Genomic DNA, 57,671 nt, shown 5'->3' on the forward strand with positions numbered 1-57,671 from the left:
GTGACTCGCCGGCCGGTCATAAATGTACGCCGCTCACTTTCCATGAACGCAGCATTAAACGGCAACAGCAGTTCCCCGGCTCACTGAATGCCACTGCCACCCACGACACCAAACGCGGAGAAGACGCCCGTATACGGCTAAACGTGCTTACCCTGCTGCCAGACCTGTGGATACAACAGGTACAGCAATGGTATGCCATGAACAGTGCCTTCCGGGAAGAAAATGCACCCACTAAAAATGACGAGTACTTTATTTACCAGTCCATCATTGCGGGATATCCTGAACGCAATGATCCTGAAAATAATTTTATCCCCCGCTTGTCGGCCTACCTGATTAAAGCACTGCGTGAATCAAAAGAGCACAGTGACTGGTCGCAACCTGATGAAGGGTATGAAAACAGCTGCATTAACTTTATCCACCGGCTGTTTTCTCCCGGGCATGGCTTTATGGAAAGCCTCCACCCGTTTATGGAAAAGATCAACCAGCATGCACAGGTGTATTCACTAAGCCAGTTGCTGGTTAAGATCACTTCCCCGGGCATACCGGATATATACCAGGGTTGCGAATTATGGGACTTCAGCTTTGTAGATCCTGACAACCGCCAACCGGTAAATTACCCCGACCGCATAAATATGTTATCATTCATGCTGCAGCTTGAAAAAGATGATCCCGCGGCATTAATGAAACTGCTGAACGACAACCGCCGTTTTGCGTGGGAGAAATTATTTACCTGTACCAGGGCATTGCAATTCAGAAAAACACATGCCGCACTCTTTCAGCAAGGCGCTTATCTGCCGCTCAGCGGGGAGCAGGACCCGGTAATCGCTTACGCAAGGCAACATGAACACGATACCTGCCTGGTAATAGCGCCTTTGCTGAGCCCGGGGAATTTTGAACAGCGCTGGCTACCGCTTGATAATAATTTACCACAGCAATGGCGGGATATATTTACGGGAGAAACGGTGACAACAGAAAACGGGAAGCTTCCATTGGCGGTGCTGGATCGCTTCCCGGTTGCTTTGCTGGAAAAAATATCAGGTTGATTTATCTTCTTCCTTCATTAATAAAATAAGGGATCTTCCCGCTGCCATCAACTGATCGCCACTTTTATACTCCGCTCCTTCCTCATTGGTAGCAGTGTTCACCACTACTTTCCAGTGATCTCCATATTCCGCCGGTGGCAGTTGAAAGGCCAGTTCATCGTGATGTGCGTTAAAGATGATATAAAAACTATCGTCCAGGACCTTATTTCCTTTTTCATCACGGGTACGCAAACTCAGTCCGTTAAGATACACACCAAGCGAGCGGGCAAAGTCGGTATCCCAATGCTCATCTGACATGGGTGTTCCTTCGGGCAGGAACCAGGCGATATCCTCTACCCCAACACTTTCCACCGGCTCGCCCCGGAACCAGCGCTTACGGCGGAATACCGGGTGTTGCTGACGCAGGGCTATCATTTTCCGGGTAAATGCAATCAGCTCCTGGTCCATCTCCTGCCAGTTGAGCCAGCTCACCTCGTTATCCTGGCAGTAAGCATTATTGTTGCCCTGCTGTGTTCTTCCGGCTTCATCGCCTGCCAGCAGCATGGGAATACCCTGTGATAACAACAGCGTGGCCATAAAATTCCTTTTCTGCCGGGCTCTTAAGGTATTTACCAGCGGGTCTTGCGAAGGCCCTTCATTACCGCAGTTCCAGGAACGGTTGTGGCTTTCGCCATCGTTATTATTTTCACCGTTTGCTTCATTATGTTTTTCATTGTAGGATACCAGGTCGTGCAATGTAAAACCATCATGCGCGGTAATAAAATTAACGCTGGCAGTAGGACGGCGGTAATCTTCCTTGTAAAGATCGGCGCTGCCTGTAATGCGTGATGCAAATTCCGCAAGGGTGCTATCTGCGCCGCGCCAGTAATCGCGGATGCTGTCGCGGTATTTACCATTCCATTCCGCCCATCCCGGCGGGAACTTTCCCACCTGGTATCCGCCTTCACCGATATCCCAGGGCTCTGCAATCAGTTTTACCTGTGAAATCACGGGATCCTGGTGAATGATATCGAAGAACGCGCTCAGGCGGTCTACTTCGTGCAGCTCACGCGCCAATGTAGCAGCCAGGTCAAAACGGAAGCCATCCACATGCATTTCCGTGATCCAGTAACGTAGGCTGTCCATGATCAGCCGGAGCACATTTGGCAACCGGGCATTCAGGGTATTACCGGTGCCGGTATAATCCATGTAATATCTTTTATCGTCTGTGAGCCGGTAATACACTGCATTATCCACTCCTTTAAATGAGAGCGTGGGCCCGAGATGATTTCCTTCCGCAGTGTGGTTGTATACCACATCCAGGATCACCTCTATACCGGCGGCATGCAGGGCTTTTACCATTTCCTTGAATTCCCTTACCTGTTCCCCACGGGTGCCGGAAGCAGCGTATCTCGCATCCGGTGCAAAAAAACCGATGGTGTTATAACCCCAGTAATTAGTAAGCCCTTTATCTACCAGGTGGCGGTCGGCCACAAAATGATGCACCGGCATCAGCTCTACCGCGGTAATACCCAACTGCTTTATATAATCAATAGCCTCCGGATGCGCCAGCCCCTTGTAGGTGCCGCGTAGTTCTTCAGGAATACCGGGATGCAGTTTGGTAAAACCTTTTACATGTGTTTCATAAATAATAGTTTGCTGGTAAGGGATCCTGGGCGGTTTATCATCTCCCCAATCAAACTGTTGATCTATTACCACACTTCTGGGAATAAAAGGAGCGCTGTCTGTTTCGCTATAGCTCAGGTCTTCATTTACATGACCCGGTTCATAACCAAACAGGGAATTATGCCAGTTGATAGTACCGTTTATTGCTTTTGCGTAGGGATCTATCAGCAGCTTGTTGGGGTTAAAGCGGTGCCCCTCCGATGGTTCGTAGGGGCCGTGCACACGATAGCCGTACAGGAGCCCTGGCTTTGCGCCGGGGAGAAATGCATGCCACACGTTAGCGCTGCGTTCCTGGAGCCGGACGGTGTTGTAAGCTTCCCCTTCAGGATCGTTGAACAGGCACAGTTCTACCCTGGTGGCGTTTTCAGCGTACAATGCAAAATTCACTCCTTCGCCGTTCCAGGTAGCGCCTAAGGGGAACGGGCTTCCCGGATATGTTGTTGTTTCCATAAGATGAATACGTTTTTTGAATATAGTGATACAGAAGGACTTCCATCTTATCAAAGCCGGTGCCATATGCGGATGATGCCCGGTACCCTGAACAGATGAAAATATCATTATATTTGCTTAGACCAGCAATTGAATAATGGACCCGTTATCGACCCTTCACATCCGGATCATCAACCAGGTTTTTGAACTGGATAAAAAAACAACAGCCAAACCGGAGTTGTTGTCCCTGCAACGTAATATAGACCGTATCAAACAACATTTTGAGGAAGCCGGCTATACTATCGTGAACCCGCTGGGAGAACCTTACCGGGAAACGCGGGTGGATTATGAGGCGAGTATCACCGGCGAAATGTCGGCCGATATGGAAATCGTAAACGTGATCAAACCAGTGGTGTACTATACAGCAGGAGGACAAAAATCCATTTTACAAAAAGGTGTAGTCATCGCTGCCGCAAAATAAACCTATGAGCAACCAGATTAATTTCGGTATTGACCTCGGCACTACCAATTCCCTGATCGCACGGTTCCAGAACGGCGCCGTAGAAATTTTCAAAAACCCGTTCGGCCAGAAAGAAACGCTGCCTTCGGTGGTAGCTTTCCGGAAAGACCGGATCATTGTGGGCGACAAAGCCCGTGAGCTGATAGAGAAAGACCCTGAAAATGTGTTCTCTTCCTTCAAAAGAAAAATGGGCACTTCCGAATCTTTCTTTGTGCCCAATACCAGCGATTTTAAAACCCCGGTAGAGCTGTCGGCCCTGGTGCTCCGCGAGCTGAAGAACTTTATTTATACCGGCGAAAAACCGGAAGCAGTGGTTATTACCATCCCCGCCTCTTTTGATACTATACAGTCCAATGCCACCAAAAAAGCCGGCAACGATGCAGGATTCCGCGAAGTATTACTGCTGCAGGAACCCATTGCCGCCAGCCTGGCGTTTGCCAACAAACAGGCCAATGCCACTTCCCTGCAGGGACAGTGGCTGGTATACGATCTTGGCGGAGGTACCTTCGATGTGGCGCTGGTAAAAATTGTAGATGGCGAAATGCGTGTTACCGATCATGAAGGAGATAATTATCTTGGCGGGGTCGACTTTGATATTGCTATCATTGAACAGCTGGTGATACCCGCTTTGCTGCAGCAGCACGCTATCCCCGACCTGCTCACGGAAATGCGCAGCGCACGTGGAAAATACAATACCCTGTATCATATCCTGCTGAAAAAAGCAGAAGAGGCCAAAGTGCAACTCACTAACAGTCCTTCTGCTGAAATAGAATTTGAGCTGACGGATGCCAGCGGCGATACACAGGACATCTATCTTACCATTACCCGCGAACAATTTGATACGGTGATCTACAATCGTATACAATATTCCGTTGATCTTGTAAAAAAGATCATTGACCGCAATCACCTTACTGCCGCCGATATCAAAGAAATAGTGATGATTGGCGGAAGCACCTATATACCGCTGGTGAAAAACCTGGTGGCCTCACAGCTGGGCATAGCGGTGAACTGCAGCGTAGATCCTACCACTGCGGTAGCCGTAGGCGCCGCCTGGTATGCAGGCACTAAAACCATCAGTGAGCCGCAGCAAACAGGGAATAAACCATTGGTACCCGGCGTGCCAGACATCCGGTTTAAAACAGCCTACCAGAAAAATACCGCCGACAGGGAAGAATATTTCACCGCTATTGTAACCGGTCCTGTTACAGGGCTCAGCTACCGCATTGTGCGCGCCGATGGCGGCTACGACAGCGGCATCAAGCCCCTGCAGGAACGCATTTCCGAAATGCTGCTGCTGGCGGAAAATGCCAGTAACACTTTCAACATACTGGTATTCGATGCCGCCCACAACGAGCTGGATGTACAAGCCCCGGTGATCGCCATTTCACAGGGTAAATTTAATATTCATGGCCAGCCACTGCCCAACGATATCTGCATAGAAATAGACGACCTGGAAAACAATGCCACCAAACTGGAGCTCATCTTTGAAAAGAATGCCATCCTGCCGTTACGGAAAACCATCATCAAGGAAGTGATGAAAACCATCCTGCGCAGTGGCCGCGACAGCCTCCTGATCAACGTACTGGAAGGCAGCAGGTATGCAATTCCCGGCAGCTGCGTTCCGCTGGGCATGATAGAAATAAAAAGCACCGACCTCATTACCGATCTTGTAAAAGGTTCCGATGTGGAAATCACCCTGCAGATCAGCGAAAGCAGGGACCTTTCCGTGAAGGCGGTGCTGCTCATGAATGAACAGGAATTTTCCGAAGTGTTTAATCCCATGGTAAGGAAAATCAACACCGGCAAACTGCTGGATGATATCCGGCAGCTCCGTTTGAACGCATCTGAAAAAATAAAATCATTCCGCAAAAACCAGCAATACGAGCTGGCTGCCACTGTGCAGGAAATCATGACGGATCTTGATCATATCAGCAGCCGCCTGGAACTGCTCAGTGATGACGATATCACCGATGAAAAATACCAGCTGGAAGAAAAGAAACGTAAACTGGCGCAACAGCTGGACAGTACCGGGAAAGACCAGCTGATCGTGGAAATTACCGAGCTGTATTTTCAGCGGAAAGAATATTGCCTGTATAATATCCGGGAAGAAGAAGACAGCAGCCGCATGCCTCGTTTCGAAAAGATCATCGCAGATGAAAGCGCCTATTTATCTTCACAAAGTTACTACGCCATTAAAGCAAAAATTGATGAGCTGAATGACCTGAGCTGGGAAATAAGACGCAACAAACCCGAAACCTGGATCAACGCCTATTACTATTATGCCAATGTAAATACAGAAGAATATACAGACCCGCAAACAGCTGCGCGCTTTAAGGAAATCGGCGAGCGCGCACTGGAACGGAAAAATTATGACGAACTGAAAGTGGCGGTCAACCAACTGTTCAACCTGATGCCCGATACTAAAAAAGAAAGAGACCAGCTAAAGGGAACAGGTATCGGCTAATCGCCTATTTCCATCTCTATTCCTGCCGCATTATTTTCCAGCAGGTTAAAATGTATATGCTCACCAGATGCGCCGATTTCGATAGGAATGTTCCGGTCGGAGGTTGCCCAGTACATGGGGTCCAACTTGAAAATGAGGTTGTTCTCTTTCAGGAATTGTTTGGAGTTTTTATAAGACATAAGGAAAAAACCTTTTACCCTGTATCCACGCACATCATCCATCGCATATTGCGCTTCTTTTGTACCATCCCAATGTTCGCCAACATACACATACAACCGGTTCACCGCAAGCTGCAACGGCACAAAAGCGCTATCGCCCGGTGAGATGTAACAGGAATAAAAAGTATCCGGTGTCTGGATCAACGCTATAGCAGGCACTATTAAACGATTGTAGAGATGCAGGCTTTGCCGGTGGGCCGGATTTCCTTTAGGTGATGCGTGGCTGGCATTCAGACCTTCCTTCGCCATCTTCAGTATGGCCGTATCATTGGTTTTACGCAAAGGTTTTTCTAATTCCGCCATAAGATCAGGGCCGTACACATCATCTCCTGTTAAGGGTGTTTTACTGGTATCCTTCTTATTCAAAGGATATATTGAATCTGTTTGCAGGTGATATAAAAGATATTTTACCGGCTCATAAGTGCGGGTATTCGTAAAATAATCGAAGCTGGTAATTATTTCGGGGCGTGGTGATTTTGTTTCTATTAATGAAAAGAAAAGGCGGGACAGGAGAACAGCCGATATTATAAGCACCAGTGACCCGGTTCCCTCTTCACTAAGCATCTTTGGTTTCAGCGGGCCTAGCCAATACCCTATTCTCTGCGCCAGTTTCATTTTCTTCTTATATTCCTTCAGCTTCACTTCCCATCGCTCTTTCTCCTCCTGCACATACATAGTGGTATCCAGCTTACTCACCAATTCCAGCGCAGCCATCCCGTTTCTGAAATCTTTCCGGTATACGGCCAGTCCCAGGTTGATCAGGGAAATGCCATAGTCACTTCTCCACTCATGGAATCCGCGGGGCAATGCATTCAATTGCTGCACGAGGGTGATATTGGCAAAGTTCTGTAGTTCCTTCCAGGGAATCGCAGCTCCATTTCTCAGTTTTCCAATAACAATTTTCACCTGTTCCTCCACTATATGCATATAACGGAATATCCGCCTGTAGCTGATGGTGGTATGCTCCCCATCCAGCAGCCAGGGATTGGCAAAAAGATCGGTAGTGGCTTGCAGTTTCCTGTGCTTCAGGCTATCTATCACTGCGTTGGTAAATAACGGCTCATAGTAAGGAGAAATAAATTTCATGAAGGCCTGGTCTTCATACAAGGGGTTATCCGAAAACCTGCCGGTGATTTCTCCCTTGTCCAGGAAGTGCAGCAGCACCGGGTCTGCCGCCACCTGCGCGTGAAAGAACAGTTCCTTGCCAGCGGCCAGCTGGTCAAAAAACTGTAGCAGCTGGTGTTTATCGAATGCCCATTCACCTGTTTTGAATTGCTTGTCGTCCGACAGGTCCAGTTCTGCCAGCATTTTTTTCCGGAGAAGGGATAACGCAGCAGTGTTTCCCGTATCTACGGGCCCACCCTGTACTGCCTCCAGGAAAATAATGGGATTCACATATTTCATAAGAAAGCAAAATAAATAAAATCCTCTATCTCTTCCTTAATCTTATAAAATTCAAAAAATAAAATCAATGAAATCATCAAAATCAGCGTAATCAGCGTAATCAGTATTCCAAGACAAAATCCGCGGTGGCTACTCCATGGGAATCAGGTCTACCCCGTTGAAGTTATTTGTGAGTTGCCGGAGCTGCAGTTGTTGTTGCAGCATATCTTTTTGCGACAGGAACACTTCCACAGGGATATAGCGGTTGGAGCGCTGCCAGTAGCTGCTGTCGAGGTTCAGTTGCAGGCAGGATGTTTTCAGGAATTGGAGGGCATCATAAAGCGGCATCAGGAAAAATCCTTTAGCACGATAAGATGGTACATAATCCATGGCATATTCGGCTTTCCATTCAGGGTCCCATCCTGTACCGGCGTAAAAATACACCCGGCTGATGGACAAAGGGAGGGGCATAAAGGCGCTGTCGAACGGAGCAATGTAACAGGAGTAAAATGAATCAGGTGTTTGCACCATAGTGATCAGTGCGCCGTCCTGCCGGTTAAAAACACGTAGGCTTTGCCGGTGCGCGGGATCGGTCCAGGAGCTGTCTTCCGGCGTCCAGTTCCTTGCCCTGCCGAAAGGCGGGCGTACAAAGCCGGCGCCATAATCGCCCTGCATGCGTACCGCCTTCATAAAATCGGCGCCGTAAGGGTCTGTGCCCGTAGCTGGCGCCGGCAGCTTAGGGCCGTTTAACAGCTTCTCCGCGCGTTTCTCTGTATCCATCAGTAACTGCGACAACAGGTACTGCATGGCAAGTGAGGTACGGGCTCCCATAAAGATGCTGTTCTCACTTTCCCTCACGTTAATACGGGGCGTATAGGCCTGTTCAAAATGAGCGCCGATAATGATAGCCGCAATAATGGCGATGGCAATTCCTCCTTTGAGAAGCGCATCCCTGACCAGTTTCCTGCGATCTTTCTTTTGCCGGTACCCGGCGCCAAAAAACCTGGCCAGCAGGGATTTACGGCTGATGGCTTTTTCTTCCAGGCGCTGAAAATATCTTTCTGTTTGTTCCCGTACATAAGCCCCGCATTTCAATACTTTTACTGCGCGCAGTATTTCCAGTGCTTTTTTATTTTCACGGGTACCATCCAGCGCCAGTGCAAAGTTGATCATCAGGATGCCGTAATCGTTCCTGAATTCCTGGAAAATATCCGGCAGGGCGTTCAATACCCGTACCTGCTGCAAACCTGCATAGGGCAAGGCTTCCCGCCATCGGGAGTTTGGATTGGCCCTCCTGCGGGCTTCCGCATCTTCCAGTATTTTATAGGATTGCTGCAGGGTGCGGAATATTTTATCATAGCTCCGGTTTTGATGTTCGCCATCCATCAGCAGCGGGTTGGCATACAACTGCTGTAACAGCGGCGCCTGTTGCTGTTTAAGGCTGTTCACTACTGCAGCGGTAAATAACGGTTCATAAAACGGCGCTATAAAAGCGAGGAATGCCGGGGTGTTGTAAAGAGGGTTATCATTAAAAAGTCCTGACAGTTTACCCGTTTCCAGGAAACCTGACAGGACCGTATCGTTATTGATCTGTTGATAAAAATGTAACCTGGCGGGCGCCTGCAGTTCATCAAAGAAATGCAGCAGATCGTTTTTACTGAGCCATTGTGTTCCTGCACGTAATACCTTTTCTTCTGATAATTCCAGCTCTGCCATTATTTTTTTCCGGAGAAGGGATACTGCAGCGGCATCCTCCGCTGCTACGGGCCCGCCATTCATCTTCTCCAGGAAAGCAAAGGGATTCAGGTATTTCATATACCGGCAAAATACTAAAAAAAGTAATCAGCCGGGTCAGGAAAACAGCAGGTACGCCAGTATCAGCGTAACAATTACATTGAATGTTTGTGCTATCAGGAACGCATATACGGGCTTCCTGCTTTCAGTGCCTACCAGGTCTTTAAAGTTCGTTTCCAATCCTATGCTGGTGAATGCCAGCGCAAACCACACTCCCTGCAAACTTTTCAGCGATCCTTTTACCGGTGCAATGGCCGCTGGCGACAACAAAAAGGAAAATACCAGCGACGCGATAATAAAGCCGATCACGAACTTGGGGAATCTTTCCCAGATCACTTTCAGTGTAGGTTTCTGCTCTTTATCCGTTGCATTCGGATGTTTGGTATAAGTCCAGTATACAGAAATGGCAAAAGCGGCAATACCCAATAACACGTTCTGTGAAAATTTCACGATAGTACTGATCTTCAGCGCGGTTTCACCTACCAGCGATCCCGATGCCACTACTGCACCGGTAGTGTCTATACTACCACCCAGCCAGGCGCCGGTTACAGCTTCGGGGAACTGGAAATGATGTGCGATCATCGGCATAAAGATCATCATGGGGATAGCGGTGATCAGTACCAGTGAAATTACCAGCGACAATTTCTTTGAATCTCCCTTGATAGCGCCGGAGGTAGCAATAGCTGCCGACACCCCGCAGATAGATACAGCGCTGGATAACATCATGGTCAGTTCGTTATCTATCTTCAGCCGTTTACATACCCAATACGAAAAATACCACACGGAAAGCACTACTACCAATGCCTGTATCAGCCCCAGGGAACCGGCTTTCAGCACATCCGAAAAAATAACGGTAGTGCCCAGCAATACCAGGCCTATCTTCACAAAAAATTCCGAGGTAAGTGATTCCCGGAACCAGGTAGGCAGTTTAAAAAGGTTACCGATCAGCAAACCAATGATGAGACTGAAAATAACGGCTTCCAACCCCAGTTCATTCATAGCGGCATTTCCTGCCACGATGAGCGCCAGCGTGGTTAATACAAACACCGCGGGAAATACCACGAGGGTATTTTTCAGCGGCCTGCCGGTGAGAAAGGATCCCAGCAGGGCTACCAGCAACACGTAAATGAACTGTGCGCCGATCTTCAAGAAGTTGGCGCCGGTGAGTACTTTCGTGGTAAGGTCGGTGGCACTGCTCCATTTGTAGTCAGGTAAAGCGACGTGTACTCCTGCCAGTGAAAGCAGGATGATCAGGAAACCCAGCACAACTATGGCCCAATCTTCCTGTAAATAAGACTTAACTCCAGGCATATTTATTCATTAAGATAGTGACGGTTTAAAAAATATCTTTCAGTACTGCATTGGCGGCGTGGTAACCGCACATGCCATGAACCCCGCCTCCCGGCGGTGTGGCGGAGGAACAGATATAGATCCCTTTGGCTGATGTACGGTAAGGCGATATACGACAGGCTGGCCGTGTATACAATTGCCGGATGTCGATGATACCGCCATTGATATCGCCGCCTACATAGTTCGGATTGTACAGTTCCATTTGCTGCGCATTCATGGTATGCTTTGCCAGTATAAGATCGCGGAAGCCGGGCGCAAAACGTTCTATCTGCCGCTCAATGATGGCTGTCATATCTGCATCGGTGCCATTGGGTACGTGGCAATAGGCCCACGCCGTATGCTTTCCGGCGGGAGCTCTTTCATCGAACAGGCTTTGTTGTGATAACAATACGTAAGGCGCCTGTGAAATAGCGCCACTGTATGCCTGTTGCTCCGACAAGGCAATTTCTCCGAAAGTACCGCCCAGGTGGACCGTAGCGGCCTGCCTGCATTCCGGCGCTGTGAAAGGGATAGGGCCGCTCAGCGCCCAATCCATTTTAAATACGCCGGGGCCATAACGGTAACGGGCCAACTGTTTCCGGTATCCGGGTGAAAACCGGTCGCCTGCAATAGTAAGCAGCTGCTTTGGTGTAAGGTCAAATACTACCGCCCGGTGTGAAGGCAATTGCGACAACGAACTAACGTGAACGCCTGTCTGAATTTCCCCGCCCAGCGATACAAAATACCCGGCCAGTGCCCGGCCGATAGCCTGGGAGCCTCCTTTGGGCACCGGCCATCCATGCCGGTGGCCTACAGCCGACAGTACAATGCCGATGGCCGCAGAAGCCACGTTGGTTAAGGGTTGTATGGAATGGGCCGTCATGCCCGCCCATAATCCCCTGGCTTTTTGTGTAGAGAACCTGTTGGCAATAGTGGCTGCGGAACGTAGCGCATTCAGGCCAAAGCGGGCCATGAGAAGCGGGTGCCGCGGAAATGAAAAAGGCCCGAGGCTATCTTCCGCGATGGCTTCCCAGTTGTCTGCCACTGGTTTTACCAGGTTGCGGTAAGCTTTTCCGTCTGCTCCCAATGCATCTGCTGTTTCATCCAGGGAGCGGGCCAGGAAGGCGGCAGTGCCATCGTCGAACGGGTGGGCTGCCTCCAGTGGCGAATAAACGAATTCCAGCCCGAAATCAGCCAGCGGGAGCCTGGAAAAGAAAGGGGAGCCTATGGCCATGGGATGTACTGCAGAGCATACGTCGTGGTAAAACCCCGGCAACGTTAATTCTGCTGTGCGCATACCACCGCCGATAGTGTCTTTCGCTTCCAGCAACAGTACAGATAAGCCCTCCTGCTGCAGCCTGATGGCGGCCGACAAGCCATTGGGTCCGGATCCTACCACTATTACATCGTAATCTTTTTTCTCCATGGGCTGCTTTCTGCGGTGGAGAGACATCTCCCCGCGCTGATTTATTAGTCTACAAACTTAGTATACTATTAACGGGAATGCAAATTATTTTTGAGAAAGATAATATTTTATTCTGCCTCTTCCACTACTACGCCCAGGCGCAGCGCTTTCAGCCCGCTGAGCCCCTGCAGGTCTTCCAGTTCCAGTTCTTCCAGCTCCGGCAGCAGCACGCCGGTTTCCTGTAAATAGCGGATAAAAGGCAGGTAGTCCTCGATATCAGCCCGGTCGGAATAGATCAGGGCAATTTTATCGGGCTGGGTTAACCGTTCTTCTGTATTGCGGATATGTACTTTATCGATCCGTTTCTTGATCATCTGGTAGCGGATATTATAAGCCCCTTCCACATCAAATTTCCGTTCATCTGCCCGGAAGCTGATATCAATAGGATGGTTATGCACAAAGATGAGCTGCGTGGTGAACAGTTCCTTTTCCATCCTCGCTATCAGCGAATGGGTGAGCTTTGTAATAGCCACCATTGACGACAGCTGCCATAGCCGGAGATTTTTCAGGTGGAAATGATTAAAGGGGCGGTCCGGTGCAATTGACTGACCTATGTAAATATCGTATTCCACTCCATCTGTCCTGAACTTTTCAAAATAGCAGGGATAGGATTCCTGTAATTTATTTTTCTCGGATTCCAGGTATTCGTTGGCCGTTTGTGTGATGAGCTGCATGGATACTTCCAGCGAGTCCTTATTCACATTACCGGCCATGCTTTGCAGGCAGGTTTCAATAGTTTCCCCGGTAGCGGGGTACTGTGCGGCAATATGCTGCAGGTAATTTACCGCTTCTTCTTCCAGGAACCTGTTCAGCGCATTTTCATCCGAAGGGCTCAGCTGCTGCTGCACCAGGGCCTGCTGCCAGCGCTGGCAGTGATAGATCATTTCCCGTAGCAGGTCGTTCTGCTGGTACTTACGGAGCATGTCCAGCGTATTGGCAAGGATGCTCAGATGGCTGTCCAGGTCGGCAATAATCGCCTTGTTTCTTTCCAAAGTAGAGTTCCGGATATCAATAGCCCCATACAACGGGTATACTTCTTTAAACAGGATATTGCTGATAGTGGCCGGCTGGTTCTTTTTCAGCCTGTACAGGTAATGCCAGGCCGCTTCGTTGAATTTCCATTGCACTGCAGGTTGTATGGAAGTGAATTTCTCCTTGATCACTTTTTCTATCTCCCCGTTAAATTCATCTATATAGATCTGCAATAGCTGGGCCACAGCGTCTAAGGCGGGTTCCAGGAGCGACAATGTTTTCTCGTCGAATGTGTGATCCTTCCAGGTATGCACCGCGAAGGCGCCTACCGGTTCTCCCATGTAAAAAAGAGGCATGATGGCCAGCGACTTTACTCCCTGCTGCCGGAAATATTCCAGGAATGCATATTCCTTACGGGTTTCTTTCCAGATATCTTCAGAAAAAAAGAACAGCGGTTTAGACATAAATGCTTTCGCATTCCGGCTGAAATCTTCCGGCGACAAGCGGCTTTCTCCCCAAACTTCAAACAAAATGCCGGTGCCTCCTTTTTCGAAACTATATACCGGGTTATTGTTCACCCGGAGAAAAGGGAACAGGTCGAACTCAATCCGGCTGTCGCGCACCAGCGATTTAAGCGACAGGATCACCTGTTTATAATTCTCTTCAGTGATCAGCGAGGTACGTGATAACCGCATACCTGTAATATTCTCCACTGCTTTTTGCGCTGTTACCTCCATTACGTTGATCACGCAAAAACCGCGGAAACAGAACAGGTCCAGCGGGAGCATATCCGCCAGTATTTCCTCACCACCGCCTTCGCTGAAGTGTGTGTATAACTGTACAAAGTCGATTTCCGGCAATTCCCCTTTTGCCGTTACCTTAATAAAGTCGGTATTGATGCTCACCTCGTAATACTGCAACAAACCGGTGGCAGTATTCACCCCTTCATGATATTGTTCCGTTTTTACCGGCGCCTTGAAATTATAGAGCCGTTGCAGGATGAGCGAATAGATCAGCGCTAATCTTTCCCGGTGATAATCTGCCGGTGTATGGGTTATCTCATACGTATGCGAGGCCGATTTATTTCCCAGCAATTCATAGATCAGGTCTGTACCATAAAAAGTAACCGGCAGGAAGGGGTAGCTGAGCCCCCATACCAGCTGCTGCTCCGGGCGCGTAGCCGGGGAAAGGCAGGCATATACGTACTCCAGCAGGGAGGTATATTGCGTAATTTCTTCCAGCGGAATATCCCTGCGGCCAACATCCGACGCTTCAAATTCTGCCAGCGCTTCTTTGTATAAACGGGCCTTCACTGTCGGCTCTTCACTGATCCGCTGTTTAAGGTAGGAGATAAACGTTTCAAAGGAAATGGCTGCATCTATAGCCAGTGGCTGCGCCTTATGTCCTGACACATCCAATATGGTTGCTTGCATAAAGGGGAATATTCTTTTCTGTATCAAAGGTAGGGAAAACTGCGGCTATTTAAACGGGGCAACACGCATGCGATGGCGGAAAGCAATAAATGACTTAACTTGTTATCCTGTAATTTCACCCCGATACAAACACTTCTTAAACAGCTGCAAATCATGAAAACAATCTACCTGTTAACAGCTGCGTTATGCCTGTTAATTAACTCCGCTACCTTTGCCCAGCAAGACTCCGCCGCTATGATGAAAGCATGGGCTGAATACATGACGCCGGGCCCTGCACACCAGAAAATGGCCGAAGCCGATGGAGAATGGACAGCCGATATGACCATGTGGGAAAGGCCGGATGCCCCTCCCTCCAAATCAACCGGCGCCGCCACCTACAAAATGATCCTGGGCGGCCGCTATTGTGAAGGCCGTTATACCGCCAACATGATGGGGATGGACTTTGAAGGTATCAGCACCATGGCCTACGATAATGCCAAGAAAAAATACATCTCCACCTGGGTGGACAATATGGGCACCGGTATCATGGTAATGGAAGGTAAGCCCACTTCATCCGGCGAAGGACTGGAATTTACGGGTAAAGGACTGGACCCGACCACCGGGAAAGACTACGATATGCGCCAGGTGCTCACCTGGCAGGATAAAGATCATCACACCATGGAAATGTATAGAAAAGTAAATGGAAAAGAATTCAAAGAAATGGAAATCAAATACACCCGCAAATAATATCCAGGGATTAGCTTCCACCCGGAGCTAATCCCCCTTTTTTAAAATATCAGTTACCTTATAATCCGGCGCACCACCCGCGTAAGACGCTACCAGCGCTCCCAGCGCATTGGCAAATACCAGGCACTCCCTCGCTGCCTTCCCCCGGATAATGCTATGCAGGAACCCCGCCAGGAAAGCATCCCCGCTGCCTATGGTATCTGCCACCTTCACCGTAATACCCGGTTCCACATAAAAAACATCCTCCATAAACAACATAGCGCCATCGCCCCCCATTGTTACCACAATGGTGTTAATCCCAAAACGATCCGACAGTAAACGTACCGCCTGCTCTTTATCCACATAAGGATGATACCACCTGCTGATCAGCTCCAGTTCATTATTATTCAATTTAAGGATATCGCATTCCTCCAGCAGCCATTCCACATGTGCACGGGTATAATGCGGCTCCCTTAAATTAATATCCAGCACCTTGATAACGTTTTCTTTCAACGCCTGCTGCAGCGTGTGCAGCGACACCTTATCACGGGAACAAAGACTGCCAAATACAAAATAACGTGTAGCCTTATCCTTTAGCCTCTCAGCCAGCAACGGCTCCCATTCAATAAAATCCCACGCCGCCGGGTATACGATATCATAATGCACCTCATGCGGGTTAGTCATATCGGCATATACCTTTCCCGTTTCATGCTCTTTATCTGTTTGCACCAGGCTGGTATCCAGCCCGAACCGGTGCAGCATGTCCATTAATCCCTGCCCACGCGCATCACGCCCCACGCGCGATACCAGCGATACCTGTTCACCCAGCTTTTGCAGGTGATAGGCCACATTCATCACCGCCCCACCGGGCAATTCCTTCTCCGGTAAAATATCCCAGAGCATCTCCCCAAAACAAATGATCCCGTCTGACATAAGTCTTTTTGCTTTAATTAAAAATAACTCCCCTTACAAAGTACGATAAAGCCCTTATATTTATAACAGGAAACCCTCCACCCGCGGAAAGCTGTTTTCAATTACAGAAATATGAAGGTATCGCCCAAGGCAAAAATATGGCTGAAAGTACTGGCTGTTCTTATCATCCTCAGGATAATAACAGGCGTGGCGTTGTATTACCTGGTGGAGCATAAGTTTGTAAACATCGTTCAATATATTGTTAACAAAGAATCCGGTAACGGTTATACGTTCAATGCAGATGATATCGACTTTTCCCTGTTTAAAAGAAACATCGTGATCAGCGGCGCCCGGCTCACCGGGAAAGATACTGTGAATGTGGCCTCCCATTTCGATGTATCTATTCCAAAGGTGTATCTTTCTATCCAGTCGTGGCGCGCACTGATACTGCATAAGAAGCTGCTGGTCGACAGTCTTTCCATTACCAGTCCCTCGCTTACAATACACGAGCATATAGCCCGGGGCCCGCGCCAGGAAGGGTTCCAGCTTTCCTCTATAGTGCAGCACCTTGAACAAACGCTTCAGTATGTGAACGCACGCATTGTGCACCTTCAAAACGGTGCGCTTGTATACAGTAAGGTAAAAACGGCCCTCCGCCGCTGCGTGTTGATCACTTCAATTTTTCTATCGTTAATTTTACCAAGGTTACCAATGCAGATAATCATATACTCGGGTCCGACGATGTGGATTTCTCATTCGGCCGGCAGCACTGGATCCTGCCCGATGGCAGGAATACCATTAGCTTCAGGCGCCTGCACTTCTCCGGTAAAAAACAGGTGTTTGAGCTTGATTCCGTCACCATTTACAGTGCACCCACACCTACGAAAGGAGAAATGCAACTGCAGGCAGATAAGTTCTATTTCAACGCACGGCACCTCCCCGCTATTTACATGCGGGAAGAACTCCTGATAGATACCCTTATATGTATACGGCCGGTGCTCAGGCTCCCTGGCAGGAAAGTAAGCGCCAAAGATAAAAAGATAGTGCTGGACAGTTTACCCAATACCCTGTTCAGGAAAATGAACTTCCGTTATATCGAAGTAAAAGAAGGTGAACTGCTGCTGCGCGGCAATGTATCTACCGGCGCTACCAAACGCAGCAACCTGAATATCTATAACCTCACCATTGCACATGATACCACGCCCGGTATCACCACCGACAGTATTGCACTTAATCTCAATAAAATAAAATTCTATTCGCTCGACAGCCTCTTCCAGCTAAGCGTAGATGAATTTGTACTACAGCAGAATGATGTGATCTTTAATAACGTAGAATACGGTCCTACCCCGCTCAACCACTCCGGCAAAGGCTTAACCTTCCGTGCGCCTTCACTGCGGCTGAACAACGTAAGCCTGGAAGACTTGCTGAGAAAGCGCTTGAAAGCCTCCGGCGCCGTGCTGTACCAGCCCGGCATTACCTTTCTTACCAAAGCAAAACAACCGGTAAAAGGTAAAAAACCGGCAGACAGTACCGCTATTAAAATGCCCGCGTTCTATCAAACGCTGCACGGCCTCAGTGAACTGATCCAGGTGAATACCTTCCGGATCGTTGATGGCAATATCAACTTCACCGCCAACGGCAGATCGAAGGTGATACTGCAGGTGAAAGATATTAACACCGATATCCTGCTGCACAATTTCCTGCTCAGCGATTCACTGGTAGATATCAAGCACGCTATGCCCAACCTGCATGTCAGGCAGATAAGTGTAGCATTACCCAAAGCTGAAATCACCATGGACAACTATACCTTCGACGGCACCCACCGGCACAATAAAGCCGCCAAAGCTACCGTATCGTTGTTGAACGGCACGCTTATCACCGCAAAGGACCTTTACTGGGAAGTGTTCGACTGGGACGTTTACCAGCAAACAAAAGATATACAGGTAGATGTATTAAGAATAGGCGCCGTGAATATACAGGCGCATCGCGATGGCGCTAAAAAAGAAGTGCCTGCAAAAGACCTCCCGGTAATCCGTATTGCCCGACTGAACATCGGCAAGGTGCAGTTCAGCAGTGAAGGGCCGGGTGAGCAGAGCAGTTTCCAGGCAGATAAAATAGCTTTGAAAGATATACGCACGCGACAGCGCTTCTTTACCTGGGCATCGGCCACAGGGCTGCTTCACCACATCAGCCATCACAGCAAAGCAATGGATATAGCCGCAGTCCAGGTGCAGTTTAACGGCAACGGGCATACGTATATTACAGCTGCCGGTGCAACACTATATAACAATAACGGGCATACCAAAATAAATTTCCCTTCTGCCGATATTCAAACCAATATTCACAGCACGGATTTCAGCAAAACCGTTATTCCACAGCTGTCCATAGCTGCTGCTACCATTTCACATACCAGCATCAAAGGGAAAGACAGCAGCAGCCTGGAAACACAAGCGATACTAAGCGGCAACGGGATTGTACTGCATACCGGTAAGCAGCCCCATTTAAAGTATGATGGTATGAACCTTGAGTTATCGTCGCTGGCTTTTAACCATACCACTACACAGTTTACAATGCCGCAGCTACAGCTGCAACTACACAAGGGTACATTGCATAAGGATAAGTCCGGCCACCTTACGGTACGCTCCGGCGTAGCCCTGCAATGGCAGGATGCGCGGTTATCCATGCACCGCGCGGATACGATGGAACTAACGCTGCAGCGGCTATCCGGTATGTTTAACGATGCCGCCTTCTCCTGGAGCCAGGGGCATCAACCGGAATGGGCATCGTTTATCAGCAATATCACCATCAGCCAGGGCGGCATACAATACCGCAACAAACAGCTTCATGCCCATGCAGAGAACTTTACGCTGGACCCCGCCACCCAAACATTCCATCTGACTAATTTTGAAGCAGCGCCCAATCTTACAGCAGAAGAAACCTTCCGCACTGCCCGCTGGCAGCGCGATTACATCACCGTAAAAGGGCAATCCCTTCAGATCAGCGGCATCAATATGCACCACCAGGATGGCGACACCACTATTGCCATCAGGAAGATTACGGTAGATAATACGCTGCTTACTACGGCCAGGGATAAACGAATTCCGTTTGAGCACGGCATAGAAAAAAGGATGCCTACAAAATTGACCCGTACCATTCCATTTGCCCTGCAGGTAGATTCCATCGTGATGCGGCAATCGGCGGTAACGGTGAATGAATCGTCCAGGTCTACCAACAAATGGTCGGCTGTACCTATTACTGATATTAACGCACTGATCACACATTTCGGTAACACCTACGGCAACAGCGACAGCCTGCTGGTGCAGGCCAGTGGTAAGCTCCTGGGAAATCCTATCCGGTACTTTTCCTATCATGAATCCTATGGTGATTCTCTTTCCGGGTTTACTGCGGAAAGCCGCCTGGCGCCGATGAACCTGCAGGATTTTAATGCGGTAGCCATCCCCATGGCTGCCGTAAAAGTAAGACGCGGCTATGCAGATACCATCTTTTCACAATGGTCGGGGAATAAATATGCCACACTGGGCGTTATGAACTTTTATTATCGTCAGTTGAATGTGCAGGTACTGAATAAGAAAGATTCCACGCGCCAGGGCTTTAAAGCCCGTGTATTTACCTCGCTGGCGAACCTTTTACTGAGGAACAGTCATCAGCGGCCCACGCGGATGTTCTTTGAACGGGACCGGGAAAAATTCATTTTCAACTATTGGGTAAAAGCAGAAACTTCCGGTATTCTAACAGCTGTGGGTGTTAAAAAAGACCGGAAGTACCTGAAGAAATATAACAAAATGGCAAAGAAATATTCCCTGCCCCAAAAATAGCTTATTCCCTGATAATAGCCAGGGCTTTATCCAGCAGCTCGTCCCTGTTTTCACGTATACCCTTTACCGTTGGTTCCATAACAATGTCGGGGCCAATGCCGGTGCGTTGTGTTTCCCTCCCATCGGGGTAGTACACGCCAATGCCGGTGATCAGTGTTTGTATGCCACCAGGCAGTGAAAAGAAGGATATATTCCCATCGGCACCGGCGGTAGTGCTGCCAAGTACTACCGCACGTGGCGCCAGCCGCAGCGCCATTGTTACAAATTCTGCATTGCTTTGGGTAGTGGCGTCTACAAGGATCACTACCTTGCCTTTGTAATAATCTTTATTCTTTGAGCCTGCCTCCATTTCACCTGTCATTGCAAACTGGCCTGGCTGTCTTATACTTCCTACTGTAAATTTCGCAAAGGGTGCAGGTGATGGCAGTACATATTTTATGAGCGATTGCAGCAGGTTATCCGCCGGGTAGGAACGCAGGTCTATCACCATTCCTTTAGTATTTTTAAACGCCTCTCTTACTGTATCCATTTGTGTATTCTTGAAAGTGCCGGGGTATACATAGCCTACGTCTTCGCCGATCATTTTCCAGGAAGCTACCGGCGGATCATATATCACCATGGCCTCATTATAGGTTACTGCGGGCACTGTTACGCTGCCGGTGGCGCCATCCCTTTCATAGTCGAGCAGCAGGGAGCTGTCGCGGGTTTGAAACAGCGTGCGTTCAATCCTGTTCAGCTGCGTGGCGTAGTTGGAGGCAGAGGTAAGCGGCAACAGTCTTTTAACTATGGCAGTCACCGGTTCTTTATTGATGGCGGTAATCACATCTCCTTTGCGTAAGCCGTATTTTTCATTGGCTACTTTCATCACTACCGCCTTTTCTTCTACGAACCGGATACGTACCGGCAATGTTTTAAATCTATCTGCTCCACGGATCACCAGGTTAGGGCCTGATATACCGGCATGGGAATCATGAATGCCTGCAATCAGCCGCAGCAGCGCAGTTTGATAGGCAGCGGTATCTGCGGCATTTACCATGGCAGGAATAAACTCCGCTAACTTATTGTTCCAGCCTTCGGTGATGAGGTGTTTGTAGGGGAAGCAGTATTGTATGATATTCCAGTAGCGGTACAGTGCCAGCAGCCGGAAACCGGCATCAGGGTATGGCATAGTGTTGTATGCCTGCTCATTTGTAAAAGCAGGGTTGCCGGCGGGCTCCATTCCCAGGTAGTAATTAAAGTCGGCCCGGTTCAGGGCTTCCACTTTTTTCAGTGATGCGGACAATGCCGGGCCTAATGTTTTTTCATCTGAGAGCCAGTCGAGGTCGGCTTTAAATTTGATCGTTTGCCTGCTGTTATGCGCACGCGGGACTTCTCCCGGGGAGACAAGCCGGTTCAACCAGCGAAGCAGCACTTCATTCCTGGCTGTTTCGCTGTTGCTGTTCAGTACTTCCGGCAAGATGCGAAACAGTTCATAATCCCAGTTATATTCTCCGGCCATTACGGCAGGGTGATAATATTTCAGGAAGCCCCACACTTTCCCCAGTACTTCCAGGTGTTTTTCCTGCAGGGCGGTAAGAGAGGGAATATTTATCCCTGATCCGGCGTCGAAGGCATGATCACTGTCTGCCTTAAACACACGCAGCGGCAGCGCATCTTTCAACGGCTTTCCATCTACCAGCACTTCCAGGTTATCTGCCCATACCCTGCCACTGCTGCTGTTAATAGCGCCAACGTATACTGTGCCACCTCCATCAGGCAGGGAAAGGGTAATACTGTATTTTTGCCAGCCGGTGGTTCCCTGCAACCGCTGTTTTTGCATATTATCCATTTTGTACACCGCGCCTGACCGGTTATCCACACGCATGAACAGTCCGCCGTAACCACCGGCTACCGAATCCAGCTTCAGGTAGCCATTGAGGGTAACCGTTTTCCCCGCGAACGTAACCGGGATACGTTTAATGGCACAACCAAAATCACGGTTGCCTGTTTTTCCTGCGGGGACAATACGTAGCGCACTATGTCCTTCATAACTGGTGCTGGTATCCACATCAAGTTGGTAATTGCCGCCCCAGTTGATCCAACCGGAAGGCAAACCGGGGCCTTTACTTTCAAAACTTCCATCAAAGGCAGCAGGGGATTGGGCTGCAGCGGGAAGAGATAAGGAGAACAATAGTAGAAGGGCAGGAAAGCGCATAAGGAAAAAGGATTTTCTGTTTCAAATCTCCCATAAATTAACAGGTATTTTTGCACCCAAAAAGTTAAAATATGTGCTTGATTATTTTACGGTTTGCAGTTACTTCCCGTATAGGTCTCCGATACTTACCGCATACTTAGGACTGGTATAGGTGTAGTACTCACTATATAGTCATCATACTATCTCTATACTCTCATCATACGTTCATCACGCATTAATAATGCACTCCCAATGCTTAGTGCATGCACTTAGCCGATTTTTCTCTGCAAAAAGCGGCAAAAACGGCGGGATTATTTTCCCGGTATTCCTGCGGTTTGTAATTTTACATTGGATATGGAAAGGAGAAGATTAAATACTTTACCCTTCCCTGTTTACAACTTTTTATCCGACCTTTGTTACCCAATTTTAAGCGATTATGAAAGTTTGCATTGCTGAAAAACCAAGTGTGGCAAGGGATATTGCAGAAGTGATCGGTGCGAACCAACGCAAAGAGGGCTACTATGAGGGCAATGGCTACCAGGTTACCTGGACTTTCGGACATTTCTGTACCCTTAAAGAGCCGCACGATTACTATGAGCAATGGAAGTTCTGGCGACTGGAAGATCTGCCGATGATCCCTCCCAGCTTTGGTATCAAACTGATTGAAAATTCCGGCGTACAGAAACAGTTTAAAATTATAGAAACCCTGGTACAGGCCTGTGAAGAGGTGATCAACTGCGGGGATGCCGGCCAGGAAGGGGAACTGATACAGCGTTGGGTACTGTTGAAAGCAAAATGCACCGCGCCTGTTAAAAGATTGTGGATATCGTCACTAACGGTAGAGGCTATCCGCGATGGGTTTCAGCACCTGAAAGCGGCAGAGCAATATAATAACCTGTATGCAGCAGGCAGCGCACGCGCTATAGGCGACTGGCTCCTGGGGATGAACGCTACCCGCCTGTTCACCAAAAAATTTGCACAGGGTAAGGTAGTGTTATCGATCGGCAGGGTACAAACACCTACCCTGGCTATGATTGTGCAGCGGCAGAAAGAAATCAATGCCTTCGTATCGGAAGACTACTGGGAGCTGAAAACTATTTACCGGGAAACGGAATTCACTGCGGCCATCGACCGGCTTAAAACGCCTGATAAAGCCGCCAAAGGACTTGCCTATCTCAAGGAGCACCCGTTTGAAGTGACCTCCTTCGAAAAGAAAGACGGGAAAGAAGGGAACCCACGCCTGTTCGACCTCACCGCCCTGCAGGTGGAAGCCAATAAAAAATTCGGGTTCTCCGCGGATGATACGTTGAAATATATACAGAATCTTTACGAGAAAAAACTGACCACCTACCCCAGGGTAGATACCACTTACCTCTCGGAAGACCTGCATCCGAAAATTGCCGGCATACTCCAGGATATGACGCCCTATAGCGCGCTTACCGCCCCGCTGCTGGCGAATCCTATCCCAAAGCTGAAAACCGTTTTCGATGACAAGAAGGTAACAGATCACCACGCTATTATCCCTACCGGTCAGCATCCCGGCGGACTTCCCCTGGAAGAAAAACGGATCTACGACCTGGTAGCCCGTCGCTTTATCGCGGCCTTTTACCCGGAATGTAAGATCTCCAATACTACCGTACTCGGTAAGGTAGGGCAGGTACCTTTTAAAGTGACCGGTAAACAGATCATAGAGCCTGGCTGGAAGGAGGTATATGCCAACGATGTAAAAGAAAAAAAAGAAGGGGAAGAAGAAGAGAAAATACTGCCTCATTTTGAAGTGGGTGAAAGCGGTCCGCATACCCCACGCATCCACCAGGGCAAAACCTCTCCGCCCAAAGCCTTTACAGAAGCTACTTTGCTGAGAGCAATGGAAACCGCAGGTAAACAGGTGGATGATGAAGAAATGAGGGAACTGCTGAAAGACAATGGCATAGGCCGTCCATCTACCCGCGCCAATATCATTGAAACACTGTTCCGCAGAAAATATATCGAGAAGAAAAAGAAAAATATCTATGCCACCCAAACCGGCATTGACCTGATAGATACCATACAAACGGAGCTGCTTAAAAGCGCCGAATTAACCGGCCAGTGGGAACGGAAGCTACGCCTTATAGAAAAAGGCGAGTACGCCATGGATACTTTTAAAGATGAGCTGATACAGATGGTGGTAGATCTTACCAAAGAAGTGAAAACCGCCAGCTATAAATTCATTACCATTGCGCCTGATCCGCCACCAGTGCCGGAAGAAAAAGAGAAACCCAAAAAAGAGCCGAAGCCTAAAAAGGCAATTGTAATAGAAGAGCTGCAATGTCCTAAGTGCAAAACGCACCCGCTTAAAAAAGGCAATACCGCTTATGGCTGTGCAAATTTCACGGTATGCGGCTTCAAGCTGCCTTTTGAAATACTTGGCAAAAAGCTTACTGATAAACATATTACCGACCTGCTCACCAAAGGTAAAACCGGCAAGATCAAAGGTCTTAAAATTCCGGGCAGCAATGAAGAGCGGGAGGGCAAGCTGGAGCTGGGGGCGGATTTTAATGTAACGCTTTCGTAGTGCGAGGATCGCCTTCGGCGATTTAAATTGTCTTGGAGCAGGATTACGCTGATTATACTGATTAGCCTGATTTGATTATGTTGGATTTTTTTGATTCGGGGAGATGTAAGCGAATGCGCTTATATCTCCCCGAATCTTTTATTAATCAAAAAAATAAAACCCAGCTAATCAGTATAATCAGCGTAATCCTGCTCCAAGACAATTTAAATCGCCGAAGGCGATGCGGAAGTTCCCCTACACTATGGCGGTGCCCACTGTTACTTCTTTCCACTGCTCCAGGTCAGCTTCTATGGCTGCTATTTTCTGGTAGGCGAGGTTGTACGCATCTTCTCCGAGGAAGAGGTGAAGCGGCGCGTTTTCCACAGCTGCAATATCAATGATGGCGGCTACCGCTTTTTCGGGATCCCCTGGTTGATTACCGTTGATCTCCTCCTGGTGCACCTGTTGCGTAGCGCGAACAGACTGGTAGGCATCCAGCTGGTTGGCTGGCACACCGAGAGAGCCTGAAGTAAGGAAATCGGTTCTGAAATAACCGGGAGATACAATGGTCACTGAAATGCCAAATGGTTTTACTTCGGCAGCCAATGATTCTGATAAACCGTCTACAGCAAATTTGGTAGCGCAATAGATGCCGAAACCGGGGAAGCTACCGGTAAAGCCGGCAATAGAGGAAATGTTTAAAATATGCCCCGCCTGTTGTGCCCTCATATATGGCAGTATACTGCGGGTTACATTAAGCAGGCCAAATACGTTCACATCAAAGTTACTACGTGATTCAGCATCCGATAACTCTTCGATACTACCTACCTGTCCGTAGCCGGCGTTGTTTACCAGTACATCTATACGTCCGAAACGGCTGATAGTTTCTTTTACCGCCGCCTCTACGCTGCTTTCTGTTTTCAGGTCTACGGCAAGCGGCAGGAAATCATCGCCTGTTGCTACTTTACGGAGATCCTCAATATTGCGGGAAGTGGCGGCTACTTTATATCCTTTGCTTAATAACTGTTTTACGAGGGAGCGGCCTAATCCTTTAGAGGCGCCGGTTACAAACCATACTTTTTTGTTGTCCATGATCTTTGTGTTTTTGTTCTCACAAAAGTAGACCAGGGATTGCTGCCGATTATTACATCAATCAAACCAATAATTGCAAAAATCAAACATCGCGGAAAGCACCGGGAGTGATGCTGGTTTGTTTTTTAAAAAAGTTACTGAAATGGGCAGGTTCTTCAAACCCGAGGGCATAGCTGATCTCTGCCACGTTCCAGCTGGTATGCTTTAGTAAAGCCATTGCCTCGGCGGTAATGCGCTCCGCAATGTGAGTGGTGGTGGTTTTACCTGTGGTATCGCGGATTGCACGGTTCAGGTGGTTCACATGAACGGAAAGCTGTTTGGCAAAGTCGTTGGCAGAGCGCATTACAAAACGCTGCGACGGCGATTCAATGGGGAATTGGCGCTCCAGCAGGTCGGTAAATACCGCTGTGATGCGCGACTTCGCATCTGCATGCTGGTACAGGGTTTCGGAGGGCTGCATCTTTAACGCGTAGTGAATGATCTCTGTAAGATAGCTGCGCAACAGGTCGTATTTATACACATAGTCGGAATTGATTTCCGTCAGCATCTTTTTAAAGAGTTGTGATACTTCTCTGTCCTGGGCTTTCGTTAGCTGGTAAGAAGGAATACCGCCCGGCATCATCATGGGCAGATCGTGCAGGTTGCCGCGGGTGGCTCCTGTAAAAAAGGATTCCCTGAAGATGCAGAAATAACCGCTATTGTCGGCCGACAGTGGCTCCCAGCCATAAGGCACCTGGGGGTTAAAAAAAACGAGCGTACTGCCTTTTACTTCCGTGGTTTTATCAGCATAATGGAAGATATTGCCTCCCCTCAGCAGGCTTACCTTGTAAAAGTCGCGGCGACTGTAACTAACCGTAGAGCGGCCATCCACTACACAATCTTCCAGCCGGAATACGTTAAAATGCCCGATATCCTGTTGCAATTTATCTGGTACGGCCTGGAACTTAAGTTCGTAAAATTCCCGGAGTGATTCTGTTTTATTCATCCCGCAAAGTTACAAAATTCACACCATGAACAAATTATTGTGATTACCGGGGTAACCACAATAATCTGTTATTATGTTTTAACAGGCTAATACCAAATCTTCCGGTTCCCGGAATTTCCTTTCGCAGCTTTTAATGGGCACATCGTTAATGGCGGCCAGTCTGCGTTGCATCAGGCCATCGGCGTTAAACTCCCACAGCTCATTACCGTAAGAGCGGAACCAGTTACCGGCATGATCATGCCATTCATATTCAAAACATACGGCAATATGGTTGTCTGTAAAGCTCCAGAGCTCTTTTTTGAGGCGATAGTCCAGCTCTTTCTGCCATTTCTTTGTAAGAAATGCCACTACTTCTTCCCGGCCATTGATAAACTGGTCGCGGTTGCGCCATACCGTGTCAGGTGTATACACCATTGAAACCTTTTGCGGATCGCGCCTATTCCAGGCATCTTCAGCCATTTGTACTTTCTGGAGGGCGGTTTCCTTTGTAAACGGAGGAAGGGGGAATTTTTTTTCCATGATAAAGATGTTTGAATGTGATAGATATAATTAGATAGATCGATCTGTCTGTTATTAGAGTAAATAAAAATCGCCTGCGGCGATGCGTATTTTGTCTGACTCAGGATTATGATGATTATAATGATTTGCCTGAATTTTTTGATGTTGTTTTATAAGTGTGAACGTATTTTGTCTGACTCAGGATTATGATGATTATAATGATTTGCCTGAATTTTTTTGATGTTGCTTTATAAGTGTGAGCGTATTTTGTCTGACTCAGGATTATGATGATTATAATGATTTGCCTGAATTTTTTTGATGTTGTTTTATAAGTGTGAGCGTATTTTGTCTGACTCAGGATTACGCTGATTGGCTTGATTTCATTTTGACGTTGTTTTTATAAATAACTAGAGGAGAAAAACGAAAAATCCATTTCTACCATTCTGTAAAATCCAAAAAACTCAGGCTAATCATTATAATCATCATAATCCTGAGTCAGACAACTTTCGCGCCGAAGGCGACGCAAGCCCTGCCCGTATCACAGCAACCCCAGCGCCATTTTCTTCGCTTCCTGTACCGGCCACTGGTTCCGGTAAAGCTGGCTTTCCACGATGGCCGATTCAAACAGTAAGTATACATGGTCCTTTACAGCCTGCTTCTCATGAGTGAGGATTTCTGCCAGGAAGGCACGCAGATCTTTTTTGTGATCCTGTATTACACTCAATACAGCAGTATCCTTATCCGTTGTTTCCGACAGGATATTCAAAAAAGCACAACCCCTGAAATGCTCCTTCTCATTATTATCAAACAGGAAATCAAACGCCGCCCCAATTTTCTCCTTCGTTTTACTTACCTCACCGGTATAGCTTTTCAATCCATTCATCCAGTCGATATGCCGCTGGTGCAGGAACGCCAGCAATAAAGATTCCTTTGATTCATAATGCAGGTATAAACTGGCCCTCGCCACGCCGGCCTCCTCAATCACCTGGTTAATGCCCGTAGCATGATAGCCCTGGTTATAAAAAAGCGTTGTAGCCGTTTCAAGTAAACGCTGTTTCGGATCACCTGTTTTCTTCTTCATGGAACAAAGATAAGGATAAATAGACAGATCGATCTATCTTTTTCTGATTTTTTTATAAAACTGGAAAAAAAAGTGAAGCATATTCTATCTTGTTGATAAATAATCAAGCGCTTAGCATGTATTTAATATTCCGGAAACTGTTTATTTACCTGTTCCTTTTATGGCCTGTCGTGTTGGTGGGCAAACCTGTATTTGTAAAAACCGCTCCTATGCCTGCCGGTTATCGCCAAACGGGAGTAACTGTAAATGCCGCTTCGCCCGCTACAGTCACCGGCCTGAAATGTGAGCACCTGGTAACACCAATTGGTGTCGATGCCGCTCATCCGCGACTGTCGTGGCAACTGGGCGATAACCGCAACGGCGCGCGACAAACGGCCTATCAAATCCGGGTATCCACAGATTCTATGACCCTGGATACCCACCCGCTATGGACCTCCGGTAAAATCAACAGTGCAGACATCATGACCAGCTTCCCCGGGAAAGCGCTGCAACCATTTACCCGTTACTACTGGAGCGTGGAAGTATGGGATAAAGACGGCGTGAAAACCACTCCCGGCCGTTCCTGGTTTGAAACGGGCATGTTGCAGCAAAGCAACTGGAAAGGCGCCTGGATCAGCGATGGCGACGATATCCGGCTGAAGCCCGCCGCCAATTTCAGAAAAGTTTTTACCGCTACTAAACAGGTGAAATCGGCACGCGCCTATATTGCGGTGGCCGGCCTGTACGAACTGTATATCAACGGAACCAAAGCAGGCAATCACCGCCTCGATCCTATGTACACCCGTTTCGACCGCCGTACCCTGTATGTTACCTATGATGTTACCTCCCTCCTGCAATCAGGCAGGAACGCCATTGGTGTAATGCTGGGCAATGGCTGGTACAATCACCAGTCTACCGCCGTATGGAACTTCCACGAAGCACCCTGGCGCGGCAGACCCGCTTTTTGCCTCGATCTGCGGGTTACCTATACCGATGGCAGCGTGGAAACCATCAGCTCGGGGAAAGACTGGAAAACAGCACTGGGGCCTGTTGTATTCAACAGTATCTATACTGCCGAACATTACGACGCCCGCAAAGAACAACCGGGATGGAATACGGTTAATTTCGATGACAGCAAATGGAAAGATGTTATTTATCGCGCAGCGCCTTCACAGCACATTGTTTCACAACAGCTGTATCCTATCGAGAACGTAGAGGAAATTCCTGCCGCCAGTGTTGCCCATCCCAACGACAGCACCTGGATATACGACCTGGGCAGAAATATTGCCGGTGTAAGCAGGATCCGCGTAAGCGGCCCGGCAGGCACGGTGCTTAAACTGAAACACGGGGAACAACTGGATAAAAAAGGCTTTGTGGATCTCTCCAATATTATAGTGCATTACCGCCCTACAGATGATACCGATCCCTTCCAGACAGATATTTTTATTCTCAGCGGGAAAGGAGAGGAAACCTTTATGCCCCGCTTTAACTATAAAGGATTCCAATATGTGGAAGTGACGAGCAGCCAACCGGTACAACTTTATAAGGAAAGTCTCACCGGCTACTTCATGCACAGTAATGTACCGCCGGCAGGGCACATCCATGGCTCGGATACCATGATCAATAAACTGTTCGCCGCCACCAATAACGCCTACCTCTCCAACCTATTCGGCTATCCTACAGATTGCCCCCAACGTGAAAAGAACGGCTGGACCGGTGACGCGCAAATTGCTATTGAAACAGGACTGTACAGCTACGATGGTATCACCATCTACGAAAAATGGCTGGCAGACCATCGCGATGAACAACAACCCAACGGTGTGCTGCCTTCCATTATCCCAACCGGCGGCTGGGGATATGAATGGGGTAACGGGCCGGACTGGACCAGCACTATTGCCATCATTCCATGGAACATCTATCTTTTTTACGGGGATACCACGCTCCTCTCCGCCTCCTATGACAATATGCGCAGGTATGTAGACAGGATCACCGCTATCAGTCCTTCAGGGTTAACTACCTGGGGCCTGGGCGATTGGGTGCCGGTTAAATCAAAATCGCCGGTGGAGTTCACCTCGTCTGCCTACTACTACGCCGATGCAATGATACTTGCCAAAGCAGCCAAACTGTTTGGCAAAACCGCCGACTATACGAAATACAGTACACTGGCAGCAAAGATCAAAACTGCCTTTAATGCGAAGTATCTCAATAAAGAAACAGGCATTTATGGAGAAGGCGTACAAACAGAGCTAAGTGTGGCGCTGTATTGGGGCCTGGTACCAGATTCCATGAAAAGCAAGGTAGCCGCCAATCTTGCAAAGAGAGTGGCGGCAGATAACTTCCACCTGGATGTGGGCCTGCTTGGCACCAAAAGCATCCTGAATGCGCTTAGTGAAAACGGGTATGCAGATGTGGCGTGGAAGCTGGCCGCCCAACGCACTTTTCCATCCTGGGGCTGGTGGATCATGAACGGCGCCACTACCCTTTTTGAAAACTGGGATATCAATGCCTCCTCGGATCTTTCCCGCAACCACATTATGTTCGGTGAAATAGGCGCGTGGATGTATAAAGGCGTGGCCGGTATCAGGCCTGATGAAAATGCGCCAGGGTTTAAAAACATTTTACTCACGCCCAACTTCGTGGAAGGACTGGATCATTTTGAAGGAAGTCACGACAGCCCGTACGGTACCATCGTTTCTTCCTGGAAAAGAAACGGCGCTGCCATCACCTACCGTGTAACAGTGCCTGCAAATGCCGGGGCAGATATCTTCTTTCATATCTCCCCCACACAAAAAATATATGAAAACGGTAAACCTGTGATAACACAAAACACCGGGAAGGGATTACAATATCATGTAACCGCTGGTACAAGAGAGTTTCAGATCAGGTAAGCCGGGTCTTTAAGAATAAATTCCACTCCCTTCTTTCCCGCTATGATGGCAGCATGCGCCATATTATAAAAAAGCGAGGTTTCGAGTACGCCCGGGATCTCCTTTAAACGATGATTGAGGCTGTCTAATGGCGGGAAGGAACGGAACCAGATATCAATGAGCAGATTGCCATGCTCAGTAATTACCGCCCCGTCTTTTTTATTACTAAGCCGCAGCTCGGGATTTGCGAGCGAAAATATTTTCTTCAGCTGTTTCATTACAAAGGGAACCGCTTCCGGTATCACTTCTATCACCACGGGAAAAGTAGTATACAACTGCGCTACATATTTGGCTCCGTCGCCAATCAAAATAAATTTATCGGCCATTGCCGCCAGCAGTTTCTCCTGTGTATGAATACCGCCGCCGCTTTTCAATGCGTTCAGCTGGTAATCAAACTGATCACATCCATCAAAATAAATATCCAGCCGGGATACATCTCCGGGTTGTTTTATATTGAATCCGTGTTCCCGCAGTTGTTGTAAGGTATTATAGGAAGATGTGACGGTAGTAATGCTTTTAAATAAAGCCTCTTCGCCTTTCAGGTAGTTCACCAGGTGCGCAATGGTGCTGCCGGCGCCCAGTCCTATGGTTTGACCGGGTTGTATATAATCTAATGCTGCTTTTGCAGCCACTTGTTTCAGATCTTCCATATGAGTTGTTATGAAAGATAAAGATGCGATTTTTTTGTCTTACCCGGTATACACCGGGCAAGACAAAATTCCGCCACCTTATACTGTAATGCGATACTTCATTCCTTTCTTTGTAGCGAAGCGCAGCACGCCATCTTTATACTGATGCGGCACTACCGTTCCGCTACGGTCCTTTACCACAGCACTTTCCGGCAGCAACAGGCGGCATTCCGCACCTGTGTTGGAAAGCAGGCTGAGCTCGTGCACAGTTTTATTTTTCCAGCTGAAATCCACTACAAAACCATTGATAGCGCAGAGGCCCTGTACCTGTCCGGCTGCAAATTCAGGATTATCCGGGAGTGCAGGCAGCAGGCGGATCACGTTATCGCCGCCATGACTTTGCAACAGCATTTCTGCGATACCGGCTACAGCGCCCAAGTTACCGTCTATCTGGAAAGGCGGGTGTGCGCAGAACAGGTTGGCATAAGTGCCTGCGCCGGAGCGCATACTGATTTCGCTGGTGGCTGCGGCAGGCGCCAGCAGTTCCTGCAGCATTTTATAGGCATGGTTACCGTTGCCTAAACGGGCCCAGAAAGCGATTTTCCAGGCACGTGACCAACCGGTACCTCCATCGCCTCTCCTGAGCAGTGTTTTCTCTGCTGCAGCCGCCAGTTCCGGTGTATCCCAGGGAGTAATTTCATCGTAAGGATATAAGCCATATAAAGGCGATACGTGGCGGTGATGCGGGTCTGCCTCCTTGTAATCTTCCAGCCATTCCTGGATACCACCGGTAGACGGGCTTACCTGGTTAGGCGCCAGTTTACCGAGCACTATCTGCAGGCTGTCCGCCCAGGCCTTATCTGTTTGCAGGATACGGGCGGCTTCCTGGTTAGCTTTGAGGAGGTCTCTGCCTATCTGCATATCCATGGTAGGTCCCATACAGGTTTGCCCCTGCTGCCCGTTGGGCAGGATATATGCGTTTTCCGGGGAGTTGGAAGGTGCTGTAACCAGCCACTGATGCGATGGTTCCGTGATCAGGATATCTTTATAAAAAACAGCCGCGCCTTTGAGCACAGGGTATATTTCTTTCAGGAATTTTTTATCGTTGGTATACTGGTAATGTTTCCAGAGATGGGTGGCCACCCATGCGCCGCCCGTCAGCGTAGAGCCCCAGTCGGCCCCTTCACCGGGAGAGGTAAAGCCCCAGGGGTTATTGATCACATGCGCTACCCAGCCATCGGCTTTATAGTAGGTGCGTGCAGTGCGCTGTCCGTATCTGGCCATTTGTTTTGCCAATGTAAATAAAGGCTGATGGCAATCAGACAGGTTGGTAACTTCAGCCGGCCAGTAGTTCATCTGTACATTGATGTTCAGGTGGTAGTCTGCATTCCATGGCGTTTGGTATTCTTCCGCCCATAAGCCCTGCAGGTTGGCCGGCATGCCGCCATTGCGGGAAGAGCTGATGAGCAGGTAACGGCCAAAGTTAAAATACAGTGAAGCCAGGGAGGCATCTCTATTGCCATCGTGCAGGCGTTGCAGCCGGTCGATGGTAGAAAGGGACCTTACCTCATCATTACTGTTATCTGCAAACGAAAGGCGGCAACGGTTAAAGAACGACGTATAATCTTTCACGTGGGCCCGCAGTAATCCCTGCCAGGGAACCGCCGCTGCTTTACTGACATCAGCCACCGTTTTGGGCATAGGCGCCGGGCCAGGCGTTTCCACTGCCGGCCAGTTCATATTGGTGCGGGCTGCCACCAGTAACAGGCATTCATTGGCATTGCTAATAGTGATCTGATCATTACTTTCTGAGCGGGTACCGCCTTTGGAGATAACTTTCAGTATGGCCGCATACTGCACGCCGGGATCGTTGTTACCGCCATTCAGTGTACCGCTCATTTCCAGGTTACCGTTTACCACTTTCAGTGCGGCGCGTTCCTTACGATACAATCCTGTAGTGAAAGAAAGGCTGCCGGGTTTGCTGGCAGTGAGGCGTACCACCGCTACCTGCCCCGGGGCAGACACCAGTACTTCTTCCTTAAAACCGGTTCCGTTCCTTTCCCAGCTTACAGTGCTCAGGGCACTGTCCAGCCGCAGCCACCGCTGGTAGTTGCTTATAGCCGATGTAGTATCTTTCCACTGGATAAAAAGATCGCCCAATGTCTGGTAGCAGCCAAACTTCACGTTAGCGCCGCCACTGCTTCCGGGACCTTTGCAAACAAAATACTGTTGCAGCATTTTCTGCGCTTCAATATTCTTTCCTTCCAGCAACAACGTTCTGATCTGTGGCAGGTAGTTGCCGGCCTCTTTACTGTCGGCATCCTGTACACCGCCGGCCCACATGGATATTTCATTCAGTACAATCCGTTCCCTGTTGGTGTTCCCAAACACCATAGCGCCCATGCGACCATTACCCAGCGGGGCGGAAGCAGTAAAATGCCGGGCCGGTTCACTGAACCGTACGGTTACATCAGATTGCGCCGATAAAGTAAGGGCGCCCAATAAAAATGCGGCTTGCAGCGTGGAATATATCTTGCAGTTCATGTGCATCAAGATATATAAAATAGTGATGCACAGGAAGCCGGTGGGAGCGATTTGCTAAATACAAATTAAAAAATGCGAATTCCGTATTGGTGGGGGTCGCCTTCGGCGACCGAAATTGTCTTGGAGCAGGATTAAACTGATTAATCATGATTACCCTGATTGGATTGTGTTATGATTTTATGATTAATAATTGATAGTAATTAGGAAGAATAAAAGTGGATATTTTCGATTTCATCTCCCAGAATCTTTTAAAATCAGCATGATCCAATCAGGGTAATCATGATTAATCAGTTTAATCCTGCTCCAAGACAATTTCAGCCGCCGAAGGCGGCAACAATCGCTTCAGGCCTTCGAGGCAGGCGCGCGCGTTGTGGTAGGGGCATTTCCAGAGCCCTGCTTTGTCTTCCGGTATGATGGAGTAGTCTTTATACACACCCCAGAACCATTCGCCGTTGGTTTTATCAATGATGTGCTTTTCAATAAAGTGCCAGGTGTTTTGTGCATGCTGCAGGTAAGGCCCCTGTGGCTGTAGTTGCCAGGCATTGATAAACCCTACCAGTGCTTCGGCCTGCGGCCACCAGTGCTTTTCAGCAACCATATGTTGTTGGGCGGTTTCATATTCATACCAGAGGCCGCCGTCTTTATCGGTTCCTTCCTGCAGGGTGAGATCGGTGATCAGCAGGGCCAGTTTTTTGTAGAGATCGATGAGGACAGCGTCTTCAATGATTTCCGCTGCCTGCAGCAGCAGCCAGCTGGCTTCAATGTCGTGCCCGTAGGAAATGTTATTGCCTTTTACCTGCCATTGTTCATCAAAAAATAAATGCAGATGCCCGCTTTTCTTATCGATGATCTTATCATGGAATAATTGCAATAAACGTTTTATCTGGATGCGCAGTTGCTGATCCGGCCAAACGGTGTAGAGATTGGCGTATGCTTCCACCACATGCAGATGGGTGTTCATCGTTTTCTTTTCGTTGGCATCTTTTGCGCTGAGGCGAAGGTCTGCTATTTCCTGCCAGTTGCGTGTAAAGGCTTCAAAGTAGCCATCATGCACAGGATCGAAGCTGTGCTGTTCAATACTGTTGTAAAGAGAGATAGCTGCTGTGAGCACTTCCGGATGCGCAGTTGCTTTATAGTATTCACTATAGGCATACAAAGCAAAGGCAATGGCATATACCTGTTTTTTTGTTTCCTCCGGCCGCCCGTTATAGTCTACCGTCCAGTATACGCCTCCATAAGTATGATCAATAAAGTGCGCATTAAAATAACGGTATGCACGGTCTGCCGTTGCAAGGTATACAGGATCAAGCGTATGATTGCAGGCAGCGGCAAATGTCCATAAAATACGGGCATTTAATACAGCTCCTTTTGCCGCTTCCGGTACAGGAACATTATCATTTCCCAGCTTCCCGTAAAAACCTCCGTATACTTTATCCGGTGTATGATTCATCCAGTAACCAAGGATAGCTGTGAGTTCTTTTTCCAGTGCTGTTTTTAATTCCTGCTGCATTATTTTCTTCTTTGTTCCAGTTCCGCTGATATAATAGCGATACGCTCTTCAGCAAGCGGGTACATGGCAATAAATATGACAGACAATACCGAACCTATGGCCGGTAAAAAACTAAGCATTAACAGGATGCCATTCTGCGCGGCATCCGCCTGTACCTCATTGGCTTTAAAACCAAAGGCGCCCAGCAACCAACCGGTGAGCGCACCACCGATGGTCCATCCGAATTTCTGCGACATGGACGAAGACGAGAAGATGAGCCCTGTAGCACGGCGCCCGTTCCTCCATTCGGAGTAGTCTGCGATATCGGCATACATTGACCAGAGCAACGGGAAAATGATCCCCGCACAAATGCTGATGAGGAACTGGAATACAAAGATCAGTGTAAGCTGGTCCCTTCCAAGCCAGTAAAACGCTATACTAAGTGCCGAAGCTATTACCATAGCCCCCAGGTAGGTATTTTTCTTGCCTGCTTTATTGCCTAAGGGAGAGGCCAGGATGACGCCTACTATATTCGCCGCCTGGCCCAGTACCAGGTACAAGGTGGACCAGGTGATGCTCATTCCACCCAGTTTAAAAGCATCCATATCCCGGATATAATATTTGAAATAGTAAAGGGTGGCGCCATCGCGTATGGAATTGAAAATAAGCGCTGCAACACCTGCTCCCAGTAATATCCACCAGGGCTTATTCTTATAAAGATCCTTTATATCTTCCTTCAGGGAGGGTTGTTCGTTTTTGATAGGTTGCACCCTTTCCTTTACCCAGGCAAAGCACAACAGGAATAAAATTACGCAGATAACCGCTATTACTGCTACCCCCAGCTGCCAGCCGGCCTGCAGGTTTTCCTTTCCGCCGGCTTTACTGAAAAAATTAACCAGGGGCTCTATCAGCGCCAGTGCTATCAGGCTGCCGCCAAACGCAAAAGCCATACGGAAAGAGGCCAGTGTATTCCTCTCCTTTCCATCTGCGGAGATTACACCGAGCAACGAGGCATATGGTACGTTGATCAGTGAATAGATCATCATCATGGCGGAGTAGGTGATGTAAGCGTATACCAGCTTGCCCGTGGCGTTGTAGTCCGGTGTGGTAAAAGTGAGTACACCGGTGATACCGAAAGGTACCGCCATGTATAAAATGTAAGGCCGGAACTTCCCCCATTTTGAATGGGTTCGGTCCGATAACGTTCCTACCACCGGATCAAAAAAGGTATCCCATATACGGGTGATCAGGAACATGGTGCCTACTGCTGCGGCAGCAATGCCCATTACATCTGTATAAAAAAATAACAGGTACATCCCGAATAACTTCCAGAACATGGAAGAAGCCATATCTCCAAAGCCATACCCTATTTTTTCCTTTAGTGAAATTTTGTTATTCATAGGCGGAATACTATCCCTGTAAAATAGCATTATTTATCCATTCAGGGGGCCTTGTTATCAAGCTGAAGTATCAGTCATCCGCAGGGGTGATCTCAAACCTGCCGGCATAAGGCAGCGGTTCCACCGGGCGATTGGTAAGCGTGCCCCAGGCATAGGTAAAACAGGCCCCGAAATAAAAGATCAGGGAAGAATAAAACATAAACAACAGCACCAGCACAGTAGAGGCAGAAGCTCCATAGATACTGTTGATACTGCTGTAGGTGAGCATTACTTTCAATACCATTTTCCCCATATTAAACAGGATACTGGTTACCAGTGCACCGGTAATACCCACGCGCCAGCGGGGGCGCCCATCCGGCAGAAAATGGAATACCAGGAAAAACCAGATAGTAACAATGATGACGGAAATTACGTAATTAAGGGTGCCGTTATAATAACTGCCCAGGGCAGGCAGGTACAGGTCTATGTACTTCCCGAGAAAGGTGCGTGCGGTTTCCGCTACCAGGTCGATGATAAAAAGAACGCCTGCAAAAACGATCACCAGTACAGCTTTGAGCCGGGATACCATTATCTCTCCAAAGCTGCTTTTATGGATGGGCCTTATTTTCCACAGCTCATTCAGGGATCCTTTAATGATTTTGAAGAGCGTGGTAGCTACGAACAGCAGGAAAATAAATCCTGCAATGGCAATGATCCAGTTTTGAGCAATGCTGCGGAAAGCTTTCAATGTTCCAAGGATGGCTTCGGTTGTTTCCTGTCCAAACATATTTTCCAGTTGCTTCATCAAACGCTGACCAGGGTGCTGGATCCGGAAAATAATACGCAGCAGCTGGATGATAATGATGAGGATGGCGGGTAATGCAAAGGTGGTAAAAAAAGCAGTAGCACCGGCCATCCGCAGCGGGTCGGCGGCCTGTAATGCCTTGTATGCTTCTTTGAAGGAAAGCAGAAAAAGCTGCCAGCGTGGTAATTGTTTTCCTGTTGTAACGTTATCCATACCTGCGCCCAATTTACAGATTAATTTCCTTTATCTGTACCTTTGGCTATTCATGGATGCCGTTATACACATACCACAAAATGAGCTGCGCGATGCTATTGATTACTGCTGGTATCATGAATCCGGGAATATGCAGCTGTCTACCTACAATATTCCGTTCCTTCACCAGGAGCTGATCATTAACTTTGGCGGGCATTTTTCTGTTACCGGGGCAGCACAACCTTCTTTTCAATACAGCCGGCAGGGCGGTGTTTCCGGTTTATACACGCAACCTGTAATTACACGGGTTAAAGGTCATTACAAAGCGTTGGGGATCATGCTGAAACCGTTTGGGCTGTATCGTCTTTGCGGGTTTGCTGCTACAAAGCTCAGCGGGCGATTACTAACCCTGACGGATATATGGGGCGCATCCGCCGTGTCTTTGACAGATGCGCTGGAGGCTGCTGAGCTGACAACTGATAAATTCCGGATCCTGGAACAATACCTGTTGCGTAAGGCGCGCCCTCAAACGATTCCGGAAGAAGTGCTCGCATTGCAGGATCAGGGTAGTTTACGAAAAGGGCATATCAGCGCCAATATCTCCGGCAAACTGATCTCTTCTAAAAAGTACATACAATCCTGTGGGGAGGTGTTTGGAATGACACCAAAAAAATATGTGCAGTTAAGCCTGGTAAATGCAGCTGTTGCGCAAATTGCAGCACAACCGGAAATGCCGCTAACGGAAGTAGCGTATGATCAGGGGTTTTATGACCAGGCTCATTTTATCAGGATATTCAAGTCATTTACCGGGATAACGCCATCAAAATATAAATACGCGGTGCAGCGGGGACTCACTCATGCAACGTTTCCTAATGTGATATTTGATACTGCTCTGTAAAGGCCAGGTGTTCGTCTATCAAATCCTGTTCCCATCACATTTAATTTCAACAACATTGCTTCCATCCTTCCAAAGCATCAAACCTGGTCAGCAATTGTTGAAAGGTACCCTGTTCCATGTGTCATTATTTATCAAATGTAATATCTTCATAAAGAGCAAAAAAATATCTCCACAGATATTTTTTTTCATCCTATTATTCTGATCCTGTAATTATCAATACAGAAAATTTTGTACAATTTCCTTTACTGTTCAATCCTCATCTTTGCGCAAAAAAACATGAAAAAACTGAAGGCATATATCGCTGTTAGCCTGGATGGATTTATTGCTGACCATGAAGGAAAAATTGACTGGCTAACCGGGTTCCCCAATCCTGAGAACACGGATTACGGCTACGCGGATTTCCTGGCCACTATTGATACTACGCTAATGGGCAACAGCACCTACAAAGAGGTGCTGATACTCAGTGAAACATTTCCATACCCTGATAAAACAAATTATGTTTTTACAAGAGACAGCACACTCACAGATACACCTTTTGTAAAATTTATCAGTCGAGATGTTACGGAGTTTATAACGCATCTTAAAAAGCAAACAGGTAAAGATATCTGGCTTGTTGGCGGTGGGCAGCTGAATGGTACAGTCCTGGAAGCTGACCTCATCGATGAAATGATTATCCATGTAATACCGGTGGCATTGGGGAGCGGGCGCCCATTATTTGGGGGGATACCAGCAGACAAAGTGTTCCGGTTAACAGGATCCAAAACCTATTCCAATAGCGTACTGGAGTTACATTATTCCAGGTAACATGCCTATTGGATCATCTGCGCAATACCGCGGCCAAATGACCAATCGGCCAATTCATTCTCCACCAGGATAATCACAACATCATCAATACTTACCGGCGTAGCTGCAGCTATACGGGACGCAATTTTTTCATACAGCGCCTTCTTCATATCCGGCGTTCTGCCGGCTTTGCATGTAATACGGATATAGATCAGATTGTCCGTGTGTGGTACATCAAAGTAGCTTTCAGGGTAAAGAATATCACCTGGTTCCATAGAATGGATCACCTGGAAGTAATCATCTAACGGGACGTTGAAGATATCCACCAGGCTTTGATGAACAGCGAGTGAAATATCTTTTTTATGTTGTTGGGAAAGATGATTTCCCAGGTAGATCTGTATAAAGGGCATGATTTATAAGGCTGTTTTAATTCAAATTTAGGGTGATTTCATAGATTTTCAAATTGCAGCATTTAAGACTAAACTTTAAACAACATAAAAAAGCCCGCCGGGGAACCGGCGGGCATGTTAACAATCTGTTCATCATTCTTTACAGCGTGATCTCCTGTACCGGGGAGAACAGCAGATCTTCCACGCCGGCTATCTTTAAGCCAATCCTGGCAAACACGGTAGCCTGCGCAGGCTGCACATCCGGAATATCCAGCTGTAAACTGATATTAGCGGGGTTGGTAATATCCCCACCTGCCAGTTCAGCTGTTTTGATGCTGTTCCTGTTATCCACAAACTGGGTTTTGCTCACATACAGGAATACCCGGTCAATATCGCGGGCGTTTACATCCTTGATGATCTTTTCCGCGCTGAAAGTAGCAGTAAGCTTTCTGGCCACTGCTGTAAATTTCGGGGAGCGGATCATGTAATATGGCATTACCTCAATATCCTGGCGCAGGCTGCCGGAAATAGTCAGCGGTATGGTATCTGTATTGGTTGTTTTGTCCGGGATAGAGATGAATGGTCCCTGGGAAGACGGGATCAACAGCTTATAGGCAGCGTTGAACAGCAATGCTGAAAACGATCCGTCCTGGCTAACATTCACGATTATAGGCGTTCTTGTTCCCCAGCCTGATTCCCATAATTCAAAATACACGTCATTATAGCTCACATTAATGGGCTCGCCCTGGTATACCAACCTGCCGTTAAAAGTACTGGACGGCGCTTTATAATTATCTTTCTTGCAGGAGGCAGAGAATATACCTAACGCAATGAATATAGCATACTGAATTTTAGTTCTCATAATAAATCACTTTACTGGTTAGGATTCTTAACTATCTTTGGATTATTGCTCCGGATACCTTCATCAATAAAAGCATAATAATTTCCCAAACGGAACAGGTGTGCAGAAGTAACTGCTCCCGGCAATACCTGTTTAAATACATACTTCCCGTTATTGGGGCTTCCGGGGTCATACACCTTATACGGCCACAGGCCAAATACACGGGTGCTCACAGCGGTAGCGCTTCCGGGGGTAGTAGTGAGCGGAACTTTAGCGCCATTCCATATCTTATGCGCCAAACGCCAGCGTTTCATATCCCAGAACTCGTGCCCTTCAAAGGCCAGTTCCACTTTTCTTTCATGTACGATCCGGTCGAAGGTGATCTGTGCGGCGGTGAGCGGGATGGTAAATCCGGCCCTTTCACGTACCTGGTTGATATAGCCTGCAGCTACGCCTGCCTGTCCCAGTTCAAACGCTGCCTCCGCCGCATTCAGCAATACTTCAGCATAGCGGTAGCGGATCCACCATACCTCGCTTTGGGTACCAATACGGCCGGAGCCAACAGTGGGGTCCATATACTTGCGGATAATAAAACCGGATTGCGCACTGAACTCCAGGTTATTTACCGGTCCGTCGAAACCCACTACCTGCACATCCGGGCCACCTGGCTCCAGCTTTGCCTTCGCACCAAAGTTATCACCGGTAACAATGCTGCCGTCTTTCTTAATATAACCGGCCCATATATCCACTTTCTTATCTTTGAACTCAGATCCGGGCAGCATAACAGTAGCGGCCAAACGCGGATCCCTGTTGGCAAACAGGTCGAGCGGATCGTTATAGTAAATATAGTCTCCGCCGGCGGTATTGATAGGCAACGGCGCAAAGGTATTGTCCAGTAACTCGAACGACTGTACGAGATTCAGTGATGGGTTCAAACGGCCACCCTGTTGTTCTTCTGCATTGGAGCGGGGCTGGCTCCATAAGGTCCAGGGTTGTACCCTTCCGCTTTGCAGCTTATAATCCTTTGCAAATATCACTTCCGGGTTGGAGCCTTTATCTATAAACAGGCTGATGAAATTCTGCGTAAGGTTATCGGTATTCTTTTTATACAAAGAATAGCTTCCGGTAGCTATCAGCTCCTGTGCAGCCTGTAAGGCAGTATTATAATAAGCGGCGGCCTTTGATGCGGGAATACCTACTTCTCCGCCTGGCAGTGTTACCTGCGGTGTTTCAGCGCCATGCTTTGCAATAGAGCCGGCATACAGCGCTGCCCTGGTTTTGGTGGCCAGTGCCAGTCCTACGGTAACACGGGTTTTGCTGATCGGGCTTGCCGGCACATATTTCTTTACCGTATCCATTTCGCTGATCACAAAATCATAGATATCAGATTCTTTTGCGCGCGGGCTTTGCAGGTAGGAAGGATCGTTCTTATAGTCGTATTCCATCGCTTTAAGGATCAATGGCACGCCTCCTACTCTTTTCACTTCTTCAAAATATACTACTGCTCTCAGGTAACGCGCTTCTGCTACAAAGCGGTCTTTCACTTCCTGTTTCAGCTTTGTAGAGGCAGCACATTTTTCAATGAAGATATTCAGCTCCCTGATGTAGGCATAATCCCAATAGGTTACTTCTGCGCCACCCTTAATGATCATGCCCGGGAACACGTATGGATAGTCAACAAAGCTATGCCGCCAGTACTGGCCGTTCTCAGAGGCAAAGGCTTCGTCAAACCGGGCAAACTCTCCCCAGTTATCAATGGTTTGTACCACCATAGACGGGATAGGGGAATTATTGACATCTGTTTGCCTGTCGGGATAACGGTCGTACAGATCCGCCAGTACAGACAGGATCAATCCTTCATCATTCCATAACTGCTCATTCTGCAGGATATCAGTGGGAGGTACATTGAGAAATTCCTTATCCCTGTTACAAGCCGTGCTTAAAACGAGTGCACAAAGACCTATATATAACAAACTTTTTTTCATAACGAAACTTATTTATTACTTAGAAAGTAAAGTTCAAACCAACATTCACCAGCTTATTCTGCGGGTATTGCAATCCGTTCTCATCTGCTATTTCCGGTTCTATTCCAAGATCTTTCACATTATCCAGGGAGAACAGGTTGTAAGTATTTACATACACCCTTACTTTCTTAAACTTAATCCTGTCCAGTATCGGCTGTGGAATAGAGTATCCGATCTCCATTGTCCTCAACCGCAGGTAATGCACATTCTGCAGCCAGAAGGTGGATGGCTTGTTATAGTTGCTGTGACCACCCTTGTTAAAGCGTAACGGCGGGTTTTTACCGGGGATCCATTTGCTGTTCAGATCAAAAGGATCTTCACGGTGCCAGCGGTCGTCGTAGAATTGTTTCAGGAGGTTACCGCCGTTCTGGTAAGGCCATCTCATTTCCCAGTTCTGGTTATAGGAATACATGGAACCGCCGGAAAAGTCGGCTGTAAAGTCGAATCCATTCCATCTTACGCCGAAGTTCAAACCGAAGTTAACGGTAGGGTTACCGGTTGTCTGGTAGCCGATGGGGCGCTGATCGTAATCGTTGATCACGTTATCGCCGTTCATATCTTTATAGATAATGTCTCCAGGCAACAAAGTTTTGTTACCCTGCCCGTCGATGTTAACCGGGTATTTGTTGATCTCTTCCTGCGACTGGAACTGGCCGATGGCTTCATATCCCCAGAAGATATTATTCCAGCGGTCTTCGATAGAGTTCCTGTAATGATCCCATGAGTTGCCCCATATGGGTTTGTAGCTTTCCAGGAACCTGCTGCGGGAATAGGATACGTTACCTCCTACCATAAAGCTTACTTTGCCGGCCTGGCCGTTGTAAGCTGCAGAAAACTCGCCACCTCTCTGTGAATCGCTGTTCACATTTTCATCCGGCAGGTTGTAGCCGATCTCACTTGGCACCAGCACATCGTATTTGCGGCCCCGTAAGCCGGAGCGTTTACGGTTGAAGAAGTCGAGCGCACCGGATATTTTACCGTTCCACAACTGATAATCCAATCCTACGTCGGCAATTTTACTGGTAAACCAGGAGAGGCGGTTGTTGGGAACACCTTTATCCCGGGAGCCTCTTATCACCGTACCATCAAGGATCACCGTGGAAGTGCCGTAGGTGTATCCTGGCAGGTAGTCGTATGCCCCGATACCGATGTCATCATCACCCAGTTCTCCATAAGAAGCGCGCAGCTTTAATTCTGTCAGAATAGAATTCCTGCCGATCCAGCTTTTGAAGAAGGGCTCTTCTGTGATCCTCCATCCTCCGGAGATAGATGGGAAGAAGCCCCATCTTCTGTCCGGGGCAAACTTCCAGGAGCCATCATAACGGCCGGCAATTTCCAGGAAGTATTTATCGGCGAAGCCATAGTTCAAACGGCCAATGTACCCTACGCGGGCTTCTGTCCAGTCTTTATCATTGTAGGTGTCCATATCGGAAAACTGGATCAGCGGCAGCACGTTACTTTTTGGTACGGCATGCGCCCATACATCCAGTTCCCTGCGTTTGATACGTTCAGACACCAGCGTGGCGCCAATGGTATGTTTGCCGAAAGTGTTGTTATAGTTGATCTGGCCCTGCAGTACATTTTCCAGTACTTTATGCGTGCCTCTTTCCCGCCATGGGTTGGAGCTTCCGCCGGTCCGCAGGTAGGTATCGGTGGCTTCCTGGTACGTGTAGGTATCGTACGTATATTCGTGACCGTTCATCAGCTTGTCAGCGAAGTAATACGAATACATGCCTTTCAGTGTAAGCCCTTTAACAGGCGTTTCATACGTTGCGTTAAAGTTGGTTTGTAGTACGCGCCAGTCTTCCGTCCAGTAGCCGGAGATAGCTTTTGACTGCACCGCCCAGTTCTCCGTGTTATGGCCTATATCGTTTGGATACAGGGGATTGTCGTTGGCGTATGCCCTTTCTGTAGGCCTGTTGCGGAACAGGGCGAAGCGGGGCGCCCAGTAGTCATCGCCACCGGGTACACCGGGATTATCCCGCTGTTCAATACGGCCGTTGATCTGTACGCCCACTTTTACACGTTTGGCTACTTTGGCATCCACATTACTCTGGATGTTGGTGCGGTTAAAATCAAACTCCCTTCCCAGTACTGATTTCTGATCCAGGCGGGTGAGGGAAAGATAATAGTTGATATTCTCAGAACCGCCGGTAGCATTTACATTAATGGAATTCTGCGGGGCATTTTTCTTGATGATAAAGTCGTACCAGTCGAAGCTCCTGTATCCCTTTTCAGTTCCGGCTTTCCACTTTTCCAGTTCTTCCCTGGTGATGTCCGTATGGGGGTTTTCATCATTCATTTCTGCATCTGCCTTACCCAGCATCCATTCGTAGGCGTTTACTGTTTTGGGGAACCTCGACCAGTTCTGCCATCCCGTATAGGCGTCTACGTTAATGGTGTTTCCTGCACCCATTTTACCTCTCTTGGTAGTTACCACCACTACCCCATTTGCAGCCCTTACGCCGTAAATGGCTGCAGAGGCGTCTTTGAGCACTGTAATGCTTTCGATGTCGTTGGGGGAGATGTTATTGAACTGGCCTGCATCTTTCTGTATACCATCAATTACATACAGGGCGTTTCCAAAGTTACGGATCTGGATGTTAGCGCCTGCACCTGGGCGGCCATCGGGCATACGAAAAGATACGCCGGGAATTTTACCCGCCAGGGTAGCGCTCACAGTAGAGGCATGCACTCTCTCCAGGTCTTTGCTGGTAACGCCGGAGATGGCGCCTGTGAGGGATTCTTTTTTCTGTGTACCGTACCCCACCACTACTACTTCTCCCAATCCTTTACTATCGGTTTCGAGTTGTACGTTCACTACTTTTTTACTGCCAACCGGTACTTCCTGTTTTAAAAATCCTACATAGGAAAATACCAGTACGGCGTTATTTTCAGGAACAGAGAGGGAGTAATTACCGGCGCCATCAGTAGCGGTCCCTTTGTTGGTACCTTTTAGATTGACTGATACGCCTACCAATGGTATCCCTTTATCGTCTGTTACCTTACCGGTAATCACCATATCTGCAGGGGCAGCATGGGCCATCAGGCCAAGGGAAAGCAACAATACCGTAAGCAGCCGGCAATAGGCGCCTGGTATCACTTTCCGGATTGAATTGCGGAAACGTAATCGTTTTTTCATAACAAGTTTTTGTGTGGTCTTTTTAAATTATCAGTCTTACATAACTGTCGTTTTGGTTGAATATGCCCAGGGCTGTTGTTTACTTCACTACCGGGAATGCTACAATTCTCACCTTGGTACATCCATAGGGCACCAGGGTAATATTGGTTTCTTTATCGCTTACTTTGCCTTTATAAACACCGTTCCTGTCTGTTACGGGTTGTGGCGCTACATCATCTACAAGTTTCCATTCGGGAATCTGTTTGCCAATGGTGGTAATTGCTACAGGTGCATTTGCCAGGTTCCATACAAATGTGTCTGTTACAGGTTTCACGTTGCTTACCTGCAGGTATTTAGCCGGTTCCCGGATAATCTTTTCCGGCAGACCATAGTTCCATTCTCCTTTGGGGTAAACGCTGAAATAATCTCCTTCTGCTTCATCATGCCCTTTCTCCCATTGCTCCTCTAACTTCAATGCGTATACAAGCGGACCTCTTTCTACAGTACGTGAATTACGGCCCCAGTTGGAGGTACGCACCTGCATGGGCAATTGCAGTACCAGCTGGTCGTTATTGTTCCAGTTGCGGTTTACGGTAATTACCTGACCTCCTTTTGCGGTGCGCAGCTTTTCCCCGTTGAGCAGCACAGAGGCCTCCTCACACCATGCGGGGATACGTAGTTCCAGTGGAAATACAACCGCTTTTTGCGTGGCTATACGAAAAAGCACCTGTTCTTCAAAGGGATAACCGGTCACTTCACGGATTGTAACAGGTATATTATTCTTTCCCACTTTTGCAGTCACTTCATTCGGGCTGTAGGTAAGCGCTGCCAAACCGTTGCCTGCGGTGCCATACCAGAGGTGGGTAGCAAATTTTGTCCAGCCCTGGTGCATATTGGCCAGGCAGCAGGTGTAACCGCTGCGCATACCCAGTACGTTGTTCATTTCCCGGTCGAACGGCAGCGAGAAATTGAATACCCCTCTTTTTATATTCACCTGATTGGCTACCTGGAAGTATTGCTTGTTGTTATAATCGTCTGTGGTTTGTGTAGGTAATGCGTTAAAGGTCATTCGCTCCAGTGCATCCATGTACAACGGATCACCGGTGATGCCGATAATTTCCTCCAGTGAAAACATGGCTTCCACCACCGCGCATAATTCCGTTCCCTGCGTAGGGGCGTTACCGTGAAGATCTTCATCGGCAGAAAAAATACCCATTGGCAACCCGTGCAGGTTCATCAGGTCGGCGAAACCGGTATGCAGGTCCTGCAGGTATTTTTTGTTGCCGGTGCGTTGGTAGTTCATCACGGGGTCTTTCAGGCCCATACCTACATTCACACCGTGGCGGCGCATCCAGTGCTGATCGTTTTGCTGTGCAGCGGCGTCTATTACCCAGCTGCGGTTGCCCAGCCAGCTGCTCCAGGTAAAAGCCTGTGATTGCAGCAGGGCAGCCAGTTCAAGCAGTTTTTTATCCTTATTGATGCTGTACAGCCATTGTGCTACCATTACATTTTCGGCGCCCCGTGAGGTGGCCCATTCTGTCCATTTACCAAGCGGACAGGTTTTTAACACCTCCAGCTGATAATGAAAATACCGCGTCATAAAAGATAAAACACGGGTATCATTTGTGGCCGTATAATATTGTTGCAGTACTTTCAGCATTACCATCTTTGGCCACCAGTCGTCGCCATCCGCAGCATTACTAACGCCAACGGGTATATTTTTTTCCCTTTCTGCTTTGGTAACGGGGCCAAAATAACCGGAGGGGCGCTGGTGATCCAGGGTCCAGTTGATGTAGCGCAGTACTTTATTCTTTAATGTTGCATCGTTGAGCAGGTAGGCAAGCGGCACTGCTCCATCCAGCCAGTAGGGTGTTTCTTCCCAGCCGTCGCCTTTTCCTCCGAGCCATCCGTTATCGTTCTTTACTTTGCCGTATACTTCATCGAGGTGGCCGCTGGTACCGTTGCGCATAATCTGCAGCTGATGCAGCAGCCATCCCTGCGGCTTTACGGCGCCCAGTGGCAGCGTAGTGTATACCGGCGCTACAAAGGTATTGGTATTGGTATCGGCTCTGGCGCCCGGCAGATGCGCTGCACCTGCCGGGATATGACCAGCCAAAAAAGCGGAAAGTATCAATAAGCCAAACAACTTTCGCTTTTTCATCGTTATGGTTTTATAGTTACCAAAGCCGGGTTATATAACTTCTGATGAATCACTTTTAATTTTTCTACAGGCATCTTCTGTACTCTCCGGTCGTAGGTCATCAGGCCGTTCGTTTCCACTTCCACATCGGTGGTTTGGGTGTACACTGCGGCAGATAATCCCTGTTTAATGAGCGTTTCCAGGCGATCGGTAAAACCGCTGTACCGTTTAAACAGATCTTCTTCATTTTTGAAGCTCTGGTAGCCCCAGTTATCTTTTTGCTGCCATACGTGGCCATTCACCGGCAAACCGAGCCCGCCGAACTCGCCCAGAACAATAGCGCGTTTATCGCCATAAATAGCCGGATCCGGCATTGCAGGTTCGGGATAGTTATGGAGGTCAATAATATGCCCTACAGGATAGAAATTACCGCCACTGGCTGTATTCACCAGGCGGGACGGATCTTTCTTCATGGTCCATTCCGCAATTTCCACGGTTTTGAATTGTCCCCATGCTTCGTTAAACGGTGTCCATACTACGATAGAAGGATAGTTGTATAATTCGTCGATGATAGCGTTCCATTCTTTCCGGTAATATCCTTCTGATTCAGCAGAGCGTTTCTGATCGGAACCTCGGCCTATAATACCGGGGCGTGGCTCCCAGCCGTTGCCCAGATCACCACTTGGCATATCCTGCCATACCAGCATACCCAGCTGATCACAGTAGTAATACCAGCGTGCAGGCTCTACTTTAATATGTTTCCTGATCATATTAAAGCCCATGGCTTTGGTTTGTGCAATATCAAATTTCAGGGCTTCATCAGTAGGTGCGGTATATAAACCGTCGGGCCACCAGCCCTGATCCAGCGGGCCGTACTGGAATACGAATTTGTTATTCAGCAGCATGCGCTCTATTCCATTGGCATCTTTACCAATAGAAGATTTGCGCATAGCGAAATAGCTTTTCACTTCATCTATCACTTTACCTTTACGTGTAACCGTCAGGGTGAGGTTATAGAGGAAAGGATTTTCGGGCGACCATAATTTAGGCGACGCTATTTTCAGCACGGCGTTATCACCGCTGATCACGCTTTCAGCTACTTTGGTGCCACCATCGTAAGCAACTACTTTCACTTCATCGCCTGCTTTTGCGTTTTCTACATTGGCAGCTACGGTGAGGGTTTGCTGATCAATATCAGGTGTTTGTTTGGTGGATGCGATATAGGTATCTGCTACGGCTTCTACCCATACCGTTTGCCAGATCCCGGTTACAGGCGTATACCAGATCCCTTCCGGACGCTTTACCTGCTTGCCTCTTGGCTGATCGCCATCATCAGTGGGGTCCCATACCTTTACTACGATTTCCTGCTTGCCTTTTTTTACCAGGGAGGTGATATCGAAGGTAAACGGATCGAATCCGCCTTCATGGCTGCCTGCTTCCCTGCCATTTACATATACGGTAGTGCGCCAGTCGGATGCGCCAAAGTGAAGCAGTATTCTTTTTCCCTGCATGCCGGAAGGCAGCGTCAGTGTGGTGTTGTACCACAGCGTGCTATCTTTCCCAACGGTGCGGCCTACGCCCGACAGTGCTGATTCAACCGCAAAGGGTACCAGTATTTTGCCATCCCAGGTTGCAGGTTGATTTTCATCTTTTGCTTTGATGGCGTAATTCCACAAACCGTTCAGATTTTTCCAGTTGCCGCGAACCAGCTGTGGGCGCGGATATTCCGGCAAAGTAGCTGCCGGGGATACCTTTTCGCTCCAGGTAGAAGCGATCCTTCCTCCTACCATTTTCCAATCCTGCTGTTGCGCTATTGCTGTACTGCTCGCCAATCCAAGTGCCAGTGCAAAAAATAGGTACTTCTTTTTCATATATTTTCTTAAAGTGATTTTATTCTCCTGAAGGATCTTTAATCCATGTATTTATTTTCACCGGGTCTCCGAAAAACGGGGTGCCGTCGGCCTTCCAGCTGATCTTTTGTATACGCGGGTTGCGTTGGTTGCCGCAGCCCTGGTTTGGTTTGGAGTTGGCGTGATAGATGATCCAGTCTTCCTTCCCGTCGGGCGACTTGAAAAAACCGTTATGCCCCGGTGCGTAGGCGCCGTTTTCCGGCTTGCTTTTCAATACAGGATCCGGCGATTTGGTCCAGCTTTGCGGCAGCATAGGATCCGCGCCGGGCTTTAATTTCATGATACCGAGTATGTAGTTTTCTGTCCAGCAGCCGCATGCGGAGAAAACAAGAAATACCTCTCCTTTTTTATTCAGAAGGATTTCAGGGCCTTCATTAATACCGTTTTGTTCCCATGGATATTGCGGTGCAGCTATCTCCACTTTTTCAGCGGCCAGCGTCCATGGATCTTTCATAGGAGCAATATAAAGGCGTTGTACCGCATCTTTTCCATTATGCCCGCTCCAGATGAAGTAGTTGCGGCCTTTATAAGGGAAAACGGTACCGTCTATAGCAAAATGCTCCGGGTGAACGGGATCTGCTATCTGCCCTTTATCGGTCCAGCTGCCGGTAGCAGGATCATCCGCGATATTTTCCAATACAAAGGTGTGCTGGGGATGAATACTGTCAGACGATCCGGCGGTATAGTATACGTACCACTTTCCGTTAAGGCGATGCAGTTCAGGCGCCCAGATATCCCTTGCATTGGGGCCTTTTGCCGGCGGCCTCCAGATCACCATTTCGGATGACCGGGCCAGGGCCGACATACTCTTTGTTTTTCTCATTACCAGGCTATGGCCGTTGGTATGCATATAATAATATGCGCCATTGTGCCTTACCACCCAGGGATCAGGGCCGGAGCCCAGTAAAGGATTCTTGAACATGCCGGTGGTATCCGCAGTTGTTGCGCGGCATAATCCACTGATGAACAGACAAAATATCAATGAAAGTAGTTGGCTACCTTTCATAACATGGATTTAGAGATGGCTTATTTAAGCGTATATTTCACGCTTCTCAAAGAAAGACTATCCACCTGATACTTGTTTGCCCATTTATCTCAATTTTTCTCGCTTTTGTATCATTTTGGCTTTTGGCCGGACCAGGGTGGGTTTTAGCGGAAAAACCATTAGTTTTAGGGTTTCCACTAAACGAACACATGCCAATAGTCCGTTATTATATACTGTTCATCCTGCTGCTGGCAAGCGAAGCACTATGCGGGCAGTCGCCCGGCTTTGTGCATTACCAGGTTGAGAACGGCCTGTCGCACAACGCTGTTATCTGCACCTTACAGGATAAGCAGGGTTTTATGTGGTTTGGAACATTATATGGCTTAAACCGCTTCGATGGCTACACTTTCCGCGTGTTCCGGCGAACAGAGCAGCCGGGAAGTATCGGTGGCAATTATGTGCTGTGCCTGTTCGAGGACGATGACGGAATGCTGTATGTGGGATCCGACAAAGGCGTATTTGTGTATAACCCGCGCAATGAGCAGTTTCATGAACTGGACAGGAAAGTACAGGGGGAAGTGCGCTCTATTACAAAAGACCGGCAGGGAAATATCTGGATTGTATCTGCAGGGCGCCCGTTCCGCTACCGGCCTGCCAACGGCAGCTTAACCGAAGTGCCCGGTTTTACCGATGCCACCTCTGTTTGCGTAGATGGCGGGGGACGTGTGTGGCTGGCCTCCGGCGGGGGAAATATGGGCATCTACAATTACAACAAAAATAACTTTACCACTTATTCATTGTTTGCCCATTCCGGTAAACCCAATTCTTACGCCATTCAGAAAATAGTGCCTATGGGCAACGACACTGTATGGGTATGCACAGCAGGACAGGGCTTGAAGTTGTTTAATGCACGGACACGTACCTACGAAGATTTCTTTGCCAGGGATACCACAGGCATAGAATTGTATGCAAGGGATATTATCCGGCGAAACAGTGATGAATACTGGATCGCAACGGAATCCGGCATTTACATCTATCATATTAAAACCGCTAAGGTCATCAACCTGAAAAAAAGTTATGATGATCCTTATTCCGTTTCTGATAATGCCATCTATAATATTTATAAAGATAAAGAAGGGGGTATATGGGTAGGTACTTATTTTGGCGGCGCCAATTATTTCCCCCAGCCGTATACATATTTTGAAAAACTGTTTCCGAAAACCGGTTCATCCTCCCTCAGCGGTAACGCAGTGAGGGAAATACATCCCGATAAATATGGTCATTTATGGATAGGCACAGAAGACGGGGGACTGAATAAATTCACGCCATCAGACGGCAGCTTTTCTGCTATTAAGCCTTTAGCCAAACATGCGCCGGGATTATCACATACCAATCTTCATGGGCTGATGGTTTCAGGAGATTCCCTCTGGATAGGCACTTTTGAGCATGGGCTGGATATCATGGATATCCCCAGCGGGAAATTTATCCGGCACTATGCACCGGGCGACGGCCCCCACCAGCTGCACAGCGGCTTTATTTACAGCATGCTGCGCACAACCGATGATCATGTATTGGTTTGTACCACCTGGGGATTATATGAGTATATCCATGACCGCGATGAATTTGACAGAGTGAAGGAAGTGCCGCATTATATTTTCTATACGGCTGTTTTTGAGGATAGTGAAGGCACTATATGGCTAGGCACAGTACGCGACGGGCTTTATTATTACAACCGCCGCACCGGAAAGAAAGGTCTTTACCTGCACAATGCCAGCGATAGTAACAGCCTGAGCAATAACAGGGTGAACAGGATCTTTGAAGACAGCAAACACCGTTTATGGCTGGCCACAGACGACGGGCTCTGTTTATACAACCGGCAGCGGGATAACTTTACCACGTACAGAACACGGCATGGCTTCCAGAGCAATATGATGTTCTGCATCCTGGAAGATCAGAGCGACCGCCTGTGGGTGACCACTTCCAAAGGACTGGCCTGTTTTACGCCGGCCACGGAAAATGCAGTGGTATATACCAAAGCCAGCGGCCTGTTAAATGACCAGTTTAATTATAATTCTGCTTATAAAGACAGCTGCGGCAATATGTACTTTGGCAGTGTAAAAGGATTGATCCGTTTCAACCCCGAATCGTTTGTACGTAACAGTTACCTGCCCCCCGTATATATCACCGGTTTCCAGGTGTATAATAAAGAAGCATTGGTGGGCGATATACTGGAAAAATCCATCTTTCTTACAGATACCATCGTATTATCGCATGATCAATCCACGTTCAGCATCAACTTTGCTGCACTGAGCTATACTTCTCCTGAAATGACAGCTTATGCTTATAAGATGGAGGGCCTTGACCGCGACTGGACCTACCTGGAAAGCAACCGGAAAACCTTTTTCACGAAGTTGTCGCCCGGCACTTACCGGTTCATGGTAAAGGCAGCTGCCAGCGGCGGCAGCTGGAGCATTACACCGCGTGTGCTTACCATTACCATCCTGCCGCCCTTCTGGGCCAGTTATCAGGCGTATGCTGCGTATGTTATCCTGCTGGTTAGCCTTGCGTATCTTATTATCCGTTATTATCACCAGCGTGCGCAGCAAAAACAAAAAAGGCAGCTGGAGTTGCTGGAGCATGAAAAAGAAAAAGAGTTATACCAGGCAAAAATTGAATTCTTTACGCATCTCGCTCATGAGATCCGCACGCCGCTTACATTAATCAAGGGCCCCATGGAAAAGGTGATCCGGAAGGCGGATGAAGTGCCAATGATCCGTAAAAACCTGCGCATCATGGAACGTAATACCGACCGGTTACTGGAGCTTACCAGCCAGCTGCTCGACTTCCGCAAAACTGAGATCAATGGTTTCAGTCTGAATTTTGTACGCACTGATATTTCTGAGCTGCTGAAAGAAAATCACCTGCGGTTTACGCCGGCTGCGGAGCAGCAGGACATCCGGTTTAAAATAGAATTATCCAGCCTGCACTTTTTTGCCTATGTAGACAGTGAGGCTTTACATAAAATATTAGGCAACCTGATCAACAATGCTATCAGGTATGCTGCTACCAGGGCTTCCATACACCTGATGCCCGTTGGTGAGAACGACGCTACTTTTACCATACTCGTGAAGAACGACGGCTATATTATTCCTGCGGAGATGAAGGAAAAAATATTTGAGCCATTCTTCCGAGCAAAGGCCACTGCAGACAAATCGGGTACCGGCATCGGCCTTTCCTTATCAAGGTCTTTAACGTTGCTGCATAAGGGCACCCTGGAGCTGATACCCACTGATGGAACATTAAATGTTTTTTCACTTACTTTGCCTGTTCACCAGGAAATAGAATTTAACCTGAGCAAATGGAAAGCAAACCACTGATACTGTTAGTTGATGATAATGAAGAAATACTTTTCTTTCATTGCAGACGACCTGGAAGATAAATACAAAGTGATCACTGCCCGCGACGGGCAGGCGGCACTGCTTTTATTGCAGGAACAGCCTTTGCAACTGGTGATCAGTGATGTAATGATGCCTGTAATGGATGGCTTTGAGCTTTGCCGTATTATTAAATCTGATTTTGTATCCAGTCATATTCCTGTGATCCTGCTCACCGCGCGCAATACCATGCAATCAAAAATAGAGGGCCTGGAACTGGGTGCAGATGCATACATTGAAAAGCCCTTCTCCCCTGAATTCCTGCAGGCGCAGATTGCGAGCCTGCTGAGCAATCGTCATAAAATAAAATCCTACTATGCCAGCACGCCACTGGTACACTTACGCAGCATGGCGTATACCAGTGCAGATGAGCAATTCCTGGAGAAGTTGAACGACCTGATTAACCAGCACCTTAATAATATTGACCTCGATGTAGAGCAGCTGGCGGACTTTATGAACATGAGCCGTCCTACTTTTTACCGTAAAATAAAAGCGATATCCGACCTCACCCCACATGAGCTGATCAATATTGCACGGCTGAAGAAAGCAGCATCCCTATTATCAACGGGATCATACAAGATCAATGAAGTGGCGGAACTTTGCGGCTTTGCGTCCCTGACTAATTTTGGAAAGAATTTCCAGAAACAGTTTGGTATACTACCATCGAGGTATGTAGCACAGATACAGGCAGAAAAGGAGCGATAGCCTCTTCCTGTTCCCTTATACCTAACTTAATGTTGCTTCCCCGCAGGAAAAACAATATATTAGCAATAATTCAAAGATCCGGAAACTGGCACCTGACACATATGTGTGCTGATTTTTCAGCGCCATAAAGGTACATCACACGAAACATTAAATCGATTCAAACTGTATGCATCTACCATCATTGATCATTGACCTGGCTTTAATATTAGGAGCGGCGGGAGTTATTACATTACTGTTTAAAAGGCTGAAACAGCCGATGGTGCTGGGGTATATCATCGCGGGATTTATAGTGGGCCCCAATTTTAAATTATTCCCCACTATCGGGGATACGGAAGGCATCAAAACATGGTCCGAGATCGGCGTTATTTTCCTCTTATTTTCGCTGGGCCTGGAATTTAGTTTCAAAAAGCTGATGCGGGTGGGAGGTACTGCCACCATTACCGCATTTGTAGAAATAGCGCTTATCACGGTAGCCGGGTACTTCACCGGGCAGCTGATGGGCTGGGGTTTTATGGACAGCCTGTTCCTTGGCGGCTTGCTGGCCAGTTCTTCCACCACTATCATTATCCGTGCATTTGAGGAATTAGGGGTCAAGAAAAAATCGTTTACCAAAATTGTATTCGGGGTATTGGTGATAGAAGATATTGTGGTGATCCTCATGATGGTGCTGCTTTCCACCATGGCGGTGAGCCGCAAGTTTGAAGGTACGGAGATGTTGTTTACCATTGCCAAACTGATGTTCTTCCTGGCAGTATGGTTCCTGGCCGGAATTTTCCTGTTGCCTACCGCGCTCAAAAAAATAGAGCGTTACATGAATGGTGAAACCTTGCTGATACTGAGTATAGCACTTTGTTTGGGAATGGTGATCCTGGCCACTAAAGTGGGCTTCTCTGCAGAACTGGGCGCCTTTATTATGGGCTCCATTATAGCAGAAACCACCTCTTCAGAAAAAGTAGAACACCTCATTCAACCGGTGAAAGATCTTTTTGGCGCTATCTTTTTTGTATCTGTAGGAATGCTCATCAATCCTGAAATGATCATTGAATACCGGTGGCCGGTATTGTGGATAACGCTGTTAACGATCAGCGGTAAGTTTTTCAGCACGGCGCTGGGCGCACTGTTATCCGGCCAGCCGCTGAAACAGGCCGTACAAGTAGGTATGAGCATGGCGCAGGTAGGTGAGTTTGCGTTTATTATTGCCACGCTGGGTCTTTCCCTGGGTGTAACCAGCGAATTCCTGTTCCCCGTAGCAGTAGGGGTTTCCGCCATTACTACTTTTACCACGCCTTACATGATCAAATTTTCCGTGCCGTTTTATAACTGGCTGGAAAAGATCATTCCCACCCGCTGGATGAATGCCCTGAACCGGTATAGCGCCAGCTCACAAACCTTACAGGCGGAAAGCGACTGGCGCATTGTATTGCGCAGCTACGTGAAAGTGATTGTGCTCAACGCAGTGATTATGCTGGCTATCATCCTGCTGAACACTTATTATATCGGCCCGTTTGTGATCAGGTATGTGAAAAACCTGTTCCTGGCAGAACTGCTAAGCGTGATCATCGGCATCGCCATGATGTCGCCGTTTATCTGGGCGCTGATGGTACAAAAGATCTCCAGCAATTCTTATAAAGCGTTGTGGCTCGACTCCAAATACAATCATGGCCCCCTAGTGGTGGTGGAAGTAGTGCGCAACGTGGTAGCCGTGCTGCTGGTGGGTTTCCTGGTAAACCAGTACTTTCCCTTCTGGCAGGCATTGCTGGGCACCGGCTTTATACTTGCCTGCGTGTTGATAGTACTGCGCTCACAATTACAGAAATATTACAACCGCATAGAAAGCCGTTTTCTTACCAACCTGAATGCCCGTGAAACCGCTGATGCCGCTAATCATAAAGCCACTGCGGCTGATCTGCTTCCATGGGATGCACAGGTGTCGGAAATAGAAATAGATCCATGGTCTACCCTGGTAG

At 48.1% G+C, this 57,671-nt stretch carries 36 protein-coding genes (2 of these 36 running past the window's edge); 12 read left to right on the plus strand and 24 right to left on the minus strand.

The window, feature by feature from the left end:
• Positions 1–1,043, plus strand: the final stretch of a protein-coding gene (treY, locus tag ABIE50_RS28115; protein WP_209861701.1) for a malto-oligosyltrehalose synthase. 1,609 nt of this gene lie to the left of the window's left edge; the window shows 1,043 of its 2,652 coding nt (coding positions 1,610–2,652); the start codon falls outside the window, past its left edge; its stop codon occupies positions 1,041–1,043.
• Here the strand turns inward: treY and glgX are convergent.
• Positions 1,035–3,158, minus strand: coding sequence for a glycogen debranching protein GlgX (gene glgX / locus ABIE50_RS28120; RefSeq protein WP_209861704.1), 2,124 nt, complete (start codon positions 3,156–3,158; stop codon positions 1,035–1,037). The genes treY and glgX overlap by 9 nt on opposite strands.
• Before the next feature lie 136 nt (positions 3,159–3,294).
• Between glgX and ABIE50_RS28125 the strand changes: the two genes are divergently transcribed.
• Positions 3,295–3,618, plus strand: coding sequence for a hypothetical protein (locus ABIE50_RS28125; protein ID WP_142686517.1), 324 nt, complete (start codon positions 3,295–3,297; stop codon positions 3,616–3,618).
• Between the two features lie 4 nt (positions 3,619–3,622).
• On the plus strand, positions 3,623–6,121 hold the full coding sequence (locus ABIE50_RS28130) for an Hsp70 family protein (RefSeq protein WP_209861707.1): 2,499 nt from the start codon (positions 3,623–3,625) through the stop codon (positions 6,119–6,121).
• Here ABIE50_RS28130 and ABIE50_RS28135 read toward each other — a convergent pair.
• From ABIE50_RS28135 to ABIE50_RS28155, 5 genes are all read right to left on the minus strand, one after another.
• A complete protein-coding gene (locus ABIE50_RS28135) occupies positions 6,118–7,743 on the minus strand; it encodes a hypothetical protein (RefSeq protein WP_209861709.1) in 1,626 nt (541 codons plus the stop codon). The genes ABIE50_RS28130 and ABIE50_RS28135 overlap by 4 nt on opposite strands.
• A 129-nt stretch (positions 7,744–7,872) precedes the next feature.
• Positions 7,873–9,537, minus strand: coding sequence for a hypothetical protein (locus ABIE50_RS28140; RefSeq protein WP_209861711.1), 1,665 nt, complete (start codon positions 9,535–9,537; stop codon positions 7,873–7,875).
• 36 nt (positions 9,538–9,573) lie between these two features.
• The gene (locus ABIE50_RS28145) at positions 9,574–10,827 is read right to left on the minus strand and encodes a YeiH family protein (protein ID WP_209861713.1); all 1,254 of its coding nucleotides are present in this window, start codon (positions 10,825–10,827) and stop codon (positions 9,574–9,576) included.
• A gap of 25 nt (positions 10,828–10,852) precedes the next feature.
• The gene (locus ABIE50_RS28150) at positions 10,853–12,298 is read right to left on the minus strand and encodes a phytoene desaturase family protein (protein ID WP_354028207.1); all 1,446 of its coding nucleotides are present in this window, start codon (positions 12,296–12,298) and stop codon (positions 10,853–10,855) included.
• 80 nt (positions 12,299–12,378) lie between these two features.
• The gene (locus ABIE50_RS28155) at positions 12,379–14,715 is read right to left on the minus strand and encodes a GAF domain-containing protein (protein ID WP_209861715.1); all 2,337 of its coding nucleotides are present in this window, start codon (positions 14,713–14,715) and stop codon (positions 12,379–12,381) included.
• Positions 14,716–14,868: 153 nt separating this feature from the next.
• Between ABIE50_RS28155 and ABIE50_RS28160 the strand changes: the two genes are divergently transcribed.
• Positions 14,869–15,441, plus strand: a complete 573-nt coding sequence (locus ABIE50_RS28160) for a DUF1579 domain-containing protein (protein WP_142686511.1) — start codon at positions 14,869–14,871, stop codon at positions 15,439–15,441.
• Positions 15,442–15,468: 27 nt separating this feature from the next.
• Here ABIE50_RS28160 and ABIE50_RS28165 read toward each other — a convergent pair whose 3' ends face one another.
• On the minus strand, positions 15,469–16,353 hold the full coding sequence (locus tag ABIE50_RS28165; RefSeq protein WP_209861717.1) for a carbohydrate kinase family protein: 885 nt from the start codon (positions 16,351–16,353) through the stop codon (positions 15,469–15,471).
• A 722-nt stretch (positions 16,354–17,075) separates the two neighbouring features.
• On the opposite strand from ABIE50_RS28165, the gene ABIE50_RS28170 reads away from it, so the two are divergent.
• The gene (locus ABIE50_RS28170; protein WP_354028208.1) at positions 17,076–20,168 is read left to right on the plus strand and encodes a hypothetical protein; all 3,093 of its coding nucleotides are present in this window, start codon (positions 17,076–17,078) and stop codon (positions 20,166–20,168) included.
• 1 nt (position 20,169) lies between these two features.
• Here ABIE50_RS28170 and ABIE50_RS28175 read toward each other — a convergent pair whose 3' ends face one another.
• A complete protein-coding gene (locus ABIE50_RS28175) occupies positions 20,170–22,362 on the minus strand; it encodes a S41 family peptidase (protein WP_209861721.1) in 2,193 nt (730 codons plus the stop codon).
• 415 nt (positions 22,363–22,777) lie between these two features.
• On the opposite strand from ABIE50_RS28175, the gene ABIE50_RS28180 reads away from it, so the two are divergent.
• The gene (locus ABIE50_RS28180; protein ID WP_209861724.1) at positions 22,778–24,895 is read left to right on the plus strand and encodes a type IA DNA topoisomerase; all 2,118 of its coding nucleotides are present in this window, start codon (positions 22,778–22,780) and stop codon (positions 24,893–24,895) included.
• Positions 24,896–25,129: 234 nt separating this feature from the next.
• Here ABIE50_RS28180 and ABIE50_RS28185 read toward each other — a convergent pair whose 3' ends face one another.
• The 4 genes from ABIE50_RS28185 to ABIE50_RS28200 form a co-directional block, all read right to left on the minus strand.
• Positions 25,130–25,966 carry an oxidoreductase gene (locus tag ABIE50_RS28185; RefSeq protein ID WP_209861727.1) on the minus strand — a complete coding sequence of 279 codons (837 nt, stop codon included), beginning with the start codon at positions 25,964–25,966 and terminating at the stop codon, positions 25,130–25,132.
• 82 nt (positions 25,967–26,048) lie between these two features.
• Complete coding sequence (locus ABIE50_RS28190; RefSeq protein ID WP_209861730.1) at positions 26,049–26,951, minus strand: helix-turn-helix domain-containing protein; 903 nt, start codon at positions 26,949–26,951, stop codon at positions 26,049–26,051.
• A gap of 78 nt (positions 26,952–27,029) precedes the next feature.
• Complete coding sequence (locus ABIE50_RS28195) at positions 27,030–27,470, minus strand: nuclear transport factor 2 family protein (protein WP_209861733.1); 441 nt, start codon at positions 27,468–27,470, stop codon at positions 27,030–27,032.
• Positions 27,471–27,987: 517 nt separating this feature from the next.
• Positions 27,988–28,530, minus strand: coding sequence for a TetR/AcrR family transcriptional regulator (locus ABIE50_RS28200; protein WP_142686503.1), 543 nt, complete (start codon positions 28,528–28,530; stop codon positions 27,988–27,990).
• A gap of 116 nt (positions 28,531–28,646) precedes the next feature.
• Here ABIE50_RS28200 and ABIE50_RS28205 point away from each other — a divergent pair, with 116 nt between their 5' ends.
• Complete coding sequence (locus ABIE50_RS28205; RefSeq protein WP_354028209.1) at positions 28,647–31,397, plus strand: alpha-L-rhamnosidase; 2,751 nt, start codon at positions 28,647–28,649, stop codon at positions 31,395–31,397.
• Here the strand turns inward: ABIE50_RS28205 and rpiA are convergent.
• From rpiA to ABIE50_RS28230, 5 genes are all read right to left on the minus strand, one after another.
• Entirely contained in the window at positions 31,385–32,086 is a 702-nt protein-coding gene (gene rpiA / locus ABIE50_RS28210; RefSeq protein WP_209861736.1) for a ribose 5-phosphate isomerase A, read from the minus strand. The two genes, ABIE50_RS28205 and rpiA, sit on opposite strands and share 13 nt — an antisense overlap.
• A 78-nt stretch (positions 32,087–32,164) precedes the next feature.
• A complete protein-coding gene (locus ABIE50_RS28215) occupies positions 32,165–34,609 on the minus strand; it encodes a glycoside hydrolase family 95 protein (RefSeq protein ID WP_209861740.1) in 2,445 nt (814 codons plus the stop codon).
• A gap of 292 nt (positions 34,610–34,901) precedes the next feature.
• A complete protein-coding gene (locus ABIE50_RS28220) occupies positions 34,902–36,119 on the minus strand; it encodes an AGE family epimerase/isomerase (protein WP_209861742.1) in 1,218 nt (405 codons plus the stop codon).
• A complete protein-coding gene (locus tag ABIE50_RS28225; RefSeq protein WP_209861745.1) occupies positions 36,119–37,498 on the minus strand; it encodes an MFS transporter in 1,380 nt (459 codons plus the stop codon). The genes ABIE50_RS28220 and ABIE50_RS28225 overlap by 1 nt, the downstream gene beginning before the upstream one ends.
• 70 nt (positions 37,499–37,568) lie before the next feature.
• Complete coding sequence (locus ABIE50_RS28230) at positions 37,569–38,495, minus strand: YihY/virulence factor BrkB family protein (protein ID WP_209861748.1); 927 nt, start codon at positions 38,493–38,495, stop codon at positions 37,569–37,571.
• Positions 38,496–38,547: 52 nt separating this feature from the next.
• Between ABIE50_RS28230 and ABIE50_RS28235 the strand changes: the two genes are divergently transcribed.
• Positions 38,548–39,372: an AraC family transcriptional regulator gene (locus ABIE50_RS28235; protein ID WP_209861751.1), complete on the plus strand. Its 825-nt coding sequence runs from the start codon at positions 38,548–38,550 to the stop codon at positions 39,370–39,372.
• Positions 39,373–39,648: 276 nt separating this feature from the next.
• Positions 39,649–40,176, plus strand: a complete 528-nt coding sequence (locus tag ABIE50_RS28240; RefSeq protein ID WP_209861754.1) for a dihydrofolate reductase family protein — start codon at positions 39,649–39,651, stop codon at positions 40,174–40,176.
• Positions 40,177–40,181: 5 nt separating this feature from the next.
• On the opposite strand, the gene ABIE50_RS28245 is transcribed toward ABIE50_RS28240, so the two are convergent.
• The 7 genes from ABIE50_RS28245 to ABIE50_RS28275 form a co-directional block, all read right to left on the minus strand.
• A complete protein-coding gene (locus ABIE50_RS28245; RefSeq protein WP_209861757.1) occupies positions 40,182–40,565 on the minus strand; it encodes a tautomerase family protein in 384 nt (127 codons plus the stop codon).
• 139 nt (positions 40,566–40,704) lie between these two features.
• Positions 40,705–41,406, minus strand: a complete 702-nt coding sequence (locus ABIE50_RS28250) for a DUF3823 domain-containing protein (protein ID WP_209861760.1) — start codon at positions 41,404–41,406, stop codon at positions 40,705–40,707.
• Positions 41,407–41,417: 11 nt separating this feature from the next.
• Positions 41,418–43,370, minus strand: coding sequence for a RagB/SusD family nutrient uptake outer membrane protein (locus ABIE50_RS28255; protein WP_209861762.1), 1,953 nt, complete (start codon positions 43,368–43,370; stop codon positions 41,418–41,420).
• A gap of 19 nt (positions 43,371–43,389) precedes the next feature.
• Positions 43,390–46,551 (minus strand): SusC/RagA family TonB-linked outer membrane protein, encoded by a 3,162-nt coding sequence (locus tag ABIE50_RS28260; protein WP_209861764.1) that lies wholly within the window; start codon positions 46,549–46,551, stop codon positions 43,390–43,392.
• A 79-nt stretch (positions 46,552–46,630) separates the two neighbouring features.
• Complete coding sequence (locus ABIE50_RS28265) at positions 46,631–48,691, minus strand: beta-L-arabinofuranosidase domain-containing protein (RefSeq protein ID WP_209861766.1); 2,061 nt, start codon at positions 48,689–48,691, stop codon at positions 46,631–46,633.
• 2 nt (positions 48,692–48,693) lie between these two features.
• Positions 48,694–50,541 carry a glycoside hydrolase family 2 protein gene (locus ABIE50_RS28270; RefSeq protein WP_209861768.1) on the minus strand — a complete coding sequence of 616 codons (1,848 nt, stop codon included), beginning with the start codon at positions 50,539–50,541 and terminating at the stop codon, positions 48,694–48,696.
• Positions 50,542–50,560: 19 nt separating this feature from the next.
• Positions 50,561–51,586, minus strand: a complete 1,026-nt coding sequence (locus tag ABIE50_RS28275; RefSeq protein ID WP_209861770.1) for a glycoside hydrolase family 43 protein — start codon at positions 51,584–51,586, stop codon at positions 50,561–50,563.
• 188 nt (positions 51,587–51,774) lie between these two features.
• Here ABIE50_RS28275 and ABIE50_RS28280 point away from each other — a divergent pair, with 188 nt between their 5' ends.
• The 3 genes from ABIE50_RS28280 to ABIE50_RS28290 all read left to right on the plus strand — a co-directional run.
• Positions 51,775–54,942 carry a ligand-binding sensor domain-containing protein gene (locus ABIE50_RS28280; protein ID WP_209861774.1) on the plus strand — a complete coding sequence of 1,056 codons (3,168 nt, stop codon included), beginning with the start codon at positions 51,775–51,777 and terminating at the stop codon, positions 54,940–54,942.
• A gap of 18 nt (positions 54,943–54,960) precedes the next feature.
• Entirely contained in the window at positions 54,961–55,704 is a 744-nt protein-coding gene (locus ABIE50_RS28285; RefSeq protein WP_354028210.1) for a response regulator transcription factor, read from the plus strand.
• A 166-nt stretch (positions 55,705–55,870) separates the two neighbouring features.
• Positions 55,871–57,671, plus strand: partial view of a cation:proton antiporter domain-containing protein gene (locus ABIE50_RS28290; protein ID WP_209861780.1) — the 5' portion only. Its footprint extends 440 nt past the window's final position; the window shows 1,801 of its 2,241 coding nt (coding positions 1–1,801); the start codon lies at positions 55,871–55,873; its stop codon lies off the right edge, out of view.

It is taken from the genome of Chitinophaga sp. OAE865, assembly GCF_040546735.1.
Classification (GTDB): Bacteria; Bacteroidota; Bacteroidia; order Chitinophagales; family Chitinophagaceae; genus Chitinophaga; species Chitinophaga polysaccharea_A.

Excerpts from the sequence above, each read along its gene's own strand:
- glgX (WP_209861704.1), bottom strand. The coding sequence starts at position 3,158 with ATGGAAACAACAACATATCCGGGAAGCCCGTTCCCCTTAGGCGCTACC.
- ABIE50_RS28125 (WP_142686517.1), top strand. The coding sequence starts at position 3,295 with ATGGACCCGTTATCGACCCTTCACATCCGGATCATCAACCAGGTTTTT.
- ABIE50_RS28130 (WP_209861707.1), top strand. The coding sequence starts at position 3,623 with ATGAGCAACCAGATTAATTTCGGTATTGACCTCGGCACTACCAATTCC.
- ABIE50_RS28135 (WP_209861709.1), bottom strand. The coding sequence starts at position 7,743 with ATGAAATATGTGAATCCCATTATTTTCCTGGAGGCAGTACAGGGTGGG.
- ABIE50_RS28140 (WP_209861711.1), bottom strand. The coding sequence starts at position 9,537 with ATGAAATACCTGAATCCCTTTGCTTTCCTGGAGAAGATGAATGGCGGG.
- ABIE50_RS28145 (WP_209861713.1), bottom strand. The coding sequence starts at position 10,827 with ATGCCTGGAGTTAAGTCTTATTTACAGGAAGATTGGGCCATAGTTGTG.
- ABIE50_RS28150 (WP_354028207.1), bottom strand. The coding sequence starts at position 12,298 with ATGTCTCTCCACCGCAGAAAGCAGCCCATGGAGAAAAAAGATTACGAT.
- ABIE50_RS28155 (WP_209861715.1), bottom strand. The coding sequence starts at position 14,715 with ATGCAAGCAACCATATTGGATGTGTCAGGACATAAGGCGCAGCCACTG.
- ABIE50_RS28160 (WP_142686511.1), top strand. The coding sequence starts at position 14,869 with ATGAAAACAATCTACCTGTTAACAGCTGCGTTATGCCTGTTAATTAAC.
- ABIE50_RS28165 (WP_209861717.1), bottom strand. The coding sequence starts at position 16,353 with ATGTCAGACGGGATCATTTGTTTTGGGGAGATGCTCTGGGATATTTTA.
- ABIE50_RS28175 (WP_209861721.1), bottom strand. The coding sequence starts at position 22,362 with ATGCGCTTTCCTGCCCTTCTACTATTGTTCTCCTTATCTCTTCCCGCT.
- ABIE50_RS28180 (WP_209861724.1), top strand. The coding sequence starts at position 22,778 with ATGAAAGTTTGCATTGCTGAAAAACCAAGTGTGGCAAGGGATATTGCA.
- ABIE50_RS28185 (WP_209861727.1), bottom strand. The coding sequence starts at position 25,966 with ATGGACAACAAAAAAGTATGGTTTGTAACCGGCGCCTCTAAAGGATTA.
- ABIE50_RS28190 (WP_209861730.1), bottom strand. The coding sequence starts at position 26,951 with ATGAATAAAACAGAATCACTCCGGGAATTTTACGAACTTAAGTTCCAG.
- ABIE50_RS28195 (WP_209861733.1), bottom strand. The coding sequence starts at position 27,470 with ATGGAAAAAAAATTCCCCCTTCCTCCGTTTACAAAGGAAACCGCCCTC.
- ABIE50_RS28200 (WP_142686503.1), bottom strand. The coding sequence starts at position 28,530 with ATGAAGAAGAAAACAGGTGATCCGAAACAGCGTTTACTTGAAACGGCT.
- ABIE50_RS28205 (WP_354028209.1), top strand. The coding sequence starts at position 28,647 with ATGTATTTAATATTCCGGAAACTGTTTATTTACCTGTTCCTTTTATGG.
- rpiA (WP_209861736.1), bottom strand. The coding sequence starts at position 32,086 with ATGGAAGATCTGAAACAAGTGGCTGCAAAAGCAGCATTAGATTATATA.
- ABIE50_RS28215 (WP_209861740.1), bottom strand. The coding sequence starts at position 34,609 with ATGAACTGCAAGATATATTCCACGCTGCAAGCCGCATTTTTATTGGGC.
- ABIE50_RS28220 (WP_209861742.1), bottom strand. The coding sequence starts at position 36,119 with ATGCAGCAGGAATTAAAAACAGCACTGGAAAAAGAACTCACAGCTATC.
- ABIE50_RS28225 (WP_209861745.1), bottom strand. The coding sequence starts at position 37,498 with ATGAATAACAAAATTTCACTAAAGGAAAAAATAGGGTATGGCTTTGGA.
- ABIE50_RS28230 (WP_209861748.1), bottom strand. The coding sequence starts at position 38,495 with ATGGATAACGTTACAACAGGAAAACAATTACCACGCTGGCAGCTTTTT.
- ABIE50_RS28235 (WP_209861751.1), top strand. The coding sequence starts at position 38,548 with ATGGATGCCGTTATACACATACCACAAAATGAGCTGCGCGATGCTATT.
- ABIE50_RS28240 (WP_209861754.1), top strand. The coding sequence starts at position 39,649 with ATGAAAAAACTGAAGGCATATATCGCTGTTAGCCTGGATGGATTTATT.
- ABIE50_RS28245 (WP_209861757.1), bottom strand. The coding sequence starts at position 40,565 with ATGCCCTTTATACAGATCTACCTGGGAAATCATCTTTCCCAACAACAT.
- ABIE50_RS28250 (WP_209861760.1), bottom strand. The coding sequence starts at position 41,406 with ATGAGAACTAAAATTCAGTATGCTATATTCATTGCGTTAGGTATATTC.
- ABIE50_RS28255 (WP_209861762.1), bottom strand. The coding sequence starts at position 43,370 with ATGAAAAAAAGTTTGTTATATATAGGTCTTTGTGCACTCGTTTTAAGC.
- ABIE50_RS28260 (WP_209861764.1), bottom strand. The coding sequence starts at position 46,551 with ATGAAAAAACGATTACGTTTCCGCAATTCAATCCGGAAAGTGATACCA.
- ABIE50_RS28265 (WP_209861766.1), bottom strand. The coding sequence starts at position 48,691 with ATGAAAAAGCGAAAGTTGTTTGGCTTATTGATACTTTCCGCTTTTTTG.
- ABIE50_RS28270 (WP_209861768.1), bottom strand. The coding sequence starts at position 50,541 with ATGAAAAAGAAGTACCTATTTTTTGCACTGGCACTTGGATTGGCGAGC.
- ABIE50_RS28275 (WP_209861770.1), bottom strand. The coding sequence starts at position 51,586 with ATGAAAGGTAGCCAACTACTTTCATTGATATTTTGTCTGTTCATCAGT.
- ABIE50_RS28280 (WP_209861774.1), top strand. The coding sequence starts at position 51,775 with ATGCCAATAGTCCGTTATTATATACTGTTCATCCTGCTGCTGGCAAGC.
- ABIE50_RS28285 (WP_354028210.1), top strand. The coding sequence starts at position 54,961 with ATGAAGAAATACTTTTCTTTCATTGCAGACGACCTGGAAGATAAATAC.